Origin of the sequence: Salipiger sp. PrR007 (assembly GCF_010499845.1) — a bacterium.
GTDB lineage: Bacteria > Pseudomonadota > Alphaproteobacteria > Rhodobacterales > Rhodobacteraceae > Salipiger > Salipiger pacificus_A.
The window spans coordinates 1-53,798 of record NZ_JAAGOZ010000013.1; the positions used below are offsets into that span (position 1 = coordinate 1).

Annotated in this window: 60 protein-coding genes and 1 pseudogene (1 of these 61 running past the window's edge); 27 read left to right on the forward strand and 34 right to left on the reverse strand. The window is 66.2% G+C overall.

What is annotated here, in order from left to right:
* Together G0Q01_RS04560 and G0Q01_RS04565 are read right to left on the reverse strand one after the other, a co-directional pair.
* Positions 1-371, reverse strand: a 371-nt coding sequence (locus G0Q01_RS04560; protein WP_203594903.1) for a phage terminase large subunit family protein, incomplete at its 3' end; no start/stop codon positions are given.
* Positions 371-988 (reverse strand): helix-turn-helix domain-containing protein, encoded by a 618-nt coding sequence (locus G0Q01_RS04565; RefSeq protein WP_164213028.1) that lies wholly within the window; start codon positions 986-988, stop codon positions 371-373. The genes G0Q01_RS04560 and G0Q01_RS04565, both read right to left, overlap by 1 nt.
* A 488-nt stretch (positions 989-1,476) precedes the next feature.
* On the opposite strand from G0Q01_RS04565, the gene G0Q01_RS04570 reads away from it, so the two are divergent.
* Positions 1,477-2,412 (forward strand): hypothetical protein, encoded by a 936-nt coding sequence (locus G0Q01_RS04570; protein WP_164213029.1) that lies wholly within the window; start codon positions 1,477-1,479, stop codon positions 2,410-2,412.
* Here the strand turns inward: G0Q01_RS04570 and G0Q01_RS04575 are convergent.
* The 7 genes from G0Q01_RS04575 to G0Q01_RS04605 all read right to left on the reverse strand — a co-directional run bounded on the left by G0Q01_RS04575 (position 2,406) and on the right by G0Q01_RS04605 (position 5,845).
* Complete coding sequence (locus G0Q01_RS04575; protein WP_164213030.1) at positions 2,406-3,071, reverse strand: hypothetical protein; 666 nt, start codon at positions 3,069-3,071, stop codon at positions 2,406-2,408. The genes G0Q01_RS04570 and G0Q01_RS04575 overlap by 7 nt on opposite strands.
* Positions 3,068-3,649 carry a hypothetical protein gene (locus G0Q01_RS04580; RefSeq protein ID WP_164213031.1) on the reverse strand — a complete coding sequence of 194 codons (582 nt, stop codon included), beginning with the start codon at positions 3,647-3,649 and terminating at the stop codon, positions 3,068-3,070. The genes G0Q01_RS04575 and G0Q01_RS04580 overlap by 4 nt, the downstream gene beginning before the upstream one ends.
* Before the next feature lie 262 nt (positions 3,650-3,911).
* Entirely contained in the window at positions 3,912-4,529 is a 618-nt protein-coding gene (locus G0Q01_RS04585) for a hypothetical protein (RefSeq protein WP_235939635.1), read from the reverse strand.
* Positions 4,530-4,531: 2 nt separating this feature from the next.
* Positions 4,532-4,825, reverse strand: coding sequence for a hypothetical protein (locus G0Q01_RS04590; RefSeq protein WP_164213032.1), 294 nt, complete (start codon positions 4,823-4,825; stop codon positions 4,532-4,534).
* Positions 4,822-5,148 (reverse strand): helix-turn-helix domain-containing protein, encoded by a 327-nt coding sequence (locus G0Q01_RS27275; protein ID WP_164213033.1) that lies wholly within the window; start codon positions 5,146-5,148, stop codon positions 4,822-4,824. The genes G0Q01_RS04590 and G0Q01_RS27275 overlap by 4 nt, the downstream gene beginning before the upstream one ends.
* A 5-nt stretch (positions 5,149-5,153) precedes the next feature.
* Complete coding sequence (locus tag G0Q01_RS04600) at positions 5,154-5,354, reverse strand: hypothetical protein (protein ID WP_164213034.1); 201 nt, start codon at positions 5,352-5,354, stop codon at positions 5,154-5,156.
* Positions 5,355-5,524: 170 nt separating this feature from the next.
* Positions 5,525-5,845 (reverse strand): hypothetical protein, encoded by a 321-nt coding sequence (locus tag G0Q01_RS04605; protein WP_164213035.1) that lies wholly within the window; start codon positions 5,843-5,845, stop codon positions 5,525-5,527.
* Positions 5,846-6,079: 234 nt separating this feature from the next.
* On the opposite strand from G0Q01_RS04605, the gene G0Q01_RS04610 reads away from it, so the two are divergent.
* From G0Q01_RS04610 to G0Q01_RS04660, 13 genes are all read left to right on the forward strand, one after another.
* Entirely contained in the window at positions 6,080-6,478 is a 399-nt protein-coding gene (locus tag G0Q01_RS04610; RefSeq protein WP_164196280.1) for a helix-turn-helix domain-containing protein, read from the forward strand.
* A 236-nt stretch (positions 6,479-6,714) separates the two neighbouring features.
* Positions 6,715-7,062 (forward strand): hypothetical protein, encoded by a 348-nt coding sequence (locus G0Q01_RS04615; protein WP_164213036.1) that lies wholly within the window; start codon positions 6,715-6,717, stop codon positions 7,060-7,062.
* A 102-nt stretch (positions 7,063-7,164) separates the two neighbouring features.
* Positions 7,165-7,362, forward strand: coding sequence for a hypothetical protein (locus G0Q01_RS04620; protein WP_164213037.1), 198 nt, complete (start codon positions 7,165-7,167; stop codon positions 7,360-7,362).
* The gene (locus G0Q01_RS27045) at positions 7,359-7,490 is read left to right on the forward strand and encodes a hypothetical protein (protein ID WP_255455540.1); all 132 of its coding nucleotides are present in this window, start codon (positions 7,359-7,361) and stop codon (positions 7,488-7,490) included. Before G0Q01_RS04620 ends, G0Q01_RS27045 begins: the two co-directional genes overlap by 4 nt.
* Entirely contained in the window at positions 7,490-7,894 is a 405-nt protein-coding gene (locus G0Q01_RS04625; RefSeq protein ID WP_164213038.1) for a hypothetical protein, read from the forward strand. The genes G0Q01_RS27045 and G0Q01_RS04625 overlap by 1 nt, the downstream gene beginning before the upstream one ends.
* A 106-nt stretch (positions 7,895-8,000) precedes the next feature.
* Positions 8,001-8,420 carry a hypothetical protein gene (locus G0Q01_RS04630; RefSeq protein ID WP_164213039.1) on the forward strand — a complete coding sequence of 140 codons (420 nt, stop codon included), beginning with the start codon at positions 8,001-8,003 and terminating at the stop codon, positions 8,418-8,420.
* A gap of 27 nt (positions 8,421-8,447) precedes the next feature.
* A complete protein-coding gene (locus G0Q01_RS04635) occupies positions 8,448-9,437 on the forward strand; it encodes a DUF2303 family protein (protein ID WP_164213040.1) in 990 nt (329 codons plus the stop codon).
* A gap of 63 nt (positions 9,438-9,500) precedes the next feature.
* On the forward strand, positions 9,501-9,782 hold the full coding sequence (locus tag G0Q01_RS04640) for a hypothetical protein (protein ID WP_164213041.1): 282 nt from the start codon (positions 9,501-9,503) through the stop codon (positions 9,780-9,782).
* Complete coding sequence (locus G0Q01_RS04645) at positions 9,782-11,989, forward strand: DNA cytosine methyltransferase (protein WP_164213042.1); 2,208 nt, start codon at positions 9,782-9,784, stop codon at positions 11,987-11,989. Before G0Q01_RS04640 ends, G0Q01_RS04645 begins: the two co-directional genes overlap by 1 nt.
* 286 nt (positions 11,990-12,275) lie before the next feature.
* A complete protein-coding gene (locus tag G0Q01_RS04650) occupies positions 12,276-12,548 on the forward strand; it encodes a DUF4031 domain-containing protein (protein WP_164213043.1) in 273 nt (90 codons plus the stop codon).
* Positions 12,545-12,670: a hypothetical protein gene (locus tag G0Q01_RS27050; protein ID WP_255455542.1), complete on the forward strand. Its 126-nt coding sequence runs from the start codon at positions 12,545-12,547 to the stop codon at positions 12,668-12,670. Before G0Q01_RS04650 ends, G0Q01_RS27050 begins: the two co-directional genes overlap by 4 nt.
* 18 nt (positions 12,671-12,688) lie before the next feature.
* A complete protein-coding gene (locus G0Q01_RS04655; protein ID WP_164196752.1) occupies positions 12,689-12,853 on the forward strand; it encodes a hypothetical protein in 165 nt (54 codons plus the stop codon).
* Positions 12,850-13,902, forward strand: coding sequence for a tyrosine-type recombinase/integrase (locus G0Q01_RS04660; RefSeq protein WP_164213044.1), 1,053 nt, complete (start codon positions 12,850-12,852; stop codon positions 13,900-13,902). The genes G0Q01_RS04655 and G0Q01_RS04660 overlap by 4 nt, the downstream gene beginning before the upstream one ends.
* Positions 13,903-14,154: 252 nt before the next feature.
* On the opposite strand, the gene G0Q01_RS04665 is transcribed toward G0Q01_RS04660, so the two are convergent.
* Genes G0Q01_RS04665 through G0Q01_RS04675 form a run of 3 tightly spaced genes read right to left on the reverse strand, consistent with a single transcriptional unit; the run spans position 14,155 to position 17,475 of the window.
* Positions 14,155-15,039, reverse strand: a complete 885-nt coding sequence (locus G0Q01_RS04665) for a sulfotransferase (RefSeq protein ID WP_164196754.1) — start codon at positions 15,037-15,039, stop codon at positions 14,155-14,157.
* Position 15,040: 1 nt separating this feature from the next.
* Positions 15,041-16,285 (reverse strand): glycosyltransferase family 4 protein, encoded by a 1,245-nt coding sequence (locus G0Q01_RS04670; RefSeq protein WP_164196755.1) that lies wholly within the window; start codon positions 16,283-16,285, stop codon positions 15,041-15,043.
* Positions 16,282-17,475 carry a glycosyltransferase gene (locus G0Q01_RS04675; protein ID WP_164196756.1) on the reverse strand — a complete coding sequence of 398 codons (1,194 nt, stop codon included), beginning with the start codon at positions 17,473-17,475 and terminating at the stop codon, positions 16,282-16,284. The genes G0Q01_RS04670 and G0Q01_RS04675 overlap by 4 nt, the downstream gene beginning before the upstream one ends.
* Positions 17,476-18,347: 872 nt before the next feature.
* On the opposite strand from G0Q01_RS04675, the pseudogene G0Q01_RS27280 reads away from it, so the two are divergent.
* Positions 18,348-18,779: pseudogene (locus tag G0Q01_RS27280) on the forward strand (right-handed parallel beta-helix repeat-containing protein); the annotation flags it as partial.
* 2,035 nt (positions 18,780-20,814) lie between these two features.
* On the opposite strand, the gene G0Q01_RS04685 reads toward G0Q01_RS27280, so the two are convergent.
* The 4 genes from G0Q01_RS04685 to G0Q01_RS04700 all read right to left on the reverse strand — a co-directional run bounded on the left by G0Q01_RS04685 (position 20,815) and on the right by G0Q01_RS04700 (position 24,766).
* Positions 20,815-22,137: a UDP-glucose/GDP-mannose dehydrogenase family protein gene (locus tag G0Q01_RS04685; protein WP_164213045.1), complete on the reverse strand. Its 1,323-nt coding sequence runs from the start codon at positions 22,135-22,137 to the stop codon at positions 20,815-20,817.
* A 154-nt stretch (positions 22,138-22,291) separates the two neighbouring features.
* Complete coding sequence (locus G0Q01_RS04690) at positions 22,292-23,263, reverse strand: nucleotidyltransferase family protein (RefSeq protein ID WP_164193643.1); 972 nt, start codon at positions 23,261-23,263, stop codon at positions 22,292-22,294.
* A 143-nt stretch (positions 23,264-23,406) separates the two neighbouring features.
* Complete coding sequence (locus tag G0Q01_RS04695; protein ID WP_164213046.1) at positions 23,407-24,327, reverse strand: hypothetical protein; 921 nt, start codon at positions 24,325-24,327, stop codon at positions 23,407-23,409.
* A gap of 220 nt (positions 24,328-24,547) precedes the next feature.
* Complete coding sequence (locus G0Q01_RS04700) at positions 24,548-24,766, reverse strand: hypothetical protein (protein WP_203594904.1); 219 nt, start codon at positions 24,764-24,766, stop codon at positions 24,548-24,550.
* A gap of 578 nt (positions 24,767-25,344) precedes the next feature.
* Here G0Q01_RS04700 and G0Q01_RS04705 point away from each other — a divergent pair.
* A complete protein-coding gene (locus tag G0Q01_RS04705; protein ID WP_164193668.1) occupies positions 25,345-26,406 on the forward strand; it encodes an SDR family NAD(P)-dependent oxidoreductase in 1,062 nt (353 codons plus the stop codon).
* Between the two features lie 66 nt (positions 26,407-26,472).
* Here the strand turns inward: G0Q01_RS04705 and G0Q01_RS04710 are convergent, their stop codons facing one another.
* Entirely contained in the window at positions 26,473-26,880 is a 408-nt protein-coding gene (locus G0Q01_RS04710) for a universal stress protein (RefSeq protein ID WP_164213047.1), read from the reverse strand.
* 284 nt (positions 26,881-27,164) lie between these two features.
* Here G0Q01_RS04710 and G0Q01_RS04715 point away from each other — a divergent pair, with 284 nt between their 5' ends.
* Positions 27,165-27,860: a winged helix family transcriptional regulator gene (locus G0Q01_RS04715; protein WP_164193674.1), complete on the forward strand. Its 696-nt coding sequence runs from the start codon at positions 27,165-27,167 to the stop codon at positions 27,858-27,860.
* Positions 27,861-27,885: 25 nt separating this feature from the next.
* Here the strand turns inward: G0Q01_RS04715 and G0Q01_RS04720 are convergent, their stop codons facing one another.
* On the reverse strand, positions 27,886-28,203 hold the full coding sequence (locus G0Q01_RS04720) for an antibiotic biosynthesis monooxygenase (RefSeq protein WP_095883755.1): 318 nt from the start codon (positions 28,201-28,203) through the stop codon (positions 27,886-27,888).
* Between the two features lie 202 nt (positions 28,204-28,405).
* Here G0Q01_RS04720 and G0Q01_RS04725 point away from each other — a divergent pair, with 202 nt between their 5' ends.
* The 4 genes from G0Q01_RS04725 (at position 28,406) to G0Q01_RS04740 (ending at position 31,902) form a co-directional block, all read left to right on the forward strand.
* On the forward strand, positions 28,406-29,110 hold the full coding sequence (locus tag G0Q01_RS04725; protein ID WP_095883756.1) for a DUF484 family protein: 705 nt from the start codon (positions 28,406-28,408) through the stop codon (positions 29,108-29,110).
* Positions 29,107-30,033: a tyrosine recombinase XerC gene (locus G0Q01_RS04730; protein WP_164193677.1), complete on the forward strand. Its 927-nt coding sequence runs from the start codon at positions 29,107-29,109 to the stop codon at positions 30,031-30,033. Before G0Q01_RS04725 ends, G0Q01_RS04730 begins: the two co-directional genes overlap by 4 nt.
* Positions 30,034-30,070: 37 nt before the next feature.
* Entirely contained in the window at positions 30,071-30,700 is a 630-nt protein-coding gene (locus tag G0Q01_RS04735; protein ID WP_164193681.1) for a ribonuclease HII, read from the forward strand.
* A gap of 89 nt (positions 30,701-30,789) precedes the next feature.
* Positions 30,790-31,902 (forward strand): site-specific DNA-methyltransferase, encoded by a 1,113-nt coding sequence (locus tag G0Q01_RS04740; RefSeq protein ID WP_164193684.1) that lies wholly within the window; start codon positions 30,790-30,792, stop codon positions 31,900-31,902.
* A 135-nt stretch (positions 31,903-32,037) separates the two neighbouring features.
* Here G0Q01_RS04740 and G0Q01_RS04745 read toward each other — a convergent pair whose 3' ends face one another.
* The 4 genes from G0Q01_RS04745 to G0Q01_RS04760 are packed head-to-tail and all read right to left on the reverse strand — an operon-like array spanning position 32,038 to position 35,506.
* Entirely contained in the window at positions 32,038-32,580 is a 543-nt protein-coding gene (locus tag G0Q01_RS04745) for a cytochrome b (protein ID WP_164193687.1), read from the reverse strand.
* Positions 32,581-32,598: 18 nt separating this feature from the next.
* The gene (locus tag G0Q01_RS04750; protein WP_164193691.1) at positions 32,599-33,384 is read right to left on the reverse strand and encodes an ABC transporter ATP-binding protein; all 786 of its coding nucleotides are present in this window, start codon (positions 33,382-33,384) and stop codon (positions 32,599-32,601) included.
* Positions 33,381-34,424, reverse strand: a complete 1,044-nt coding sequence (locus G0Q01_RS04755; RefSeq protein ID WP_164193694.1) for an iron ABC transporter permease — start codon at positions 34,422-34,424, stop codon at positions 33,381-33,383. Before G0Q01_RS04755 ends, G0Q01_RS04750 begins: the two co-directional genes overlap by 4 nt.
* The gene (locus G0Q01_RS04760) at positions 34,421-35,506 is read right to left on the reverse strand and encodes an ABC transporter substrate-binding protein (RefSeq protein ID WP_164193897.1); all 1,086 of its coding nucleotides are present in this window, start codon (positions 35,504-35,506) and stop codon (positions 34,421-34,423) included. The genes G0Q01_RS04755 and G0Q01_RS04760 overlap by 4 nt, the downstream gene beginning before the upstream one ends.
* 147 nt (positions 35,507-35,653) lie before the next feature.
* Here G0Q01_RS04760 and G0Q01_RS04765 point away from each other — a divergent pair, with 147 nt between their 5' ends.
* A complete protein-coding gene (locus tag G0Q01_RS04765) occupies positions 35,654-36,529 on the forward strand; it encodes an alpha/beta hydrolase (RefSeq protein ID WP_164193698.1) in 876 nt (291 codons plus the stop codon).
* A gap of 21 nt (positions 36,530-36,550) precedes the next feature.
* Here the strand turns inward: G0Q01_RS04765 and G0Q01_RS04770 are convergent, their stop codons facing one another.
* The 5 genes from G0Q01_RS04770 to G0Q01_RS04790 all read right to left on the reverse strand — a co-directional run bounded on the left by G0Q01_RS04770 (position 36,551) and on the right by G0Q01_RS04790 (position 43,334).
* The gene (locus G0Q01_RS04770; RefSeq protein ID WP_164213048.1) at positions 36,551-40,417 is read right to left on the reverse strand and encodes a non-ribosomal peptide synthetase; all 3,867 of its coding nucleotides are present in this window, start codon (positions 40,415-40,417) and stop codon (positions 36,551-36,553) included.
* Between the two features lies 1 nt (position 40,418).
* Complete coding sequence (locus tag G0Q01_RS04775; protein ID WP_203594906.1) at positions 40,419-40,655, reverse strand: phosphopantetheine-binding protein; 237 nt, start codon at positions 40,653-40,655, stop codon at positions 40,419-40,421.
* A complete protein-coding gene (locus tag G0Q01_RS04780; protein WP_164193706.1) occupies positions 40,652-42,280 on the reverse strand; it encodes a (2,3-dihydroxybenzoyl)adenylate synthase in 1,629 nt (542 codons plus the stop codon). The genes G0Q01_RS04775 and G0Q01_RS04780 overlap by 4 nt, the downstream gene beginning before the upstream one ends.
* A gap of 134 nt (positions 42,281-42,414) precedes the next feature.
* Entirely contained in the window at positions 42,415-42,834 is a 420-nt protein-coding gene (locus G0Q01_RS04785; RefSeq protein ID WP_164193710.1) for a DMT family transporter, read from the reverse strand.
* Positions 42,831-43,334: a DMT family transporter gene (locus G0Q01_RS04790; protein ID WP_164193713.1), complete on the reverse strand. Its 504-nt coding sequence runs from the start codon at positions 43,332-43,334 to the stop codon at positions 42,831-42,833. Before G0Q01_RS04790 ends, G0Q01_RS04785 begins: the two co-directional genes overlap by 4 nt.
* Positions 43,335-43,665: 331 nt before the next feature.
* On the opposite strand from G0Q01_RS04790, the gene G0Q01_RS04795 reads away from it, so the two are divergent.
* Genes G0Q01_RS04795 through G0Q01_RS04815 form a run of 5 tightly spaced genes read left to right on the forward strand, consistent with a single transcriptional unit; the run spans position 43,666 to position 46,573 of the window.
* Positions 43,666-44,097 carry a hypothetical protein gene (locus G0Q01_RS04795; protein ID WP_370457228.1) on the forward strand — a complete coding sequence of 144 codons (432 nt, stop codon included), beginning with the start codon at positions 43,666-43,668 and terminating at the stop codon, positions 44,095-44,097.
* Positions 44,094-44,747 (forward strand): MotA/TolQ/ExbB proton channel family protein, encoded by a 654-nt coding sequence (locus G0Q01_RS04800; protein ID WP_164193715.1) that lies wholly within the window; start codon positions 44,094-44,096, stop codon positions 44,745-44,747. The genes G0Q01_RS04795 and G0Q01_RS04800 overlap by 4 nt, the downstream gene beginning before the upstream one ends.
* A complete protein-coding gene (locus tag G0Q01_RS04805; RefSeq protein WP_255455546.1) occupies positions 44,740-45,132 on the forward strand; it encodes a biopolymer transporter ExbD in 393 nt (130 codons plus the stop codon). Before G0Q01_RS04800 ends, G0Q01_RS04805 begins: the two co-directional genes overlap by 8 nt.
* The gene (locus tag G0Q01_RS04810) at positions 45,132-45,518 is read left to right on the forward strand and encodes a biopolymer transporter ExbD (protein WP_108968248.1); all 387 of its coding nucleotides are present in this window, start codon (positions 45,132-45,134) and stop codon (positions 45,516-45,518) included. The genes G0Q01_RS04805 and G0Q01_RS04810 overlap by 1 nt, the downstream gene beginning before the upstream one ends.
* Positions 45,515-46,573: an energy transducer TonB gene (locus G0Q01_RS04815; RefSeq protein WP_164193723.1), complete on the forward strand. Its 1,059-nt coding sequence runs from the start codon at positions 45,515-45,517 to the stop codon at positions 46,571-46,573. The genes G0Q01_RS04810 and G0Q01_RS04815 overlap by 4 nt, the downstream gene beginning before the upstream one ends.
* Before the next feature lie 13 nt (positions 46,574-46,586).
* Here G0Q01_RS04815 and G0Q01_RS04820 read toward each other — a convergent pair whose 3' ends face one another.
* The 7 genes from G0Q01_RS04820 to araD form a co-directional block, all read right to left on the reverse strand.
* Entirely contained in the window at positions 46,587-47,336 is a 750-nt protein-coding gene (locus G0Q01_RS04820) for an autoinducer binding domain-containing protein (RefSeq protein WP_164213049.1), read from the reverse strand.
* An 84-nt stretch (positions 47,337-47,420) separates the two neighbouring features.
* Complete coding sequence (locus G0Q01_RS04825) at positions 47,421-49,208, reverse strand: TRAP transporter fused permease subunit (protein WP_164193730.1); 1,788 nt, start codon at positions 49,206-49,208, stop codon at positions 47,421-47,423.
* Positions 49,209-49,298: 90 nt separating this feature from the next.
* Entirely contained in the window at positions 49,299-50,255 is a 957-nt protein-coding gene (locus G0Q01_RS04830) for a TAXI family TRAP transporter solute-binding subunit (protein ID WP_164193733.1), read from the reverse strand.
* Positions 50,256-50,405: 150 nt separating this feature from the next.
* On the reverse strand, positions 50,406-51,452 hold the full coding sequence (locus tag G0Q01_RS04835) for an aldose epimerase family protein (protein WP_164193736.1): 1,047 nt from the start codon (positions 51,450-51,452) through the stop codon (positions 50,406-50,408).
* Entirely contained in the window at positions 51,439-52,374 is a 936-nt protein-coding gene (locus G0Q01_RS04840; RefSeq protein WP_164193739.1) for a Gfo/Idh/MocA family protein, read from the reverse strand. Before G0Q01_RS04840 ends, G0Q01_RS04835 begins: the two co-directional genes overlap by 14 nt.
* The gene (locus G0Q01_RS04845) at positions 52,374-53,249 is read right to left on the reverse strand and encodes an SMP-30/gluconolactonase/LRE family protein (protein WP_164193743.1); all 876 of its coding nucleotides are present in this window, start codon (positions 53,247-53,249) and stop codon (positions 52,374-52,376) included. Before G0Q01_RS04845 ends, G0Q01_RS04840 begins: the two co-directional genes overlap by 1 nt.
* Positions 53,249-53,798, reverse strand: the end of a protein-coding gene (araD, locus tag G0Q01_RS04850; RefSeq protein ID WP_164193747.1) for an L-arabinonate dehydratase. The gene runs 1,202 nt beyond the window's last position; 550 of the gene's 1,752 nt are visible here — the last part of the coding sequence; its start codon lies off the right edge, out of view; the stop codon is at positions 53,249-53,251. Before araD ends, G0Q01_RS04845 begins: the two co-directional genes overlap by 1 nt.

The following is a 53,798-nucleotide window of genomic DNA, read 5'->3' on the forward strand; positions in this document are numbered from 1 at the left end:
CGGCGCATCGGCATCCATTTGTTGTTGACCCACTCGCTCGCCGCGCTGCCGGTCGGGTGCACGATCAGCGAGTCGAGCGGCGTGTACTCGTGCCAGGCGCCCAGCGTCGGCTGAATGATCGACACCGTCTTTCCCCACTGCGCCGAGCCCCGGATGGTCACTTCTCGGCTCGGATGCTCCGGCGAGAGCACCTGGTGAATCTCGCGCAGGAACTCGAAGCGCGCGATATCGAACGGACCGGAGATCGGCGAGCGCTCGTCAAACTCGATGTTCTCGGTGCACCACCGGGTGATGTCAGGTGGCGGAGGCGGCGCCATTGCCGCGGCCATGGCCGAGCAGACCACATGTCGCGCCGACGCAAGAAATCCCATCAGAAATCGACCTCGTCCTCTTCGGCATCCATCGTGGCAGCTGTGGCCTCTTCAGCCATGGCATCGGCCCGCGCGCCCCGGTGCTCGCGCCAGAGATCGATCACCAGTTTCCGCGCTTCCTTGAAATCGACGCCGAGCTCGTCGGCGATCGCTCGAGCAGCGCGGCGCAGGAAGTCTTCGACCTGTGCCAGCTCGCGCGATAGTGCACGCGTCGCTTCGCGTGCGGCCTTCTCCGCCAGAACCACGCTTCCCTCTTCGAGCATGTTCTGCCGGCGCAGACGCCGCGCCTCTTCCTCGACCTTCTGGATCCGTGCGAGTTCGTAGCGGTCCGGATCATTCTTGGGCAGTTGCCCGTCCGGCCTCGAGGGCGGCGCGCTCGCTTCGGGCGCACCCGGTGCAGCTTCGCCCTCTCGCAGCCGGCGCTTCGTCTCGGCGCCGTTACCGAGCATCTGGCCGGGGTCCAGCCTCTGCTCGAGGACCGCGCGGACCCTGTCGACGTTGAACCGCCGCGCCCGCCCGGCGCCGGTGAAGCACCCGTCGAGCTTGCCCTCGGACACGTACTGGCTGATGCGCCCCTTCGAGAGGCCAAGTTCTTTCGCAAGTTCGGTCGTATTCATCTGCGACCTCCCAAGTCGTTTAGCTTCATCCCCTTGGTTTAGTTAGGAGTTTAGGCTTTTTCAGTTGTTTAGAGAGGCAAAACCCATGCCCTTAGCCGCCCCGTATACGGGCGGTTTCCAGGAGGGACCCATGGATTTGAGCCTTACGGCTTGTATTGGAATTTTAAGGCCAGCCGCCCCGCCGCTGCAGCTGGTCTGTGTGCCTCGCGCCAGTCGGCGGGCGCGTTGAGGTATCCCAAACGGGAAGCGCCCGGCAGCGGGGTCTCCGCTCCGGGCGCACTTCGGTTCGCAGGCAAGATGTCAACAGAGTGACTTTGAAGTCAAGATACTTTCTGCGAGCCACCAGGCTACGTGACAGCGGTTCGAGTTCCTGAAACGCTCCAACCCGTTGGAATCACTATTCACGAGTTGCTCCCGTCAACATGCTTAAGAAGTTGCAACAAGGCCATTTCGCCATAGCGCTACTCGTATTGATCATAGCGCTAGCTATGGCTGTCCTGATCTGGGACCTGTCTTCAAGGCTAACCGAGCAGCGAGTACGCAATGAAGAAGGCGCCAAAGCCTCCCGCGAACAGACCACAGACCGGATAGAACTCCACTGCGGGACCGACCTTTCTCCGACGCTCCTCCGTCGCTGTTTGGAGGATGAAATAGAAGCCGGCGATGACGCAAAGCGCGCCGAGCGCAACCTTCAATCCCAGAAAGAGGTGGCCCTGTTCACACGTATAATGGGATACACCGGGATAGCAGGCATCGTCGTCGGCTTCTTGTCCGTCGTGTTGGTCTACTTCACGCTGCGCGAAACCCGGAGAATGGCGAGCGACACCAGAGAGATCGGCGAGGCGCAGGCGCAGGCCTACGTGACCGCAAGCAAGGCAGAATTTAGGTGGGGCTCCCCTGCGCGAGACGCGCCGCAAGTCCACATTCGATTTCAGAATATCGGTCAAACACCTGTGAAATGGTTCCAATTTCGGACCCACCCGATGTTGTTTTCGCTCGGAGGCGCTGGAGATGCGGGCCTCCCTCAAGAATGGCCATCTAACGATTTGCTCGGAGATTTCAGCAAGAAATGGAGCTATGTAGATGGCTCTACAGCTGGAAGTACCGTCAGTATCAGACTTCTGGCGAAGGGAATCACGGTGCGCCAACTGGAGAGTGCGCGTCCCACCTTGGGAGTTGCTAACAGCCACGGGCTCGCAATATTCGGTGAAGTCAGATATTGCACGTTCTTCAACGATATTTACCTGAGCCAGTTCGTGTTTGGCTTGAACTGGCTTCGGGATTTCAGAGGCGATAGAACGGTCGTCGAACAGGACGGCGCGGACCTCACAATCACGACTGAACGACCGCAGAAGATGAGCGCCTTCCCCTTCGAAATGGAGACATACCAACTCAAGTGCAAGAATAAGCGAGTGGATCATTGACCACCGCTATTCCAGGGGGCCATCGGCGGCATCGAGTCGGTCACTTCGAAGGCTGATAGACCCCTGATCTGGAACGTCGTTCTGAGCTCCAGAAGCGCACTCCACCACTGCAACCATTGCCTCCGCTGCGAAGCGACATCACGAGCTGTGCCAGTGTAGCGCACCAAGCAAACATAGCCATCATTCTTGCCGAGCTGAGATTGCGGCCATCGATGCATGATTCCATCCCCCGACCAAAAGCTGCGCTCGGCGTACACGCCATGCTTGCACCGACGAACCGTCGCTGGCTCGCACTTGGCCTCAGGCTGGCAATCCACCTCAGGCCACCGCCCGGACTGGGCAAGGCTAGCGATCCAGACAGCCATGCGCCGGCCACCCACCGCTTCCGGCAGCGCGGCGAGCGCCGAGGAGATCAGGTCCGCGTCCGGGTGCGGCTCGGACCGCCCGCCGCCATCGACCGAGCAGCCGAGATTGTGCCGCTGCATGAGGATGTATTCCATGCCGACACCGGGCCGCTCGCCGGCCAGCCGGGAGAGTTCGTCAAATTCGATGCTGATCTTCTCTCTCTGGAAGGCCCAGACCAGAAGCTCCCAGATGCTGACCGAGCGTTTCACCGAGCGCCCGGGACGAACCGCGCCGGCCATCAGAGAAGCCATCATCGTACCGCTCCCTCCGGAAGCAGCGCCATCGCGCGCCGCTCCAAACCGTCGTACCAGCGCAGCCACTGAGCATCGCCGTCCCGCGACATGCCGCGCCGACCACGATCCACCATCAGCTCGCGCTGCCGCGACCATTCGTCCGCCCGCTCGCGGATGATCCGCCGGTCGCCATCGTTCAGTGGCGGGCGCTTGCGTTTCTCGAGAAAGGCGAACTCGGCAACGAGCACGCCCTCGGCGAGCGCCTGCGGCCCACGCGCCGAGCCGAACCAGCTTAGTATCGTCGGATGCTCTTCGAGCGGGCGCGGCGCGACTTTCTCGGCAACTGCGGCAATCGTCGCCATCGACGGCCAAGCGTTCCGCGCCTTGCCTTCACCGCGGTACCGCAGCATGTCGCGGAGCGTCGCGAGCTGCTCATCCGACATGTAGGTCAGCGCATCGGCCAGCTTCACCAGGAAAGCGTCGTGCGCATCGAGCTTCACGTTCCCGGGCTTGCGAAAGCCATGCTCGGTCAATGGGTCGATCAACAGGCGCCTTACCCTGCCCCGCTTCGTCTCGCTGGTGGTCTGCTCGGTGGTCATTTCCAGCCCCTTCTCTCAGCAAATCCTGAGTTATCCACAGGTGTCACCGCTGGTTTGTCGCGGTTCCGCTTTCTCTTTTCCTTTTCTTTTCAATCTCTTTTCCTCTCCTTTCAGCGGGTACGGAAACGAGACAAAAAAGGGGGAAACACGGGTCAGATCACGGAGAAACACGGAACATTCCGTGTAATTTCCGTTCCGTTCTGTGATTTTTCCGGAATATTCTGTGACGGTGACAGAATATCACGGAACAGAACCGTTCCGTTCACCCGCTCATCTCCACCTGAAATTCATCCAGAGCCTTGCGAACGAGAGGCTCGCGCCGCTGCGCGTCGGGATAGTTTTCCTCGAGCCATTCATTGAATCGGCCGACGAAGCCAGGCACTTGCAGCAGCTGCGGCGCCTTGATCCTCGTCTCGATCATTTCGGTGAGGTCCTTGAGGCGCTTTGCGAGGCGCCGCTGGTCTGCCTCGACTTGGTTCTTCTTTCGGGACTTGAGCGCCTCGAGGGCGACTTCCTGCACGATCGGATGCGCGTAGCGGACTTCGCCGTTGTCGCATCGGACAAGGTGCCAGTTGTGCAGCGGATTGATCTCCCGCTCACAGAGCTGCCGCCAACGATCAAGCGTGACGCCGACGGTATCCGCGAGGAGGCGCTCATCTGTAGGCAGGGTGCCCACCGGAGTCTCGTCGTGTGCCTCGCAGATCAAAAGAAAGCCGAACCAACCGACCTCGGGCTCGGCCAACCGCTTGAAGTTGCTCTTCCGCCAGCGCTTCAAGTTCCATTGGATAAAGAAGTGGGAGTCGAGGCGGTCTTCTGCCGAGATCGGGTACTCGGGCAAGTCATCTGTTCCGACAGGTCGGAAGGCGCGTTGCGTCGCCATCATTAAGTCCCCTTGGAGTAGGCTCTGGCACGCAGCGCCCACAGGGCCGCCATCTCTACCTCGAGCGCGTATTTCGCCGCGCCGAACGCGGTCTCGTTGCTGTGCAAGCGCGCCGCGATCACCTCGCGGGCACGGGCGTGCGCAAGGGCGACATCATCGCCAGGCGCGACATTCGGAAAGGCGTCGAGCGCATCGCTCAGCGCCATGATGGTGCTGCCGCAAAGCGTCATGCCGCCCTTGTGCAGGGCAAGCGCCGTCGCGGCGATCACGAAGGATGCGCGAGCGGAGCCGGTCATTGTCCCGCCCTCCGCGCTGCGCCGCCGGTCATTCCGGCCCGATGGAGCATGCGCCAGACGGTGGTTCGCCCGACGCCCAAGGCGGTCGCGATGTCATCTAGCTTTGCGCCGGCCTGCCGCATCTTCACCGCGCGGGCATCGCCGCCCTTGCGAAGACGGGGCCGAGCACCGTTGGGAAGAGGATCGCCATCACGCTTGAGCGCACGCGATAGGCGCCCCCGACTGCATCCGACCCGATCCGCGACATGCTCGAGCGACAATCCCGAGCGCCGCAGCTGGCGGGCCTTCCGCATGTCGATCGACGTGGTTTCTACATTGCGCATCCCTCTCACCAATAGGCAGCGGACAGGTCCGCCCCCCCCTCAGCCGCTTCATCCGCCTCTTTGACACGGTTGGTGCGGACCCGAACCTGGTGGCTCGCGAGACCGCTGGACTTCGCGATTTCGCCACTGGACGTGCCGCCGGCCCGGCTTTCAACGAGGGCGAGGAGAGCCTCATCGTCGGATCGTGTCGGGATGCGATAAGCCATGGGCGTTCCTCAGAAGAAGGCCGGGGCCGAAGCCCCGGCAGTTCCAACAGGGAAACGCGGGGCATTCAGCCGCACGCGGCCCCGCTTCGCGCCACACACGGAGAACGGCATCCCCCGAGCGACTGAATTGCTGTGCGGACTCGCGCCCACATTCGCGATGCCGGGCGGCGTCATGCCGCCCTCCGCTCACCCATTTCCGCCTCAAGCGCCGCCGACAGAGCTGCGCCGTGCTCGACCATGGCGATCAGGACCTTGTCAGCAGAGGGGCGATTGGTGGCGTTCCACCAGTTGCAGGCGGTCGAGAACCGCACCTCGAAGTGCGCAGCGACCTCTTCCGGGTTCCGGAATTCGGCGTGCAAGAACCGGCACCAGACCTCGGGCGCAGTCACCCGGACGGCGAACCGGTCCAGAATCTTGGGCCGGGACTGACGCGGGGTCCGCACGGCAGGTTGGGCTGGAGACTCATTCGAAACAACGAGGTGTAATTTCATGCTGCATTCCCTTTCGGCGCATGCGCCAAGGCCAGTTCGTCGGCGGATACCGGTATTCCCCGGGATGCAGCGCCCAAGATTAGCGCATGCCAGTACTTTGAGGGGATGCTCTGCCGCTTCACCCAACGGTGAACCGCAATCAGCGCGAGATCAGAGTCAGCAACGCGTGCATCGTCCAGGACCGCGCGCCGGTCAGGCCATTCTTCCAGAATTTCAGAGACGGTTCGTTGGATCATGACCAAGATGGTTATGACCAATTCGGTCATCTGTCCAGCGCCAATCTTGGTTATTGAGACCGATTTGGTCAGCGAGGATCGTGACCGGATGAAAACTCAGCCCAAAACCCCCCTCCCTCGCGAACTCGCTGAAGCCATGCGACCCGAAAGCATCGGGCACCGCCTCCGCCTACTTCGGGAGTCTCAAGAGCTTTCTCCTGCCGAGATGGCAGACCTGCTGGGAATCGAACGCACTTATTGGTCTCGGTTCGAGAATGGGCGGCGAGCCATAAACGAGACCACGGCTGCCCTTCTAGTCGCGCAGTTCGGCGTCACCTTGGATTTCCTGATACTTGGAAGATGGGACAAGCTCCCACTCGACCTGGCGACGAAGATGCGAGACCTCGGCGAGAAATAACACTCATCCACCGACGCATCAGCCTCGATGGCGGCCAGCGCCGCCCTGAGCAACCTTGGATTGCCATCCCAATACACGAACAAGCTCCCCCGGAACATTACGTGAACAATTAAGCGACTACACAACCTGTGGCGCAAGCGATTCGGATGATAGTGACCGTTGTGGTCATTTTTTAGATTGACAGTGACCATATTGGTCATGTTATCTGATCTCCATCAACCCATGGAGACGCTATTATGTCGGACCAACCTCACCAACAGTTCAGCGCCATCGCCGCTGGCCTTACGAACCCAGAACTCCCCCAGACCCTGCCTTCCGCCGCGCACCAGCTCTGGCTGACCGCCAAGGAACTCCGCGGCGCGCCGATTGGCGGCGAGCGCCTGCAGCGCCTGGAAGCGATGCCCTCGCACTACCCGACGGCTCTCACTGGCGAGGCCACGCTCGGCGAGGTCGCAGCCGGCCTCGAGCGGGCGCGCCCTGCGATCAGCAAGGCAGTCGAGGAAGCCCGCCCCAAGCACGATGCGCGGCGCGCAGGCTTCCTGACCCGTTTTCTCCCCCACCATCCGGGCGGCGACGCGGCGTGAGCCGCGTCCATCGCACGACACCACCCCCGCGACCCCATGGCAGGCGGCATCCCGATGCAGGCACGTTCATCCTCCCTCCCATCGCCTGAGCGCGGAGAGGCAGTGAGAGCAGAAGCCACCACTCACGGACACCACGCCCTCTGTCTCTCACAGGCCCGCGCTGTCGTCGCGGATGTCGCCTGCCATGGGATCGCCGAGATCACCCGCGCCTGCGCGGTGATCGTGGATCGCACAGACGATCCCAAAGAAGCGCATTCGGCCCGCGCGCTGCGCGGCATTCTGGAAGGAGAGCAGACGTGATCAGCAACGCCATCCGCCACCGCGAGCGGTACCTCGACGATTTTTGCAGAGGCTTGTGCTGGGGCCTCGGCTTAGCGCTCGGCGCGGCCTGCGTCGGCATTCTCGCGGTCGTGGTTCCCATTCTCTGATGGGGGATCATCCGAACCCCGATGATGTCTTCCGCGCCAACTCGAAGATCGCGCGGGACGCTTTGGACAAGCTCGCCAGAGAACTGCGTACGGAAGACCAGCACGACCGCGCGGCGATATGCGAGAGCGCCAGCCGCGTGATCGACACCACCAGCCGGGGCTACATGCTCGCGGCGGAAGAGATCAGGCGCCTCAGCCCGATCGAGGACCCGTTCTGGATGGTCTGCCGCAAGCCTCGACACCCCGAAGCGAAGACTGAGCCGAAGCGCCGGTTTCCCCGCATCGAGGCTGCACGTGACGAAGCGCGCCGACTGGCATGCGCCCTTGGCGTTTCCTTCGTCATCCTGGTCGCGATCGAGGAGATCGCGCCGCAGGACACCAAACCGGGGCGCCTGCCCCACTGAATGCAGGGCATGAGGCCCGCATCCCCCGCCGCGCCTTTCCGAAGACCTCTTGCTCCCCCCACAAGAACGCGGCGGGGGCACCAATTTCGCTAGGAGAACCGCCGTGATGACGAACAAGAAGCCGCCCGCCCAGATCAATCCGACCGAGCCGCACGATCCGTTCAAGATGCGGACGCTTGAGCAAATCCTGATGCTCTTTGATGGCGGCGAATTCTTGGGCGAGGTCATGACCGGCCACCAGAAGCTGATGCAGGACCTGCTCGAGCACAACGCGCAGCACGGCTCCAAAGGCTGCAATGGCACCATGACTATCCAGCTGAACTACGCCGTGGGCAACGCGGGCGATGTCGGCATGGGCGCCACCGTGACCTTCAAGGACCCCAAGAAGCCGCCGAGCAGCGCCGCCGCGTACATCAACGATGCGGGCGAGCTGACGCTCTACAGCCCGATGATGGCGCGCATGAACCAGCCGGTTCGCGAGGCCACCAACTACGACCCCGAGACAGGCGAAGTCCGGGACATCTGACCACCACTGCCCACGAAGGACACGACCATGACAGAACTTGTCACCCAGACCATGCAGAACCCCGCCGAGACCATGCGGGACATTATGCAGGAGATCGGACACCACGACCCGATCGAGACGCCGGCAGAGCTCGACCTCGGCAAGGCGCAGTTGATCACGCTGCCCGACGGGCGGAAGGTAAGCGACCTCACGGACAAGCTACGGGAGGCCGCTGGCTACCTCAAGCCACTGCGCCGCGCAGGAACTGCCCGCCTCGACGATCTCGACAGCCTGGTTGCTTGGGCGAAGCGGTTCCAGGGCGAGAACTCGGTGCTCTTCGCGAAGCCAGACATGCAGAAGCCGACCCTCACCTGCATCGCAGACTATCACCTCGCAGGCCCAGCCCAGCCCGTCGCACCTGCTGGCGACCCCACCGCACGGCACTGCCACCACCGGGCGATCTACAGCTTCCCCCTTTCGGAGGAATGGAAGGACTGGATGCGCATCTCTGGCCAACCGCTCGACAAGGACGAGATGGGCGAGTTCATCGAAGCCCACGCCAAGGACATCATGGACCCGACGCCGGCCGTCCTCGGTGGCACTATCTCGGATAAGAACGAGCCCTGGGAAAACCGACTGATCCAGACCGCGCAGAAGATCGAAGGACGCTTCGGCCAGCTCTCGCTGCTGCTCGCCATGTCCCGCCGCTTCCAGGTGCACGAGACCAGCGACCTGACAGTGAAGACAAACCGCGATACCGGCGAATCCGAGATCCAGTTCCTCAACGAGCACAAGGGCGCGGACGGCAAGCCGCTCAACGTTCCGAACCTGATCACCATCGCGATCCCGGTGTTCCTAAACGGCGCACCTTACCGCCTTCCGGTTCGCTTCCGCTATCGCAAGGCCGGCGCCTCGGTGAAGTTCATCCTCACCATCTACAACCCAGAGAAGGCTTTTGAAGCAGCCTTCGACGAGGCCGTCGCCACCGCGCGCGATGCGACCGGCCTGCCGATGTTCCAAGGCACCCCTGAAATCTGATCCAGCCGCCTTTGCCAGCGCCCCCAAGCGGGGCGCTGAGATGGACGCCTGAGGAGACAGAACATGACAAACTCCCTGACCAACCATTGCGCGCCAACTCAGATTGCACTTCCCAGCAAGCTGAGCGAGCGAGAACACCGCAAGTCTGCGAGCCTGCCGCCGATTAAGCCGGACAGCGAAAAAGACCAGCGGACACCCGAAGCGCCGTTGCCGTCGGGCTGGTGGGCAGCGATCCTGATCTTCGGCATCATCGTGACCGGCGGCATGTGGGTGATCTGCGCCGCGGTCGAGCAGCTCGGCGTGATGATCCGCGTTATGGCGGCATTCCTCGAGGCGTTCTTCTGATGCGCGACACCTTCGACTTCCCCGAGCTGCCCGACCGCGCCTACACCGGCCTGCCGCTGATCGTCGACAGCTTCGCCGGCGGCGGCGGGGCCAGCACCGGCATCGAGATGGCGCTTGGCCGCGGGCCCGACATCGCGATCAACCACAATCCGGCGGCGCTGGCGCTGCACGCGGCAAACCATCCGGACACGCTGCACCTGTCCGAGAACGTCTATCGCGTCGATCCGCTCGACCATCTCGCAGGCAAGCACATCGGCCTGATGTGGTTCAGCCCAGACTGCAAGCATTTCAGCAAGGCCAAGGGCGGCAAGCCCGTGGCGCGCAACATCCGCGACCTCGCGTGGATCATCCCCGGCTGGATTGAGCGCATCCAGAAGAGCGGCGGGCGCGTCGACGTGGTGCTCATGGAGAACGTCGAGGAGTTCGCAGGCTGGGGCCCGCTGATCGAGACCGAGCGCGGCCTGATGCCCTGCCCGGCCCGCAAGGGCGAGACCTTCGCCGCATGGTGCAAGGCGATCCGCAAGCTCGGCGGGAAGATCGAGCGCCGCGAGCTGCGCGCTTGCGACTACGGCGCCCCGACGATCCGCAAGCGGCTCTTCGTCTGCATCCGGTTCGATGGTCAGCGCATCGTCTGGCCCGCGCCGACGCATGGCGCGCCGGACTCGGACGAGGTGAAGGCGGGCAAGCTGCAGCCGTGGCGCACCGCGGCGGAATGCATCGACTGGTCGCTGCCCTGCCCAAGCATCTTCGACAGCAAGGCCGAGATCATGGAGAAGCACGGGCTGCGCGCCGTACGCCCGCTGGCGAACAACACCCTCGCCCGCGTGGCCAAGGGGCTGCGCCGCTACGTGCTCGACGCCGAGCGGCCCTTCCTGGTCAATCTGACCCACGGGGCGCGGACCGAGGATCTCGACGATCCGATGCGCACCGTTACCGGCGCGAACCGCGGCGAGAAGGCGCTGGTCACCCCGTCGCTGGTGAGCATCGCCCACGGCGACAGCGGCGGGCGCCGGGAATACCCGCTGACCGAGCCGCATGGCGTCGTGACCGCAGGCGGCATCTCGCACGCCTTGGTCGCGCCGGTCATGGCAACCATGCGCAACAGCCAGAAGCCGTGGCAAGGCGTGACCGAGCCCGCCCATACCGTGACGGCCGGCGGCGCGGGGCTGACCCTCATTGCCCCATCCATCGCCAAGTTCATGACCGGAGCGACTGGCCGCGAGATCGACAGCCCGCTCCCGACGGTGACCGCCAACAGCTACCTCAAGCGCCCGGGCGGCGCTGCCCCGCTCGGCATCCTTGCGCCGCTTCTGGCCAGCCTGAAGGGCACCACGCGCCGCATGGGCCCCGTGGCACAGCCTCACCCCACCGTCTGCGCGGAAGGCAACCACAGCGCCGTCGTGGCACCGGTGCTGACCTACGCGCAGCAGGGCGGGCGCTGCCGGTCGATCGAGGATCCGCACCACACCATCTGCGCCAGCAAGAAAGATCAGAACAGCATGATCGCCGCGACCATGGTCCATGTCGGAAACGGCGAGCGGGAAGGCCAGGCACCCCGCGCGCTCGACATCACCGCGCCGCTGAACACCGTCGTGGCGGGAGGCGTGAAGCAGTACCCGGTCGCGGCCTTCTTCGCCCAGCAGAACAACGACGGGCGAGGAGTCCACCCGGGCCGTCCGGCCGGTGAGCCGATCTCGACCGTCACCAGCTCGGGCAGCCACCAGACACCGGTCGCCGCATGGCTGGCGAAATACTACGGCACCGGCGACGGCGCGCCCGCCACCGAGCCCATGCACACGATCACCACCAAGGACCGGATCGTGCCCATGCAGGCGGAACTCGCCGCGCCGCCCTTCGACGAGGCGCACGCGCCCCGCGCCCGTCAGGTGGCCGAGCTGATGCGCCAGCACGGTCTCTGGGATGACCGCGAGTTCGTCACCGTCGAGATCGGCGGCACGCCGTTCGTCATCGTCGACGTGGGCATGCGGATGCTCACCCCGCGCGAGCTCTTCAACGCGCAGGGCTTCCCAGCCGACTACGTGATCGAGGGCGTTTGGCACCAGCGGGACGGCGAGTGGGAGTTCGAGGCTTTCCCGAAAGACGTGCAGGTTTCGTGTGTCGGGAACAGTGTCTGCCCGCCGCTGGCCGAAGCGCTGGTGCGGTCGAACTGCGCGCACCTGGTCGAAGCTCGGGAGGTTGCCGCATGAGTGGCGTCGCCCACCAAATGCCCCGGATTGGGGGGACATTTTCCAAACCGGGGCAACTGGTAATACAAAAGTTCTGTCTTCAAAAGTTTGCCCTCCCTCTCAGAACCGGGGAAATTCCGGCTATCTGCACCAAGAGGTCTTCGGGCGTATCAGTCCACTCACGGACTTCGTTCACGCTGCGTCACTTTCTTGCCTCAGTCGAGAGGGCTCAGCCTCCGATTGTCGAGATTCCTGTGGATAACAACCCCCGGAAAATCCGCTCTCTAGATGTGGTGGGAGTGGCCGCATGACCGTCTACGTCGACGACATGTACCGCACCGAGATGGGCCGCTTCCGGCACATGAAGATGAGCCACATGATCGCGGACAGCACCGACGAGCTGCTCGCCATGGCGGACCAGATCGGCCTGAAGCGTAAGTGGCTGCAGAACGCAGGCACCGCAGACGAGCATTTCGACATCGGCATGGGATTGCGCGCCAAGGCGGTCGCAGCCGGTGCGGTCGAAGTCAGCATGCGCGAGCTCGCGATGAAGTGCCAGGCGCGGAGGTCACCACCATGACCGACCTCTACACCGCCTTCGTCATCATCTGCGCCGCGATCCGCCCGGTCCACATGCTGATGAGGCTCCCCGCCGCCAGAGCGCGCCGCCGGCGCATCCAGCAGTTCTATAAGTCCAGCTAACCACCGGAGACCTGAGACATGGGACACCGTTTCAGCCTGACACAGAAGCAAGTGCAGGACCTCATTGCCATGACGCCGCCCGGATACGTGCCCAGCGTCACCGTGACCTTTGCGAGATCGAAAGATCAGCATCAAGATGCCGCCACGAAAGACGCCAACCCAGCGGACCTCATCGAACCATGACCAAGGGAAAAGAGCTGCCGAGCTACATCCATCGCCGCAAGCGCGACGGCGTCCTCCTCTTCCGCAAACGATATGCCGGGAAGATCGTGGAAATTCGACTTGAGACGCAGTTTTCAGAAGATGAGCCGGTCCCATTTGCGCTTCACCAGGAGCGCGAGCGCCTACTCAATGCGCCATCTCCGGTGCCCAGCGGCAAGGATGTTGCGGCGGTCATCCGCGCGTATCGCGCCGCTCCCAAATACCGCGACCTGAAACGCCGGACGCGTGATGACTATGAGAAGCACCTGCCCTACTTCGAGGACAAGCTTGGCCACCTCGCGCCGCGGCAAATCGAGCGCCACCATGCCATCGCCTGGCGCGATGCTTGGGCCAAGAAGAAGAGCGCCCATTTTGCAAACTACAGGCTGCGCGTGCTGTCGATCGTCATGGAGCACGCTAAGGACATGGGCCTGCTGACCAAGGCCGAGGAAAACCCGGCGAAGGGCATAAAGGCGCTGAAGTACGAAAAGCAGGACCGAGAGCCATGGCCTGACACCAAGGTTGCCGAGTTCCGTAAGGCATATTCTTACGGGACCCGCGAGCGCACGCTCTTCGAACTCTGTCTCGGCACCGGGCAGCGGATCGGCGACGTGCTGCGTATGCAGTGGGGGCACATCAGGGGCGACACCATCTTGGTCAGCCAGAGCAAGACCGGCGCGAGGCTCGAAATTCCTATCACGCCGCACCTCGCGGCAGCACTCGACGCCATCGAGCGAAAAAGCCTCTTCATCCTGACCAAGGATATGTCGAAGACTAAGCGCCCGGGGCAATGGGAGTATCGCGGAGCATCAGACGCCATGCGCGCCGCTCGGAAGGCGGTGGGTGCAGAAGCCTACGACCTGCACGGGCTGCGCTATACTGCGGCTGTCGAGCTGCTCCTCGCAGGCTGCAGCGATGACCTGATCGCGGCCGTCACAGGCCAGAGCGCGGCCATGGTCAGGCACTACACCCGACACGTTCGCCAGCGCGTCAGAGCACGCGAAGCGCAGCAGAGAAGAGACCGGATTTGACGATATCTAAGTGCCACACATTCCCGGTTTGTTTCGGGTTTGTCCTAGGCAGCCGCCGCACACAAAATCTATTATTTTCTGGGGCTTGATGCGGGATTTGCAATCCGCTGCGTCACCACTCCGCCAACTCGCCGGGGGTGTGGCACTCCTTAAGTTCCCGGCGGAGTGGCGTCAAGCAGATATCGGAGCTGCGCGACCAGGGCGACGCCAAGGCGCCGATGAGGCGGGGACCGATGCCCGTCTCCCTGCCCTTCAGCCCATAACCGTCGGGGCAAGGTAGCCGAAACGCTCGATGATCGCGGCGCAATTTTGCTGGATCATCCCCGCCACCTCCGGCGCGAGGCGGGCCGATGCAGCCTTGCCGGCATCCTCCCGCACGAGAGCCGAGATTCCTCCCCGGACCAGGCCCTCCTCCGCGGGGCGCCGCCCTGTCTCGCGTCGTCGTCGCCCGTTCGGCAACAGGCCCCGTGTCGCAGGGGTTTCGAAACCGCAATGATCAAAGACCTCGTCCACGGTCCGGGCGAGGTCGCTGACGATATCCTCGTGCCGCACCAGCTTCAGCGGCAGGCCGCGCTGCTCGAGGCGCAGCAGGGTCTCGCCGAAATACCGGTAGAGGGCCATGATCTCGGCCGGATCGCCGCCACGGGCCATCATGGTCTCGCAGGTGTCGTAGGGATCGCGCACCAGACCGACGAAGCGGGCCCCGGGGTAGAGCCGGTCAAGCTCCGTTGCGAGGCCGATGTTGTAATTCAGCACCTCGACCAGCATCCGCCCCCGCCCCGAGGGCAGGCCCGGCCCCAGCCCTCGCGCAGCGAGCGCGCGCTTGTAGCGGCGCACCTCGGGCAGGTTGCGGTCGGTCGCACGGGCCAGCTCGCGGGCGATCCAGGCGCGGTCGCGCGGGCGCAGCGGGCCGGGGGCGCACCGCGGATTGAGGATGTCACCGCTGCGCAACAGCGTGGGAAAGTAGCTCGCAAGAGCCTTCAGGGCCTCGGCGCGCGGCACCGGTGCCGGGCGGAGCACCTCGTGAATGGCGCCCTCGGGCCAGACGGTGTCGCGATGGGCGCGCAGCGCGTCGTGCAGTTGATCGCTGCCGCCGCGCTGCAGGCCGAGCAGGAAGATCGGGGCCGTGTCGCTCATCTCAGCGCCTCCCCGCCGTGGCGGCGCGGGTGCCGGCGCCCAACTCGACATATTGTGCCAGCAGCGAGGTCGCGGTCTGGCGGATGTCGTAGCTCTCGGCCACTGTGCGCAGCGCGGCCTCGCCAAGCCGGGCGCGGCGCTCGGCATCGGTCGCCAGCTGCGCCAGCGCGGTGGCCAGCGCCTGACGGTCGTCGACCTCGAACAGCAGTCCGTTCTCACCATCGCGCATGAAGTCCATGGCGCCCCCGGTGCGCGCGGTGATGCAGGCCAGACCCGAAGCACAGGCTTCGAGCAGGGCGTTGGACAGACCCTCGCGCGCCGAGGGCAGCACGAAGACATCCACCGCCCGCAGCAGGTTGGGCATGTCAGCCACATGGCCAAGCATACGCACCCCGGGCTGCTCGAGCAGCGCGGCAGGGATCTCATCGCCCTCGCCGAAAGTTGCATGGTAGCCCGAGCCCGAGGCGCGGTTCGCCCCGGCGATGGCGAGCGTCGCCTGCGGGATGCTTTCGCGGACGTCCGACCAGGCCTCGAGCAGCAGCGGCAGGCGCTTCTGCGCCGCAAGCCGCCCGGCAAAGAGAAAGAGCGGCCCTGCGGGCAGGCCGAGGCTCAGGCGCAGCTTGTCCTTCTCGACCGGGGTACGGGCGGGGCAGAAGCGCGCGCCGTCCACGCCGTTGGGGATGTACCGCAACTTCGCCGCTGGCACCCCGAGTTCGGTCAGCTCGGTCTCGATCTCGCGGCTCACCATCGGGAACCGGTCGACGGCCCGCGCCATATAGGCCAGCCGCTGTCGGCCGAGCGGCTTGCTGGCGATGGACGTCGCCTCGCCGCCGCACATGGGCTTGGCAAGCAATGGCGCATTGGTCCAGCGCTTGCCAAGCGCCCCGGCCAGCGCCGGGGAGAAGAGCGAGTGGCAATGGATGACGTCGGGGTTCAGATCGCGCACCATGCGCGCGGCACCGAGGATGAAGCCGACGCCCTTGACCGGCTTGCGCATGGCGATGCGCCGGACCTTGACGCCGTCGATGGTCTCGGCGGCAGCAAGCCCGGGATAGCGGCGCGTGAGGATGTAGACCTCGTGCCCCTGCCCGGTCATCAGTCCGGCGAGTTGCGCCACCTGCTTTTCCGCCCCTCCGACGATCGGGTGGTAGGAGGAGATGATCATGCAGATACGCAGCGGCTGGCTGGGCGCCGGCGCGGCTGTGCCGGTCGCCCGGGTCAGGGTGGATGTGATGCCGGAGTTCATTTCGCCCCCTCCGATGCCGCTTCCGCCGTGCTTCCAAGCGGCACGGGCGCCCGCCCGGTGGTCAGCGTCGAGAGCAGCTCGACCCATTTGGCGACCATGGTTTCCTTGTCGAAAAGTGTCACCACGCGGAGCCGTCCAGCCGCGGCGTAGCGCGCGCGCAGGTCGGGATCGCCCAGCACGCTGTCCAGTGCATCGGCCAGCGCCCGCGTGTCGCCGGCCCCGACGAGGCGTCCGCTGACACCGTCCTCGAGTGCATCAGAGCATCCGTCCACGTCGGTGGAGATGCAGCAGCAGCCGCAGGCCATGGCCTCGAGCAGGGTGATCGGCAGCCCCTCCCAATGCGAGCTGAGCACATAGATGTCGAAGGCCTGCAGCGCCGCGACCGGGTCGGACTGCCAACCCAGCATCCTCACCCGGTCCGAAAGCCCCGCCGCGGCCAGCGCCAGATCAACCTCGCGCTGCAGCCGGCCTTCGCCGGCCATGACGAATTGCGCCTGCGGGTAGCGCCCGACCAGAGCGCGCAGGGACTCTATGTAGTCGAGCGGCGCCTTCTGCGGCTCGATGCGGCCCATCCAGCCTACCACGGGCCGGTCCGGGTCGAGCCCGAGCGCGCGGCGCGCCTCGGCCCGGTCCGCGGGCGGGCGAAACCGCTCCACGTCCACGCCGGTGCGGATCACGCTGACCCGCTCGGGCGGCATCAACCGTGCCTTGAGCGTTTCCCGCCGCGCCTGATCGGTCAGGGTCACGACGTGGCCGCCGAAGCCGCGGGCGACGAAATCCAGCGCCCAGTAGAGCGGCGCCTTGGCCCCCTGCACCCGACGCTGGAAGGGCATCGACGCCTGACGGTAGACAACGGGGATGCCGGTGATCCGCCCAGCGGCACGGCCAAGGAACCCCGACTTGCTGCCGTGGCAGACAATTACATCCGCCGCCTGCGCGCGGGCCGCCGCGATGACCCGGCGCAGCACCCGGGCGTCGCCGCCGAAGTCGATGCTGTAGCGCGCCATGTCCAGGGGCTCGGCGCTGAGGCCGCGCCGGGCAAGATCGGCGGCATAGGCCTCGTTGTTCTCGGAAAGGCAAAGCGTGTGGGTCCGTACTCCGATCCGCCTCAGTTCAGTCAGGAGCAGCTTGTTGTAGAGGGCGATGCCCCCGGTCGACTTGGTTACGGCTAGCAGACTGATCTGTCGCATGGGTAATCCACATAATTAGAAACAATTGGTCGATAATGTTCAAAAATCAGGTTCGCGGGACGCCACGACACGACAACGATTCGGCCCAAAATGACCCTTGCCGCGAGGGCAGCATACGCCGCTCGCCCGGATTATGCCGCAGCCGGCTTGCACCGAACAGCGCAAACTCAAGATCCGCCCATTTTTTGGGCAAAAGCTCCTCGGCAAAAACCTGCCTTTCCGGAGGCGAGACAAATCCTGTCCATTGTAGATCTATGACTTAACTTTAACGTACAAATTGCGTTGAAACTTAACTAACTACGGCGTTTCGCGATCCGGCTCACCCTCTTCGTGTGCCCCATTATCGCCTTAATTCCAATTTCGCTGCCCCCTTTGAACCGACAGAGCGCGCGGCCCGGCGATCTTTCACCGACGCCGAGTCGGCGGATTCTCACCCAATACCCCAAGGTAAAGTTGCAGACAGAATGCGTCCCGAGCGCTCCGCGAGTATCCGATAGCCACCGCAAAGGAACTACTCGCACACTACATAAAGCAACTAATCGGGACTAAGTCACATAATGGTGGACAAGAATTCAGAGCTTCTCGCGTTTGAGGGAGCGCAGGGGTTTGGTGCAAGCGCAACTGGTGGCCGTGGTGGTGAAATTGTTAAAGTTACAAATCTGAACGACTCCGGGGAAGGTTCGCTTCGCTGGGCTCTGGAAGATCTCGACGGGCCGCGCATTGTGGTTTTCGAAGTTGGCGGACAAATCGATCTGACCAGCCACATCGAAATTAACGGCGACGTCACGTTGGCCGGGCAGACTGCGCCCGGGGGGATCACCGTGACCGGCGCCCGTCTTCGGGTTGTTGAAAGCAACGTGATCATCCGTGGCATGACCGTGCGTCCGGGGGACGATCCCGACGGGCAGAACCCAGATGACCGCGACGGCATTTCGATCGGCAAGGCCGGCAACACGGTCGAGCACGTCATTCTGGACAGCAACTCGATCAGCTGGTCGATCGACGAGAACGTCGCGACCTGGGGCTCGCCGAGCAACATCACGATCTCGAACAACATCGTGGCTGAGGCGCTGAAAGAGTCTCTGCACCCGAAGGGTCAGCACAGCATGGGCATGCTGATCGGCGACCACAGCTCGAACGTCAGCGTCATCGGCAACCTGCTTGTCAGCAACAAGTTCCGCAACGCGCTGATCAAGGATGACGCGAAGAACATCGAGTTCATCAACAACGTCATCTACAACTACGGCAACGAAGGCCTCGTCGCGGCGGGCGCCTCGACGGTGCACGTGATCGGCAACACCTTCATCAAGGGCGAGGACTCCAGCGGTCGCGAAGCCATCCGCTTCATCGGCAGCACCGGCGAGGCCGCGTACTACGTGTCCGACAACGTCGGCGAGATCGGCGGCGAGAACACCTCGCAGATCGAAAAGAACTTCGTCTTCGACCCGGCCACGACCGAGGTGATGTCGGCGGCCGAAGCCCTCGACTGGATCCTCGCGAACGCCGGCGCGCGCGTCAACGGCGAGCTGAGCGACATCGACCAGCGCATTATCGACAGCGTGATCAATGAATCCAGCAAGCTGATCGACTCGCCGGATGATGTTGGCGGTTACGGCAAGCACACGCCCGTCGACGCGCTGAAGGACAGCGACGGCGACGGCATTCCCGACCATTACGAGAAGATCATCGGCTCCAACTCCAGCGTCGCGGACGCCAACAAGGATGCGGACGGCGACGGTTTCTCGAACATCGAGGACTACATCAACGGCCTGCTCGATGGCTTCTCCGATACGGTCACCGATGGCGACGATATCGGCGGCGACATCTCCGACGTCACCGACGGCTCGGATGAGACCACCATCGTGGGCGGCGGCGATTCCACCGGCTCTTCCGTCGGCACCGTGATCACCGTCGAGGCGGAAGATCTCGTGCTCACCGAAGGCTGGGCGACCAAGTCGCTGTCCGGCTCCTCGGGCGGCAAAGTGATCCAGAACGAGAGCGGCGAGCTGCAGAGCGCCTCGCTGGCCTTCGACGGCGACGCCGGGGTCTACAGCCTCACCGTCAACTACTACGACGAGAACGACGGCGTGAGCACGCTGGCGGTCCTCGTCAACGGCGAGCAGGTCGCGACTTGGGACTGGAACCAGGAGCTGGGCAGCGCGCTGGCCAACAAGACCACCCTCACCTCGAAGGTGATCGAGGGTCTCGAGCTCAAGGAAGGTGACGTCGTCACCCTGCAGGGCCAGCACGATCGCAGCGAGCCGCTGCGCATCGACACCGTCAGCCTCGAGATGACTGCCGAGATCGAGGACTCGCTCGTCGACACCGGAACTGGAACCGGCCCTGAAGTCGGCACCGGCAACATCGACGCGATCGGCACAGTGATCTCTGTCGAGGCCGAAGACCTCGAGCTCACCGACGGATGGGTCGTCAAGTCGCTGTCCGGCTCCTCGGGAGGCAAGGTCATCCAGAACGAGAGCGGCGCGCTGCAGGATGCCTCGCTGGCCTTCGACGGCGACGCCGGGGTCTACAGCCTCACCGTCAACTACTACGATGAGAACGACGGCGTGAGCTCGCTGGCGGTCCTCGTCAACGGTGAAAAGGTCACGAGCTGGGATTGGGATGAGGATCTGGGCAGCGCCCTGGCCAACAAGACCACCCTCACCTCCAAGGTCGTCGAGAACCTCGAGCTGAAAGAGGGGGACGTCGTCACGCTCCAAGGCCAGCACGATGGCCGCGAGCCGCTGCGCATCGACACGGTCAGCCTCGAGATGACCGGCCTCAGCGACGGGTCCAGCGACGGTTCCAGCGAACAGGCCGCCAGCAGCTCCGGCGAATGGCTGTGGATGGAAGCAGAGACCTTCCAGTTCGACTCGAGCGTCAAGAAGGGCTTCGGCGTCTCCGACATCGCGGCCGCCTCCGGTGGCCACGTGCTGAGCGCGCTTGGCAATGCCGAGGCAACGGCGACCTTCGACGGGGAAACCGGCACCTATGACATCGGCGTCGACTATTTCGACGAAACCGATGGCGTGTCCTACCTCGAGGTCAGCGTCAACGGCGAGGTCGTCGACTCCTGGCACTGGGATGCCGACCTCGGCGATCGCCTGGCGAACAAGAACACGCTCACCCGCCATGTCATCTCGGATGTCGAGATCGAAGCAGGCGACGAGATCGTGCTCGCGGGCCATGGCGACAGCGGCAACGAACCGCTGCGCATCGACGCGCTCGAGTTCATGCCGAGCGACAGCATTCTAGGCTGAGCCTCAGCGCTCTGACCGGAAAACCCTTGATCGGGCGGCGCAGGACATGCGCCGCCCGATCTGCGTTTCCGGCCTGACTTCAGGCCGTCGCGGGATCGCCGCGGCCAACGCTCTCGTAATCGCTGAAGCCAGCGGCCAGAGCATCCTCGTAGGTGTAGATATTGCGCAGATCGGCCATGCGGGGCGTTGCCATGCCCTTGGCCAGCGCCTGCAGATCAAGCGCGCGGAACTCGTTCCACTCGGTGAGGATGACCAGCAGGTCGGCGTCCTTGGCCGCGGCATAGGGATCGTCCTCCCAGGCCACGCCCGGCAGCAGCGCTTCGCCCTCACGCTTGCCCTGCGGGTCGACCACCGAGACCGAAGCCCCACCGCCCACCAGCGCCGGCACGATGGTCAGCGAGGGCGCGTCGCGCATGTCGTCGGTGTTGGGCTTGAAGGTGACGCCCAGCACGGCGACCTTCTTGCCGTTGAACGAGCCGCCGCAGAGGTCGAGCAGCTTGTCGGTCATCCGCCGCTTGGTGTCTTCATTGACCTTGATCACCGTCTCGACGATGGAGATCGGCGCGGCGTGTTCCTGGCCGATGCGGGCCAGCGCCTTGGTATCTTTCGGGAAACACGAGCCGCCGTAGCCCGGCCCGGCGTGCAGGAACTTGTTGCCGATGCGCCCGTCGAGCCCCATGCCCTTGGACACGCTCTTCACGTCCGCGCCGACCTTCTCGCAGAGCGCCGCGATCTCGTTGATGAAGGTGATCTTCGTCGCGAGGAAGGCGTTGGCGGCGTATTTGATCATCTCGGCGGACTCGAGGTCGGTGGTGACGATCGGGAAATCCCGCAGGTAGAGCGGGCGGTAGATGTCTTCCATCACCTTGGCGGCACGGTCATTCTCGACGCCCACCACGACCCGGTCGGGCTTCATGAAATCGTCGATCGCCGCGCCTTCGCGCAGGAACTCGGGGTTCGAGGCGACGTCGAACTCCAGCTCCGGATTGGCAGCGGCGACCACCTCCTGCACCTTGCGGTTGGTGCCGACGGGGACGGTCGATTTGGTCACCACGACAATGTAGTGATCGGCGGCCTTGGCGATTTCCTCGGCGGCGGCCATCACGTAGGTCAGATCCGCATGGCCATCGCCGCGGCGGGTCGGCGTGCCAACGGCAATGAACACCGCCTCGGCACCGTCGATGGCCGCGTGCAGGTCGAGGGTGAAGGACAGCCGTCCCGCCTCGACGTTCTTGGCCATGAGCGTGTCCAGCCCCGGCTCGTAGATCGGCACCTCGCCGCGCTCGAGCATCTCGATCTTGCGCGGATCCTTGTCGACGCACACCACCTCGTGGCCGAAGTCGGAGAAACACACGCCCGAGACAAGGCCCACGTAACCGGTGCCGATAATGGCAATCTTCATCGCAACAATCCTCAGAAAAGCAATAACAATGAGCATGATGTACCGCCCTCAAGGCACAACTCAAAGCAGATTCGCTTTGCTGTGCCTGCTGGCGGCCTCATGAGGGGAGGAAGTGGTGCCAGACGGGCAGGCACCAGCCGTATGGCTGTATTGGTCAATGCCTTTTCAGCCGGGAGTAGATCGGTTTCACCACGGCCCATTCCAGATCGGCCAGGCGGGGATGGCGTGCCTTGATCAGGCGGCGCCGGTGAAGAGCCCGTGTTGCAAGATCCGGCTGTACTCCCTGCGGAAGTGGCAGGCCGAAGAGTTCCTGCAGCATGAGCATCTGCAAATCGAAGGCGAGGCGGAAGCCGCGGTCTCGGCGCAGCCAGAGCAGCCAGGGCCAGTCGAGCGCGCCGCCCTCGTTGCGGAGCAGTGCGCGGAGCGGCAGGAGGTAGCGCAAACTGATACCCCCGCGCGCGAGGCCGGTGTGATGCAGCATGTCGTGGCTGATGTTGATCAACAGGCGCATGGACGCATCAGGAACGTAGAACCGCAGCCCGTCGCGGCTGCGCAGCTCGCGCCGGCCCAGCCAATCGCCCTCGGACAGGAAGCGCCCGATGTCGGATTGCAGACCGGCATGCAGATCGAGCGTGCCGACGTACCCCGCCTTCCAGAAGCTGCCGGGGGAATGCGCGTATTCGCTGTCTTCGATCCGCTCGAACCCCGCCTGTGTCAGCAGCTGCTGCGCGCGGGCGATCTCGCTGGGCTCGACCAGCAGATCGACGTCGATCATCAGCCTGTAGAATTGCGCCGGATCGTCCTGGAGCGCCATCTCGCTGGCGCCCTTGATCAGGGTCGGCACGATGCCCTCGGCGTTGAGCAGGCCCGTGCATTCCGTCACCATGGCCCAGAGATTTCCATTCCGCCGACAATTGAGGGAATCGAGTTCTCCGAGATAGGCCATCGCCTCGGGTTCGGCGGCCGGGACGTCGTCCTGGCGCAGCCTTTGAAACAGGGCCGGGGTGACAAACTCGTCGTTCGCCGTTCCGATCAGCCCCGGCCAATCCGGCACATGCCCGAGATCGCCGCAGAGCGCACGACCGAGATGTTCCAGCGGGGAGGACGCTGCGACGCCTGCTTTCATGTGCCTGTCCCATTGCCGTTATAAATTGGCGCAACGCGATTGAAAAAAACCGCAGTAAATTGAAATCGAATTCTTAAAAATCACTTATCAACAATCATTTTCAACAGAAATTCCAAGTAGTTCATACCCCCTTCGCGGTCCGGTCATCCCTCTTCGCAGAAGCGGGACACCTCGGTGAGGGCCCGCTGCAAATCCGAATAGGTCAGCCGCCCGTAGCGCGCGCCATTCAGGCAACCCGCCATGGCCTCGAAGACCTCGGGCGACATCGCCTCCTCGCCGGACCAGGCGGCCCCGAGCAGCACCGAGAAGGTCTCGGCAAGCGACAGCTCCGAGACCGAGGCCGGGCCGTCTTGCTGCCGGTCAAGTTTCAGCACCCAGCTCACGTCCTTCCAGCCAGCCTCACCCGACAGGCCGAGGTAACGCACGCTCAGCGCATCCGGGCGCAAGTGCTGCCCGGCGTCCTGAATCTCGGCCCGGCGGTGGTCGAGCAAGGACCACGATCCTTCCTTGAGCGTCACCGGGAACGGCAGGGCCGAGGCCTCGCCGCTTTGCGAAAGCAGCACGATGTCATCGCTCAGCAGGGCAAATCCGGCGCCTTCTAGCGCGGTCGCAAGCGTGCTCTTGCCCGCTCCCGCGTCGCCCAGCAGCAGCAGACACCGCCCATCCCTGCCAAGCTGCGCGGCGTGCAGCATGATGTATTGCGTATGATCAAAGAGGGTCTCGGTCATCTTGATCTTGAGCAGGGGCACCGCCTCGTGCGGCGCCACCCACTCCATGTCCCCATCGCGGCGCGCGATCCCGATGCGGTCTCCGTCGCGCTGCACCACCAGATGCGCATCGCCCCGTCGGGGCGCCACGGCCAAATGGGCGAAACAGGGCATGAGCTCCGTGCGCAGGGCGTCATCCTCGAAGGCCACCACGACATGAACGCCGGCCAAATCGAGCGTTTCGGAACAGCCGACCCGTGCCGGGCCGCTGGTGGTCGCAAGCGGCTCGAGCGCGCCGATCTGCATCAGGTCAAGAAGAATGCCGCCACCTGTTTCGGCAGCGGCATCCAATGTCACGGACGCAACGCCAAGTTCAAACCCTGCCCAAGCCTCGGCCACCGGGGGAGTGGCCGAAAACAGAAGTTCCTTCTCTGGGACCAAGAGAAGATGCTGACGGTTCACTTGCGCCAGCGTGACCCCTGCAGCGGGGAGGACAAAAAGGGGTTCACTCAACAAATTACGTCTTCTCGAAAATGAAGAAAATCAGGAAGCCGGGTAAAACAAACGCCCGGCCGGCTTAATGCGAGCCGTATCTCTTCTTCATCTTGTACTTGCGACCGGGTTTGCAGTTCACGCCGCCCGAACGGAAGATGCCGCCGGCATTTGCCTGCATCGAGGTCGACAGCAGCGCGGTCACAGCCAGCGGCGTCACCGCTGCATATTTCCCGGCCTTGCCAAGCAATTCACGACGGCCAGGAGACTCGAGAGAATCCCCCATGGGGGTTTTGTCAGTCATTTTAAAACTCCTTTTTCCAATGATTCGAACTATAGCGCAGCCCGCTGGTTGTGCCAATTATCTTTAAGGCTGCGTTAACCGAGGCTGCACACACACTTCACCGCGCGCCGACGCGAGCGCTGCGGGATTATCTTCAGCCGGCGCGGCAAAGCCGTTTCGTTGCAAGAGAATAGACTGCTGTAACAGTCCTATGAGACAGATCGGATCGTACGCGCTGCAGAGGTGGTGATGCCCAAAAAATAGGCAAATCTCTGTTCTCCACTCTGGCAACATTTCGCGAACGCCCGGCCGGGCCGCCGCGCCGTCACGCTGCACGGCCCTTTAACCGGTTGTCCGCGCGCCAAGCCGCTCGCTCGAATCACCCGTTTCGTGCACTCTTCGCACTCCGCGAGGGGCCATTAGCGTCTCGCAAATCGATCGAGCGCGCGTAAGGCAAGTCGCCGCTTGAATAGGCCGGGACCGGCGGTGCACCGAGCAAAGCCGGCCTCAAAACAGAAAGCTCTTGCGTTGTGCGCAAGCTGCCCACAAGACAATAGATATTGATTTCTTAAAATATTTTTTTTGGTAGGAGTTCATTGATGCGCACGGCCTTGGTCACTGGCTCGTCAGGCTTTATAGGGTACCATCTGTGTCAACGACTGCTGCACGATGGGTTTCGCGTCGTAGGGGTCGACAATCTTTCCAACTATTATGACGTGGAGCTGAAACGGCGCAGACAGGCCCTACTACAGAAGCACGCTGATTTCTCAGTTCTCAACAGCGCCATCGAGACCAAAGGCTTGCTTGACGAGATTTTCGCGCGCGAGAGGCCCGACGTCGTTGTGCATCTGGCGGCGCAGGCGGGGGTGCGCCACTCGCTCGAGGATCCGCGCAGCTATCTCGAAAGCAACATGATGGGCACCTTCGAACTGCTCGAGGCGGCGCGTGCCTATCAGCCGGGCCACATGCTGCTGGCCTCGACCTCTTCTGTCTATGGCGCCAACAAGGAAATGCCCTACACCGAATCCGAGCGCACCGATCACCAGATGTCCTTCTACGCGGCAACCAAGAAGGCGACCGAGTGCATGGCGCACAGCTATGCGCATCTTTACGATCTGCCGACCACCATGTTCCGCTTTTTCACAGTCTACGGCCCCTGGGGCCGCCCGGACATGGCGCTTTTCAAGTTCACCAAGGCGATCCTCAGCGGCGCGCCGATCGACGTCTACAACCATGGGCGGATGATGCGCGACTTCACCTATGTCACCGACCTGGTGCAGGGGATCCGGATGCTGATCGACGTGGTGCCCAAGCGGCCAGAGGGCGGCATCGTACCCGAGGGAGACTCGCTTTCCCCGGTCGCGCCGTGGCGGGTGATCAATATCGGCAATTCGCAGGCCGTGCCGCTCGGCGAGTTCATCGCCGCCATCGAGCGGGCCACCGGCCTCGAAGCTCGGCGCAACCCCATGTGCATGCAGCCCGGCGACGTGCCGGCGACCTGGGCCGATGCCTCGCTGCTGCACAGGCTGACCGGCTACCGCCCCGACACCGATCTCGCCAAGGGGGTGCAGGCCTTCGTCGACTGGTACCGCGATTACTACGGCACCAACGACTGGTCGCAGTCCTCGCTCGCCTCGGGCGATCTGCGGCGCATTTCCTAGCCGCGGTCCATACCCCCGCGCGGGCCGCCCCGTGGCGCCCGCGCAGCCTGTTTCCCTGCCCCTGCCTCAGCGCAGCACATGCACCGCGCAATGGGCGTGGCGCACGACCACCGCCGCGGTCGAGCCGAGCAGGTAATCGCTCATCGCCGGCTGGTGCGAGGCAATGACGATCAGGTCGCAAGCGTTCTCTTCGCCATATTCCAGAATAGACCGCCCAGAGTGCCCATCGATCACGATGCCCTTGGCCCCCGGCACCTTCGCCGCCATGTCGCCGAGCTCCTTCTCCAGCGCGGCCCGGGACTGCGGGAGATAGTCCGGCGGCAGGTAGGTGACGGCATAGCCCGGGATGTGCTCCAGCACATGCAGCAAGGTGATCGTCGCGCCGGGCTCGGCAAGCGCTTTGGCGACCTCGAGGGATTTTTGCGCCTTCGAGTCACTGTCGAATGCGATCGGCACCAGAATGTTCTTGTACATGAAAGTTCTCCTTTCCTGACCTGACGGCATCTTGGGCTCTTCGAAGGTATAGCGCCTTGATACAAATCATCCTCCCCGCCCCAAGCTGGCAACACATTTCGGGCACAATTGCGCGCTACTCCTTGGAACGGGCCGCAGAACGCGCCGCCCTCCCCCGACGGATCCGCCCAGATCCATGGGAGGCCCGGGTTTCCCGGCAGACCTGCAAGAATGGTCACCCTCGCCCCCAAGAGAACGGATTTTCCGCCGGGCCAGCGCCCGCGGTGCATAAGAGGAGCCCGCCCATGCGTTATCTGATTGCTGAAACCACCTGGAAGATGATGAGCCTCGGTCACGCCTTGGCGCAGACCGGCACGCTGCTGACCCGCTGCGAGGCCGCCGAGGACATCGAAGAGTTCCACCGCATCGGCGCGCACGACCTCCTGGTGATCGAGGCCAGCGTGCTGCGAAACCAGACCACGCTGACCCGTCTGCGCGAGCGGAATCCCGAGGTGCCGATCGCGGTCATCTCGCGAGAGGCGGACGGCGCTCAGATCGCCGCCTGGCTGATGGCTGGCGCCGACACCGTGTTGCCCTCCGAAGCCTCCTCCGAAGAAATCCTTGCCCGCCTCGGCGCAGTGGCGCGGCGCGCGCATGGCGTGTCGCTGCCGGTCAGCGATTGCGGCCCGCTGCGCTTCGACCTCGAGAAACGCCGGGTGCATTTCGGCGCCACGACGCTCTCGCTTTCGCCCAAGCTCTACGAGATCCTCGAGTTCCTCGCCCTGCGCCCCGGCCGCCTCGCCACGCGCGAGACGCTGATGAACCACGTCTACGGCTTCGAGAACGAGCCGGCGCCGCGGGTCTTTGACGTTTACATGTGCAACCTGCGCGCCCATCTCGCCCCGGTCGAGGCAGCGCTCGCCATCGAGACGGTGCGCGGCGAGGGCTACCGGCTGCGTGTCTCCGAGCGCCGCGGCACTGCGCGAACGATGGCTGCCTGAGCCCCCCTGCGGCGGGGTGGCAAGGTCAGTAGACCGCCGCCACCTCGTAGAGCACCGGCTCGAAGCTGCGGCACAGATCGTTGAACCGGCGGTTCCAGGCGCGCATCTCGGAGCTGCGCAGCATGGCGAGGAAATCCTCGCGCCGCTCCCATTGCGAGTAATTGGCGATACGGGTCTGCGCGTCGTTCACGTGCAAGCCCGCCCCCACGAACCCCGGCTGCTTCGAGATAAAGGCGTCATAGGCCTCTTCCAGCGCCTCGAGCAGGTCCTGGCAGGTGCCCGGGCTGGTCTCGAATGTGGTGACGACCGTCTGGGCGGAGCTGGGGTGGGTGATGGTGGGCATGAGATCCTCCTCCTGTGCCCCGTGCAGTCTGCCAGAAATCCCCGCGCCGCCAAAGCCTTCCCTTCGCCGCGCGGCGCGGTCATCACACCTCGCGGAAACACGCCGGTCGTCCAAGAAAGGGGGCGCAATCACGCGTTGGACCTGATAGGGTCTGCACAAAACACGGATCACCCGGAACAGGCACGGACAGACCGGAACAGGCATGAGCAGTCCCCGTATCGACGAGACGCTGCGCGAGCAGCTGCTCTCTCGCCCCGACATGATTCTCGATGATCGCGACCTGATGCAGGCGCTCATCGCGTCGAACGAACGCGCCATGGGCTCCAATATCGTGGACCTGCGCGGCATCGCCATGGAGCGGCTGGAGTCCCGCCTCGACCGGCTCGAGGACACCCACCGCAGCGTCATCGCGGCCGCCTACGAGAACCTCGCCGGCACCAACCAGATCCATCGCGCCATCCTGCGAATGCTCGATCCGGTGGCTTTCGAGCCCTTCCTGCGCGATCTCAACGGCGAGGTTGCCGCGATCCTGCGAGTTGACGTCATGCGGCTGGTGCTGGAAACCGGCCACCCCGACGACACCCGCGCCGTCAGCAAGCTCGGCGACGTGTTGTCCCTGGCCGAGCCCGGCTTCGTCTCGAGCTACCTTACCGAGCGCACCGACGCGCCGCTGCGGCAGGTTACCCTGCGCCAGCTCGGCGCCGGCGACACCCGCATCTTCGGACCGCGCGCTGACTTGATCCGCTCCGAGGCCTGCCTCAAGCTCGACTTCGGCCCGCGCCGCCTGCCCGGCCTGCTGGTCATGGGCTCCGAGGATCCGCAGATGTTCACGCCGCAGCAGGGCACCGATCTGCTCGCCTTCTTCGGCGGGGTCTTCGAGCGCACCATGCGGCGCTGGCTGTCGTGAGCCTCGCGCTCACACCCGCCGCGCGCGACGCGCTGCAGACCTGGCTCGAGCACGCCCGCGCGCTGAAGAACGCCTCGGAGAACACCATCACCGCCTATCGTGGCGACGTGGCCGAGTTCATCGCCTTCCAGACGATGCACCACGCCGAGCCGCAGGGGCTGAAGCCCCTGGCGCGGGTGACCACGCCGGACATGCGCGCCTTCCTCGCCCACCTGCATGGCAATGGCTGCGCCGCCCGCTCCATGGCACGCAAGCTCTCGGCGGTGAAAAGCTTCTACCGCTGGCTCGCCGAGCGCGAGGGCTTCGAGCCCACCGCGGTGCTTTCGGCGCGCGCGCCCAAGTTCCAAAAAAAGCTGCCCCGTCCGCTCACCGAGGACGCCGCCCGCGCGATGATCGACACCGTCGAGATGCAGTCGCGCGAGGGCTGGGTCGGGGCGCGCGACGCGGCCGTGGTCACCCTGCTCTACGGCTGTGGCCTGCGGATCTCCGAAGCGCTGGGGCTGACTGGCGCCGACTGGCCGTTCGACGAGTCGCTGCGCATTCTCGGCAAGGGCGGCAAGGAGCGCATCGTGCCCGTGCTCCCCGTGGCACGCCGCGCGGTCGAGATCTACCTGCGGCTCTGCCCCTTCGAGATCACCCCCGACAGCCCGCTTTTCCGGGGCGCCCGCGGCGGCAAGCTCAATGCCCGGCTGATCCAGTCGGTGACCGAAAAGGCACGCATGCAGCTTGGCCTGCCCGCCAGTGCCACGCCCCATGCCATGCGCCACAGCTTCGCCACGCACCTGCTGTCGGCCGGGGGCGACCTGCGCGCCATCCAGGAGCTGCTGGGCCACGCCTCGCTCTCGACCACCCAGGCCTATACCTCGGTCGACAGCGTGCACCTGATGAAGGTCTACGAGGCCACCCATCCCAAGGCGGGCTGAGCTTGCCCTGCTGCGCCCAAGGGCGCAGAACACCGGCATGACAGCACCTGATACATCTTTCGAGTCGCCCTTCTGGGCCGAAGGCGCGCTGGTCGCCGGGGTGGATGAAGTCGGCCGCGGGCCGCTCGCCGGGCCGGTGGTCGCCGCCGCGGTGATCCTCGATCCGGCGCTGATCCCCCTCGGGCTCAACGACTCCAAGAAACTCACCCTCAAGCGCCGCGAGGCGCTCGAGCCGATCATCCGCGCACAGGCGCAGGTCGGCCTGGGCGTGGCTTCGGTCGAGGAGATCGACGAGATCAACATCCTGCAGGCCACCTACCTCGCCATGCGCCGTGCCGTTGCGGCACTGCCCACCGCCCCCGCGCATCTGCTGATCGACGGCAACCGCCTGCCGTCCGATCTGCCCTGCCCCGCGACGGCTGTGGTTAAGGGGGATGGTAAGTCTGTGAGTATCTCGGCTGCTTCGATCGTCGCGAAGATCTGGCGCGACGATCTGATGCGGGACTTGGCGCAACAGTATCCCCATTACGGCTGGGAAACGAACGCAGGCTACGGCTCCAAAAGACACATGGATGGCCTTCGAGATTTCGGTGTGACCCCACACCATAGAAGATCCTTCGCACCCATACACAATATCTTGTATCAAGACGCAAACGTAAGGTCCTGATTTAAAAAAACAAATTGACCCCGATTCGCTGTTCCCTCATTTTATCCCCAATCCAAGAGCGCAAAAATGCGCCGGGGCAGAGGCAGAGAATGACAGCAATGACGAAAACCAAGGGCGCAACTGCGCTCCCGCTCAACACGATTCTTTCCGGCGATTGCATCGAGCAGATGAATGCGCTGCCGGAGGCGTCGGTTGACCTGATCTTCGCGGATCCCCCCTACAACCTTCAGCTGAAGGGCGATCTGCACCGCCCCGACAACTCCCGCGTCGATGCCGTCGACGACCATTGGGACCAATTCGACAGCTTCGCTGTCTACGACCGCTTCACCCGCGACTGGCTCAAGGCCGCCAAGCGCCTGCTGAAGCCGAACGGTGCGCTCTGGGTCATCGGCTCCTATCACAACATCTTCCGCGTCGGCGCGGCGCTGCAGGATGCGGGCTACTGGATCCTCAACGACGTCGTTTGGCGCAAGTCGAACCCGATGCCGAACTTCCGCGGCAAGCGCTTCACCAACGCCCATGAGACGATGATCTGGGCCTCGAAGAGCGAGGGCGCCAAGTACACCTTCAACTACGAGGCGCTGAAGGCGCTGAACGAAGGCGTGCAGATGCGCTCCGACTGGGTGCTGCCGATCTGCAATGGCGGCGAGCGGCTGAAGGACGCCAACGGCGACAAGGCGCACCCGACGCAGAAACCCGCCTCGCTGCTGCATCGCGTTCTTGTCGGCTCGACCAACCCCGGCGATGTAGTGCTCGACCCGTTCTTCGGCACCGGCACCACCGGCGCCGTCGCCAAGATGCTGGGCCGCGACTTCATCGGCATCGAGCGCGAGGCGGACTACCGCGAGGTCGCCGAGAAGCGCATCGCCTCGATCCGCCCCTTCGACCGCTCGTCGCTGGAAGTGACCCGCGCCAAGCGCGCTGAGCCCCGCGTGCCCTTCGGCCAGGTGGTCGAGCGCGGCATGCTGAGCCCCGGCGAGATGCTGGTGTCCTCCTCGGGCAAGAGCGCCAAGGTGCGCGCCGATGGCACGCTGATCGGCGACGAAGTTAAAGGCTCGATCCACCAGGTCGGCGCCCAGCTCGAGGGCGCACCCTCGTGCAACGGCTGGACCTACTGGCACTTCAAGCGCGAGGGCAAGCTTGTGCCAATCGACGTGCTGCGCCAGCAGATCCGCGACGAGATGGCCGACCGTCCGAACTGAGTTTCAGGAACAAGACAAAGGTTTCACGACCGCCGGTGCCTGCTTCGGCAGGCACGAACTTGCCCCGCCAGCGCACCCGCGCGGCGGGGCTTTTTCTATCCCTGTATCAGTGATTTAGCTTCGTGCCGGAGCGGCTCAGCGCCGCCCCGCCATCTTCCGCAGCGTGCCGTCGCGCCAAAACCTCTCGTGCACGGCGACCATGGCGATATGTCCGACGATCAAGACTGCCAGCACCCAGCCCAGTTCGCCGTGCAGCAGTCCGGCCAGGCTCGTGGCCCATGCGATCTCAACCTCGCGCGGGGCAAAGACCTCGAACCCGAACGGCGCAAACCCCCGTGTTCCGCCCCAGGCGCGCAGCAGGGCCAGGGTGGGGATGGCAATCATCAACGCGTAGAGAAGCCCGTGGCCCGCGGCCGCGGCCTTGGCGAGCATCCCCGTGCCATGATCCGGGCGGCGCTTGCGGCTCGCCAGCGCCCACAGCGCGCGGAACATCACCAGCCAGAAGATGACAAAGCCCACCGTCTGGTGCGTGCCGACGAAGAAGCCGACGAAATCATTGCGTCCGAAGATCAGCTTCAGCCCCATGCCGAGGAACTGCCAGAGGATCAGCACCGCCACCGCCCAGTGCAGCCCCCGCGAGACCGCGCCGTAGCGGTCAGAGCTGTCGAAAATCTGCATCGTAATCTCTCCTGAAAGTCAGGGCTGCGAGAGCCCGTCGACCATGACCATCACCCGCCCTTCCGAGCAGCGTTCGACCCGAGCATCGATGCCATAGACCTGCGACAGGCTCCGCGGTGTCAGCACGTCCGAGGGCGCGCCCGAACCGCGCAGGGCGCCGCCTTCCAGCAGCACCACCCGGTCGGCCCACTGCGCCGCCAGCGCCAGATCGTGCAGCACGGCGATCACGATGCGCCCCTCGCGGGCCAGCTTTCGCGCCTCCGACAGCAGTTGGAACTGCCGTGCCAGATCAAGCGCCGAAGTCGGCTCGTCGAGCAGCAGGAGCTTCGGATCGCGGATCATCGCCTGCGCCAGCCCCACCGCCTGCCGCTGCCCGCCAGAAAGCGCCGCCATGGGGCGCAGCGCCAGCTCGGCCAGACCGAAGCGCGCCAGGACCTCCAGCGCATGCCGCCCCGCCGCAGGGCCGCGCAGCGCGCGCCCCGCGAGACCGCCGCCCGCGTTCATCGCCACCATCAGGCTGTCAAGCACTGTCAGCGCCGAACGGCTCTCGAGGCTCTGCGGCATGAAGCCCACGAGCCGGGCCTGCTCGGCGCGCGGCAGGGCGTGCAGCGCCCGACCTTCCAGCGTGATCTCTCCAGTCGAGGGCAGCAGCCCGGCAATCGCCCGCAGCAGGGTCGATTTGCCAGCCGCATTCGGCCCGGCGATCACCGCGAATTCCCCCATGGCGAAGGGCGGCAAACTCAGACCGTCGATCACCCGGCGCGGACCACGCGCGACGGTCAGATCGCGAATATCAAGGCTCATCGCGCCTCCCTCCGCAGCACGAGAGCAAAGAACACCGGCAGGCCGACCAGCGAGGTCACGATCCCCACCGGCAGCAGGATCCCGGGCACCAGCAGCTTCGAGGCAACCGAGGCGAGCGACATCAGCAGTGCCCCGGTGAAGAGGCTTGCCGGCAGCAGAAAACGGTGATCCTCGCCCACTGCCATCCGCGCAATATGCGGCCCGGCGAGGCCGACGAAGCCGATCACGCCGACCATGGAGACCGACGCCGCCGCCAGCAGGCTCACCCGCACCAGCGTCCAGCGCCGCAGGTGCGCCACGTCGAGCCCGAAGCCCTGCGCCTGATCGGCCCCGAGCCGCAGCGCCGTCAGCCGCCACGACGCGGCGAGCGAGAAAGGCAGGCAGGCCGCCAGCACCAGCGCCAGCATTGCGATGCCCTCCCAGCGCGCGTTGACGAGGCTGCCCATGGTCCAGAACACCAGCTGCTGCAGCGCATCCGGCGAGGCGACAAATTGCACCAGCGCCAGCAGCGCCGCGGCGGTGAAGTTGACCGCAATGCCGAGCAGGATGACCACCTCGGAGCCGCCGCCCCGCAAGGCGGATGCCAGCTGCAGCAGCCCCAGCGCCAGAAGCGCGAAGACAAAGGCGTTGCCCGACACCGACCAGAGCGCCGGGATGCCCGGCAAGGACAGCCCCAGCACGATCGCCACCCCCGCGCCAAGCGCCGCCGAGGCCGAGATGCCGAGCGTGAAGGGTTCGGCCAGCGGGTTGTCGAGCACGGTCTGCATCTCGGCCCCAGAGAGTGACAGCGCCGCGCCCACGAGCAGCGCCATGATCGCGACCGGCAGGCGGACCTGCCAGACGATCACCTCTGCGGCCTTCGGCACCTCGCCTGCCCCGGTCAAAGCGCCAAGCACCTGCCCGAGCGGCAAGCCCGACGGCCCCGAGACCAGATCGAGAAGCACCGAGAACCCCGCGCCCAGTCCCAGCAGGGCGACGAGCAGAACCCGGCGCTGGCTGCGCCGCGACTGCTCGGCAAGGATCGCCTGGACCGCGCTCATTCGGCAGGGGTCCAGTAGCTTCCGGTCATCTCGACCGGCGAGAAGCGATCCTCGAACTCGGCCATGGTGGCCATCGGGTCAAGATCCGGGAAGAGGTCCGGGTGGAAGCGCTTGGCCAGCGCCTCGATCAGCGCGATATGCGCCGGGAAATCGTTGAACAGGTGCCAGATGCCGATGGCCCGCCCCTCTCGCACCGCCCGGAGGTCGGCGAAGCCGGGGGTGGCGAGCAGCGCGGCGAAGCTCTGCGCCGCCGTCTCTGCGCCGATCCCCGCGCCCAGCACCAACCCGCCGCGGGCCTTCATATGCGCGCCGCCGGTGGCGAGGTAGACATCCGGGTCCGAGGCCAGCAGGTTCTCCAGCCCGACGTTGCCCATCACCCCGGGCACGCTGTCACGGCCGATGTTGTAGCCTCCCGCGGCCTCGACGAACTCGTCAAAGACCCCCGGCCCCACGGTGGCGCAGCAGTTGGTCGGCGCGGCATGCACGTGGATGAAGACCCGCGGCGGCGCAGGCTGAGCGGCCTTCAGCGTGGCCCGGACCTTGTCGAGGTGGCTCTGGTAGAAACCGGCAAACGCCTCTGCCCTCTCTTCGGCCCCGGTCAGCGCACCGATCAGCCGCAGGCTCGGCAGGGTGTTCTCGAGCGGCGCGGTGAAGAAGTCGACAAAGGCCACCGGAATGCCCGCCGCGTCCAGCTGGCGCAGCGGCATCTCCATCTGCGGGTCCGTCGCGTCCATCAGGCTCAGCAACACGAGGTCGGGCATCAGCGCGATCGTGCTCTCGACCGAGAGCAGACGGTTGCCTGCCCCCACCGGCGCCACGTCAGCCAGCGCCGGGAACTTCGCGAGATAGGCCTCATAGGTCGCCGGATCGAGTCCCTTGTCCTGCCGCCAGCCCGCCAGCAGCGCCACCGGGTCCGCGTGCAGCATGCCCAGCACCGCAAGATGCCGCCCCTCGCCCAGCACGATCCGCCGCGCCGGTTCTTCCAGCACCACCTCGCGCCCGGCCAGGTCGGTCACCCGAATCTCGGCGCGCGCCGAGCCCGCCCCGAGCAGCAGCGACGCCAGAACCACGGAAAGACCCATCAAAAGCCAGCTCGAGGTAAGAATGCACGGATGCCTGAGACGCGGCGTCATGAGAGTCCTTTCTTCGGCATGATCGGCCATTGCAGCCGGGGCCAAGGGAAATTACTTGAGTGGTATTGTCAACTAATAAGCCCGAGAGCGGATCCCATGTGCGAAACTGCCCCGCAGACCCCGTTGCCGCCGCATCGCGGACGGGACGCAACGCTGGAAATCCTCGCGACGCCAGTCTCTTCGCACGTCCTCACCAGTCGCGTTCTGCCGCGCGAAACCTGCGGCCCGGACGCTCCCGACGTGCCCGCAACGCGGCTCTTCCTTGCGGTTCCCAAGGCACCCGCGCCGAAGAGAGGTTGGCCGATCCTCTACCTGCTCGACGGGAATGCGGCCTTCGACTTCCTGACGGCCGCGCTGCTCGAAGGAGCACCTGGGCTGATCGTCGCCGGGATCGGTTACGACACCGACAAGCAGTTTGCCCGCAGCCATCGCATCTTCGACTATTCTCCGCCCGTGGCGCCCGGCGCCGCGCCGCGGCCCGACCCGCACCACCCCGAGCGGCGCGCCGGCGGCGCCGAGGCCTATCTCGCCCGGCTGACCGGTGGCATTCGCGCCGAGGTCGAGCATGGCCTGCCGGTCGACGCCGCAAGGCGAACGCTCTGGGGGCACAGCTTCGGCGGGCTCTTCACGCTCTATACCGCGCTGACAAGGCCAGACAGCTTTGCCCGCTTCGCCGCAATCAGCCCGTCGGTCTGGTGGGACGAGACGCTGGTCGCCCGGCTTGTCTCGCAGCGCGGCATCGCCGCAGGCCCGCCCCGGGCACTGCACTTCGGCATGGGCGACAAGGAGAAGCGCACAGGCAGCGCCGGGCCGCAGCCCGAGGGACCGCCCCCGCCCACCCAGCGGATCATCGAGCAGCTTCGCGGTGCGCCCGCCGGGCTAGAGATCTCGGCCCAGGTCTACCCCGGCGCGGTGCATATCGCCTCGCTCCCGGCCTCGCTGCCCGGGACGCTGGCGTTGGCGGCCCGGTAGAAAGCGAAACCGGGCCCTGGCTCAAGCCCTCTCCCGCAGCAGCGCCTCGGCCTGCGCCATGCGCACCGAGAATTCCGGCCCCAGTGCCTCGGCCGCAACCTGCGAGACCATCTCGGGATGCAGCAGCGGCAGATCGAGCGGCTCGACCCGCGCTGCGTGGGCGTCCCAAAGCCCGGCATGCAGGTCGCGCCCGGCGTGGTCACGCGCCGCACGCACATGGGTGAGCGTGCCCGAGTAGCGCCGGTGTTCATGGCCCCGGATCAACCGGTTGGTGCCGGTAACGAGCAATACCACCGCGTCGAGCACCGCCTCCGGCAGGCTGCCGAGCGGCGTGCCGCCCTGCTTGAGAAAGCCCACCACCGCCGCGCGGCTGTCGAGTTCGGGATGGCTGTCCGGGTCGTGACCGGCAATGGCCAAGAGGGCGCGCAGCGCCTCGGCGTCCGAAAGCTCGGGTTCGGCCCGCCAGCACTCGGCGGGGTAGCTGTCGAGCAGGGCGACAAGCCCCGGCGCGCGGCCGCGCGTCGCCAGCTCCACCGCGATCTCCTGCGCCAGGATACCGCCCACCGACCACCCGGCGAGATGGATCACGCCTCGCGGCGCCTGCGCCTCGATCCGGTCGGCGTAATCTACGGCGAGCCTGCGCAGGGTGCCAGGCAGCGGCGCGCCGGTCAGCAGCGGCGACTGCACGGCGAAGACCGGGCGCGGCGTCGTCAACGTCCGCGCCAGTCGCCGGTAGCCCCAGCCGAGCCCGCCCGCCGGATGCAGGATGAAGAGCGGCGCGCCCTCCCCCTCGGCCAGCGGCAGCAGCGGCGCGAGCCCCGCCTGCGCCGTCTCCGCCATCTCGAGCGCCCGGGCGAGCTGGGCAAGCCCCGGGGTTTCGAAGATCTGCCCCAGCCCCGAATCCTGCCCGAAGGTGGCCTCGATGCGGAAACTGAGGGTCAGCGCGGTCAGGCTGTCGCCGCCAAGGTCGAAAAAATCCGCCTCGCGGCTCGGTGTCTGGGGCAGGTGCAGCACGTCGCGGTAGAGGGCGGCGAGACGCTCCTCGACCGGGCCGACCGGAGGTGTGCCGACGGGCATCTCGAGCACCGGCGCGGGCAGCGCCTTGCGGTCGAGCTTGCCCGAACTGGTCATCGGCCAGCTCTGGAGCGCCACCACCGCAGAGGGCACCATATGCGCGGGCAGCGCGGTCGCCAGTTCCGCCATGAGCGGCGCGCTGTCGAAGCGCGCCCCCGTCAGCACATAGGCCACGAGACGCGGGTCCGCGCCGCCGTCGGCGCGGGCGATCACCACCGCATCGCGCACCAGCCCCGTCGCCTTGATCGCGCCCTCGATCTCGCCCGGCTCGATGCGCATGCCGCGGATCTTCACCTGATGATCGGCCCGGCCCGCGTAGACCACCGCGCCGTCGGGCCGCAGATAGGCCAAGTCGCCCGTCGCATAGAGCCGCTCGCCGGGGCGGAAGGGATCGGGGATGAAACGCTGCTCGGTCAGGTCGGGGCGGCCGAGGTACCCCCGCGCCAGCTGCACCCCGCCGAGGTAGAGCTGTCCGTGCACCCCGGGCGGCACCGGGCGCAGGCGCGCGTCGAGCACCTGGACGCGGGTGTTCCACACCGGGAAACCGATGGGCAGCGGCAGGCTGTCGTCCTGGGGGGCGGCCTCCCAATAGGTCACGTCCACCGCCGCTTCGGTCGGGCCGTAGAGATTGTGGAGCTGGGCCGTTACCCGCGCGTGGAACCGCGTGCGGTGTTCGGCGGTCAGCGCCTCGCCCGAGCAGAAGACGCGGGTCAGCGACAGCCCCTCGGAGGCCGGGGCCTCGAGGAAGGCCGAGAGCATCGAGGGCACGAAATGCATCGTGGTGATGCCCTGCGTGCGCACCAGCCCGGCGATGGCCGAGGGATCGCGATGCGCACCCGGCTCGGCAAAGACCAGCGTGCCGCCGCAGAGATAGGGCAGGAACAGCTCCCAGACCGAGACGTCGAAGGTGGTCGGCGTCTTCTGCAGGATGCGATCCGTGGTATCGATACCGTAATGGTCGCGCATCCACAGAAGCCGGTTCACGATCGCGCGGTGCTCGATCATCACGCCTTTGGGCTCGCCGGTGGAGCCGGAGGTAAAGAGGATATAGGCCAGATCGTCCGGCGTGGTGCCGGGCTCCGGCGCCGCGCCGGTCGCGGGCCATGACCCGGGCGCAAAGGCGGCCATGCCCCCGGCGTCAAGATCACCCTCCGCCAGCAGCGCGACCGCGCCGGTGCGCTCGAGCAGCGCGGCAAGCCGCGCGGGCGGATTCTCGGGGTCGAGCGGCACATAGGCGGCGCCGGCGCGCAGGATGGCCACCAGCGCGACGGCCAGATGTTCGCAGCGCGGCAGCGCCGTGGCCACCACCTTGCCCGGCCCGGCGCCCTGCGCGCGCAGCGCGGCGGCAAGCGCGGCGGAGCGGCGGTCCAGTTCGGCGTAGCTGAGCGTCTTCTTGCCATAGACAACCGCCGGCGCCTCGGGCGCGGCGCGCATCTGCGCGAGGATCAGCTCGGTGAGCGTGGTGTCGGGAATCTCATGATCGGTGGCGTTGACCTCCTCGACCGCCCAACGTTCTTCGTCCGCCGTCAGTGTCGGCACCTCGGAGAGCCGCTCAGCCTTCAGCGCCGCCGTCAGGAACGCTGCCAGCCGGTCGAGATGCCGCTGCGCCGCGTCAGCCGAATAGAGTTCCGGGTTGCTGTCGATCTCCAAAGACAGCGAGGCGGTCGCGTCGCCCCGGAAGGTGGCGGTTATATCGTCCACCGCCCCGGCCCCGAGGATATGCAGATGCGCCTCGAGCCCGGCGAAGCGCGGCGGCATGTCGAAGGGCTGGACGTTGATCATCGGGCCGTAGAGCCGCGCGTCGATGGCGGTGCGCCGCAGGTCCCGGCGCAGCTGTTCCGACCGATAGCGGCCATGCTTGCGTAGCGCGCCGAGCCGCTTCGCCTCGGCTTTCAGAAGCTCAAGGAGCGGCCTGTCCTCGTCGGGGTCGCAGCGATAGGGCAGGACGTTCATCCACATGCAGGGCACGCGGGCCGCTCTGGTGCCCATGCGGGCCATGAAGGGCAGGCCGTAAACCCGCTCGCCCGCACCCGAGACGCGCGAGAAATAGGCCGCGCTGAGCACCGTGAGCACATCCGGCCAGCCGACGCCCGCCGCCTTGGAAACGGAGTTCAACGCCTCGCAAAACTCGGGCGGCAGGTCCAATCGCGCGCGGTCGAAGCGCGCCGAGGTGACCGCGCGCCCCTCGGCAGGTCCGGCGACCGTCTCGAGGCCCCGCATCTCGGCCAGCCAGAAGGCGGCATCGGCGGCCCGGCGGTCGGACTGACGATAGGCCGCGTCGTCCTCCAGAACCGGGTCCAGCGCCGGGAAGGCAGCGGGGGTCTTGCCGGTCGCCTCTGCGGAATAGATCTCGCCCACGCGGTTGGTCAGCAGCACGATGCCGAAGCCATCGGTGGCAAGGTGGTGGATGCGCTCGTACCAAAAGGCCCGGGCCCCGCCGAGGAGGTAGAGCACGAAGCGCCCGGCTTGTTCGTCGGCAAGATCCACAGCGCGGCCACTGTCAGCCATCATCCGGGCCCGGGCCTCTCCCTCGGGATCGTCCAGCCCCGAAAGGTCCACCACTTCGAGCCGCGGTCCCACCTCTGCGAGCCATTGCCGCGGCGCGCCGCCCTGCATGCCGAAGCGCAGACGCAGCGCCGGGCTCTGAGCCGCCGCCGTCTCGAAGGCGCGGGCGAAGCGGTCCACGTCGAGCGGGCCGAGCAGCTCGATGTACTGGCCGCAGTTGAAGATCGGGTTCGCGCGGTCGAGCGCCTGTGCATACCACAGGCCCTCCTGCGCCTCGGTCAGCGGGAAAGCCGCGCGCCCCGTCGCCATGTCAGGCCCCGGCGTGCTGGGCCGCGACCACGCCCCACCAGGCGGCGAAGGTCTGGTGCTCCCAGATCTCTGAGAGATCCGCCTCCTCGGCCGCCTCCTGCCAGGTCATGACCAGCGACATGAGCCGCATGGAGTCGAGCCCGAGATCGAAGAGGTTGGCCTCGGCGGTGATCTCCTCGGGAGTGATCTCCAGCGCCTCGGCGATATCGGCGCGCATCTTGTCCTGCGTAAGGCTCACGCGGTCTCTCCTTTTTCCAGGTATTTATCTTTCAGCGCGGCGCGCAGGGCCTTGCGGCTGACCTTGCCCACTGCGGTGGTCTCGAAAGCGGGCACGAAGACGATCTGGTCGGGCACCTTGAACTCGGCGATGCCGCGGCTGCGGACAAAGGCCTTGAGGTCCTTTGACTGCACCTCGACCGCATCGCTGCGCACCACGAAAGCGCAGGTCTTCTCGCCGAGGAAGCGGTCGGGCACCGAGACCACCGCTGCGTCGAAGACGCCTTCGTGGGCGATCAGATGATCCTCGACCTCCTCGGCAGAGATCTTCTCGCCGGCGCGGTTGATGTGATCGCCTGCCCGGCCGCGCACCTCGAGATAGCCGCCGGGCAGGCGGCGCACCACGTCGCCGGTGCGGTAGAATCCATCGGCAGTGAAACTGCGGGCGTTGGCCGAAGGCTCCTCGTAGTAGCCGCGAATGGTGTAGGGCCCTCGGGTGTAAAGGTTGCCGGGTTCGCCTTCGGGGACCGGATTGCCTGCATCGTCAAGCACCAGCACCTCGTCGTCGGCGCTGATCGGCCGGCCCTGAGTATTGATGATGATCTCTTCGGGGTCGTCGAGCCGGGTGTAGTTCACCAGCCCCTCGGCCATGCCGAAGACCTGCTGCAGGGTGCAGCCAAGCAAGGGTCGCACCCTCGCCGCCGCCTCGGGGATGAATTTCGCGCCGCCGACGCCCAGCACCTCAAGGCTCGAAAGGTCGTGCTTGCTGCGCGGCGCGGCCTGCATCCACAGGAGCGCGAGGGGCGGCACGAGGCCGGTGATCGTGACACCATGCTCGGCGATCAACCTGAAGGCGACCTCGGGCTGCGGGTTGGGGCTCATCACCACCGTGCCGCCCGCATGCAGGGTGCCGAGATAGCCGGGAGAGCTCATCGGAAAGTTGTGCGCAGCGGGCAGCGCGCACAGGTAGACGCTGTCGGCGCTCAGCCCGCAGATCTCGGCCGAGGCGCGGACGCTGTAGAGATAGTCGTCGTGCGTGCGGGGGATCAGCTTCGGCAGACCGGTGGAACCGCCGGAGATCTGCAGGAAGGCGACCGCGCGCGGGTCGCGCGCGACCGGGGCGGCGAGCCCCTGGTCGCCGAGACTGTCGAGGGCGGTGAACTCTGCGGCCTCACCCGCCACGATCACATGCGCGACGCTGTCGATCTCGGCCAGTACCTTGCGCGCCATCGGCAAGTAGTCGAAACCGTCGTGCCGGTCGGCAACCACATAAGCGCGGGCGCCGGACTTGGCGGCAAGGTGCAGAACCTCGGTCTCGCGGTGCGCGGGGAGCGCGTAGACCGGCACCAGCCCGGCGTAGAAAAGGCCGAAGACCGCGACGAGGAATTCGGCGCGGTTCGGCAGCTGCACAAGCACGCGCTCGCCCGGCACCAGCCCCAGACCTGCGAAGCCCTCGGCAGCGATGCGGGCGCGGCGGGCCAGCTCGGCGTAGCTCCAGCGGGCCTCACCGGCGACCAGCGCAAGGCGCGCGCCGTGAGTCGCCTCCAGCCGGTCCAGCATCTGACCGAAGGTCTCCCCCTGCCAATAGCCCTTGTCCACATAGCGTTTCGCGAAGTCTTCGGGCCAAATCTGCTGGGGGATGCTCATGGTCTTGTCGCCTCTGACTGTTCCTGCACCGCGCGTCGGATCGCGCCTTTGCGCTACCAATCACTACAAAAACAGTCAACTTACAAGCCCGTGTATTTGAGTCGGGAATTCAGCGCCGTTCCCTGACGCGTGCTTCAGCCCCTCCGGCTCAGGTAGACCCCCAGCAGGATCAGGGCGACCCCGGCGAGCTGCATCCAGAGCACGGCCTCGACCCCGCGCAGCAAATCCAGAGCGACGCTCGAGAGCATCTGCCCGGCGACCAACAGACCGCCGGTCAGCGCCGCACCGAGCCGCGGGATGAGCCAGCTGCCGCTGGCCACGAAGACCACACCGATTGCCCCGCCCACCCAGGCGAACCAATGGGCGGAGGCCGCCTCGGCGGGCCAGAAGCTGCCCGCGATCAGCGCGCAGGGCACAAGCACCGCGAAGCCGACAAGGTGGTTCCAGAACGACGACTGCATGGCCGAGGTCGAGAGCGCGAGCCGCCCGTTGAGCTGGCGCGACAGCGCCACCAGCATGCCCGAGCAGAGGCCGAGAAGGATCATCCAGATCATGCCGCGCCCGCCCGTGCGAAGATGATCAGCAGCGTGCCCCCGACGATTGCCGCCAGCGCCAGCAAGTCGTTGCGCCGCGGCAGCCGCCGCTCGAGCCCCAGTGCGCCGGTGGCGTCGAAGAGCAGCGCCAGCAGCACCTGACCGGCGAGCCCCAGCGCCATCGTACCGGTCAGCGCCAAGGACGAGTTCACCACCACCGTCGAGACGACCACCGTCAGCGCGCCTGAGATGCCGCCGAGATACGCCCAGAGCGGCGCCCGACCCACAGACGCACGGGCCTGCACCGGCTTGCGGAGCCGGAACAGCAGGAGCAGCACCACAGCCACCACCGTGCCGACGCCATGGGCGGTCAGCGAGGCGAAGATCGGCGTCGTATGCGCGGCCATCATGCCGTTGCTGAGCAGCATGAGCGTCAGCAAGCTTCCGGCGCAGAGGGCGGCAAGGATCTCGAAAGGGTGCGGCCGGCGCGGCTCTGCGGCGGGGGGAATACGGGCAGCCATGGTCTGTCCTGCTGTCTGGAGGGCACTTGCAACCTCCTTACGCTGCGGAAGTGGCGGAGGTAAGCCCCCGGTTGCGCGAGATATTGCACCGCGCGGCACGAGCGCCTCCGGCCGCCGCAAGTACGCCCTGCTGGCGCGGCGGCTTCGCCGGGAATGGGCGTGTTCAGCCCAGCCCCTAGGGAAGCTTTATTCTGGATTGATTTAGTCAGGTATTGAGCATCGCTTGCGTTCGTGCCAGACAGAGCGAGAATGGAGTCCTATCTCCCCGTGCATGCCAGCCTCCGGACCCCCGCGGGCGAGCCCTTCTAGCCAAAGTCAGGAGACCCAAGTTTTGCGTATTCTCCGCATGACCCTGCCGCTTCTCATGCTGCTGCCGGTGCCGCTCGCCGCCCAGCAGGCCGGGACCGGCACCGCCGGAACGCTCTCGCTCGAGCTCAACACCACCAAGAGCGTCGAGAGCGGCTGCCAGCTCAGCTTCCTCATAGAAAACGGCCATGACACCGACATCGACGCGGCGGTTTACGAGACCGTGCTGCTGAACACCGAAGGGCAAGTCGACCGGCTGACCCTCTTCGATTTCGGCGCCCTGCCCGCCGGCCGTCCGCGCGTGCGCCAGTTCGTGGTGCCCGGCACTGGTTGCGAGGGCCTCGGACAAATTCTCATCAATGGTGCCAACCGGTGCGAGGCGGGCGGCACCGAGTCGAACCTCTGCACCAAGGGGCTCGAGCTTAGGTCGCGCAGCGACGTGGAGGTGATCGGATGATCGATACGATCCTGGACGGCCTGCGCCGCATCGCCGACCTCGGCGGACCGGTGGTTCTGCTGCTGGTCGCCATCTCGCTGCTGACGCTGGCGGTGGTGCTCTACAAACTCTGGCAGTTCGCTGCCTCGGGCGTCGGCCGCCACGCAGCGCTGCGCGAGGCGGTCAACGCCTGGGACCGCGGCGACCGCGCCGGCGCGCGCGAGGCGCTGAACCGCTCGCGCTCCTACCTGCGCCCGGTGATCGATATGGCCATGTCCGGCCAGACCGATCCGGCACGGCTCGAAGCCGAGGCCGAGACCCGTTTCGCCCGGCTCGAAAAAGGGTTCCGACTGCTCGACTCCGTGTCGCAGTTGGCGCCGCTGCTGGGTCTCTTCGGAACCGTGCTCGGGATGATCTCGGCCTTCCAGTCGCTGCAGGACGCGGGCAGCCAGGTCGACCCGTCGATCCTTGCGGGCGGCATCTGGGTGGCGCTGCTGACCACGGCGGTCGGCCTCGTTGTCGCCATGCCCACCGCCGTGATCCTGAGCTGGTTCGAGGCGCGCATGGAATCCGAGCGCGTGCTGGCCGAGCGCGCGGTGCACACCATCCTGTCGCCCACCGGCAGCACCGCCGAGGCGCGGCTGGCCGAGGGTGCCGCACGCCATGCGTAAGATCCGCCGGCGGCGGAGGCTGTCGATGACCTCGCTCATCGACGTGATCTTCCTGCTGCTGCTCTTCTTCATGCTGACCTCGACCTTTACGCGCTTCGCCGAGGTGGAACTCGCCGCCGCCGGATCCGGGGCCACTGCCGCGGACACCCGCCCGCTGTTCCTGCAGCTCGGGCCCGAGACGGTCCGGCTCAACGGCGCCGAGATGACCCTCGAGGAGCTTCCGGCCAAGCTGGGCGAGACGCGGGGCGAAGTCGCCGAGAACACACCCCCGCAGCCGCTCATCGTGGCGCTGCGCGGCGAGGTCTCATCGCAACGGCTGACGGATCTGCTGGTGGCCCTGCGCGGCGTCAGCGGCTTCCGCGCCACGGTTCTGGGAGCGTCGTGATGCGCCGCAGGAAACAGAAATCCGAGCGCGAACCAACGATCGCGCTGATCAACATCGTCTTCCTGATGCTGGTCTTCTTCCTCGTCGCGGGCACCGTCGCGCGGCCGCTCGATCCGGCGCTGAACCTCGTGCACACCGCCGATCTCGAAGGTGCCGCGCCCGCCGACGCGCTGGTGATCAACGCCGATGGCAGCATGTCCGTCCGCGGCGAAGCGATCGAGGCGCCCGAGGCCTTCCTCGAAGCGCTCGGCGACGAGGCGATGACGCTCGCGCGTCTTGTGCCCGACCGCGACCTGCCCGCCGCAAGGCTGGTGGAGATCGGCCGTGCCCTGCGTGCCGCCGGGGCCGAGAAGGTGATGATCGTCACCGAAAGGGGGCTTGAATGATCGCATCCTCGCGCAAGGTGAAGCTGGCCGCCGCAGTGCTGGCGCTTTCTGCTCATGGCGGCGCATTGCTGGCGGTGATGCCGCCGAAGATGCAGGCCGAGATGGAGGGCATGGCCGGTGGCAGCGACCTCGCCCTCGGCACGGATTTCGCCGACATGGCCGTGGGTACGATCAGCGCCGATCCGGTCGAGGAGACCGCCGAGACGGTCGAGCCCGACCAGCCGGAGCCGATCCAGCCGCAGCAGATCCAAAAGGCGCAGCCCGTTGCCCCTGTGCCCGCACCCGAGCCCCCTCGCGAGGCCGAGCTGACCGCCGCCCTGCCCGTGGTTCCCCCGCTCGAGGCAGAGCCGGTGCTGCCAGTCGCGCCGGTGGCGCCTGTCGAGCCCGAGGACCAGCCCGAGCCTGAGCTTCTGGAGGCGCAGCCGCCGCAGACAGTAGATACGCCCGAACCGGAGATCGCCGGTCCCGCGAAGCCCGAGCCGGAAACGCTCACCGCCGAGGCCCCGGAACCCGAGACGCTCGCCGCCGAAGAGCCCGAGCCCGAAGACGTCACCGAGACCGCGCCGGAGCAGTCCGCGCGTCCGAAACTGCGCACACCCGATGTCGCGCAACGCGCGCGGGAGCCCGAACCGCAGCCCCAACGCAAGCCCGAGCCAGCCCCCGAGCCGCGCCGTCAGGCCGCGCGTCCGCAGGGCAATGCCGAGCAGAACGCCACCGCCGGGGCGGCGACCGGTCGCGCCGGAGGCAGCTCGGCCACCGCGGGCAACGGCGGCAAGGCGCAGGAGGCCGGCAATGCCGCCGTCAGCAATTACCCCGGGCTGGTGATGCGCAAGCTCTCGCGGGTGCCGCGGCCCCGGGTGAACGCGCGCGGCGCGGCCGTCATCGCCTTCAAGGTCTCCGGCAACGGCGGTCTTGCGGGAGCCTCGGTGGCGCGCAGCTCCGGCTCGGCGACGCTGGACCAGGCAGCTTTGCGTGTTGTGCGCAGCGCCTCGCCCTTCCCCGCGCCACCGGCGGGGGCGCAGACGAGCTTCACGATCCAGATCAAGGGACGGTGATCGGGCGCCGCCCTCAGAGCGAGAGCAAGCCCCGCGCCATGGCCATCGACAGCGCCTGCTCGGGCGCGGCGACGCCCAGCGTCCTGCAGGCGCTGAGCAGGTGGCGGGCGGCCTCTTGCTCGGTGATCGTGAAGCGCTCGGCCACCTCATGCAGCCGCAGCCCGTGCGCGAGATAGCCAAGCACGTCGCGCTCCCGCGCACTCAGCTGCGCCCAGGGCGACTCGCAGATCCATTCCTGCGCGGTCTCCTCGCCTGGCGGCAGGATCGCGTCGTTGAGCATCGCCGAGATCGCGCGGAACGCGCGCGCCGTTCCCGGACCGTACAAATCCTTCGGGTCGCTGGCGCAACCAAGCACGATGGTGCGCTCGCTGGCACCGACGATCCAGGTCTGAGTGAGCAGATAACGGTACTCGAAGTCCATCAGGCAGCCATACAGGTCGCGCTGACGCGTGCCGCCCGACCGGCGGTACCTCTCCGAGACATCGACGAATTGCCTCTTGACGCCCGCCTTGCAGGCGGCCAGGACGGGATCGACTTCGTAGAAACGGGCCTGATGGTAGTGCCGCAACCAGCGCATATCCATCGAACTACGCAGCCACGCCACCTCGCGCGAGTCGCGCATGATCGCGCCGCAATTGAGGTCCGTGGCCCCGATCCTGCGCCCGATCCGCACCGCCGCATCCCAGGAGTCCTGCGCGCTTTGCGCCCCTGCAAGGGTGTCAGCCGTGTCGATCAACAGCTTCGCGTAACGAGTCGAAACCATGTCACTCACGTCTTCGTTTGCGTATCCCACCTCAATGTGAACACGGGATTGCATGAAAGGCCAGAGAGAAAGTTTCCGTAGCGTCTATAGCATAGGTTGAAGCAGGATTCCGCCGAAGACGACGGCCAGCCCCGAGACGATGCAGAGCGCCCTGACAAATGCCGGGCGCCGGCCGATCAGCCCATGGGAGATAAGTGCCAGGCCAAGGCCGATCCGGACGAAGGCAAAGAGCGCCAGCGACGGGGCCGTGGTCAGCTCGAGGATGCCCGGGTTGGCGATCATGCCGAGCGGGATGATGTAGAGCCCGATCCCCAGCGCCATGGCGGTGCCCGCCACCTTCACCCAGTTCTCGCCGATCATCCCCGCCGCGATGAACACCGCGCCGCAGACCGGCGGCGTGATCGTCGACAGCAGCGCAAACCAGAAGACGAAGAGATGCGCCTGCAGCGGCGCGAGGCCGAGCTGGGTCAGCGCCGGTCCCGCGATCGAGACGCAGATCACATAGGCCGCGGTGGTCGGCACCTCCATGCCCAGCACAAGGCAGGCCAGCGCGGTGAGGATCAGCGATGGCCAGAGCAGGCCGCCCGAGCCCGACAGGATCAGCGAGGTGATCTTGACCCCGAGGCCCGTCACCCCGAGCACCCCGATCACGATCGAAGCACAGAGGATGATCGCGGCGATCATCGCAACCTGCTTGGCCGAGTTGAGCAGCGCCTCGGTGACGCGCTCCGCGGTCTGGCGCGGATCGAAGGTCAGCCGGCCATTGGTCAGAAGCAGCAGCGCGCCCGCGAGGATCGCGAGGCAGGCGGCGTATTGCGGCGTGTAGCCAACTCCGAACATGCCGATCATCAGCACGGTGAAGGGCACGAGGAAGAACAGCGCGGTGATCACCACGTCGCGCTTCGCCGGGCGGTCCTCGTCACGGATGCCCTTGAGCTCGAAGCGCGTGGCATAGGCGTTGATGCCGACCCAGACCGCCCAGAAATAGAGGATCGCCGGCAGGATCGCCGCGCCCATGATCTGCGTGTAGGGGGTGCCGGTCAGCTCGACCATGACGAAAGCCCCTGCCCCCATCAGCGGCGGCATGATCTGCCCGCCCGAGGAGGCCACTGCCTCGACCCCGGCGGCCAGCCGCTTGGGGTAGCCGAGCCGGGTCATTGCCGGCAGGGTGATCGCGCCGGTGGAGGCGACATTGGCGCTGGCCGAGCCCGAGATCGAACCGAAGAGGGCCGAGCTGAGCACGGAAACCTTGGCCGCGCCGCCGGTCAGCCGCCCCGCGGCGGCGGCGGCAACGTTCATGAAGCCCTGCCCCGCCTCTCCGGCGTTGAGGACAGCGCCGAAGATCACGAAGATTGACACCACGCCGACGGAGACCGCGGTGAGCGAGCCCCAGATCCCGCCCTCGGCGATGGTCATCGTGCCGAGGAAGCTCTGGATCGGCGTGCCGGCGTGGCCGAATTCGCCCGGGATGTACTGCCCGAGAAGCGCATAGGCGAGCGCGATCACCGCGACCAGCGGCAGCGGCCAGCCGATGGCCCGCCGCGCTGCCTCGATCACGCAGAGCAGCAGCACCGCCGCGACGCCGATCTGGAAATTGCTCTCGAGAAACCCGTACTGGTCGCCCAGCATCTCGTGGTTGAGCGCGATCCAGCCCGCGGCACCGACGCCCAGAACGGTCAGCACCGCGCCCGAGATCACCTGCCAACGTCCGGTTGCGCCGAAGAGGAAGACCCAGGGCAGGATCACCGCCATGTGCAGCGGCCGGCTGACGAGATTGGGCACGAGCCCCGAGAACACCAGCCCGAGGTGATAGACCACGACCAGCGCCGCCAGCCCGATCCACACCGCCCGCTGCCATGCCGCTTGTGGCATTTGCGTCTCAAGCCCCATCACCTGCCCTCGTCTCAATGAGCGCGGGCCGGGCAGAACTGCCCGGCCCGCCTGCCTTGTCTTTCCGCCGGGTTACTTCTGCGCGTCGCTCAGCGCAATGCCCGCTTCCTCGTAATAGCGCACCGCGCCGGGGTGCAGCTTGCCGGTCACGTTCTCGAGCAGCGCCGCATCGACGCCGGTCCACCAGGGCGATTCCTCGCCCATGCGCGCCTTTTCCTCCCAGAAGGTCTTGGTGAGCTGGTAGGCGGTCTCGTCATCCATCTTGGTGGTGGTGTAGGTCACCACCGGCAGCGAAGTGGTGACGATGTCCGCGTCCTGACCGGCATAGGTGCCCGCCGGGATCACCAGCTTGGCGCGGCCGGTTTGCGCGACCTGCTCATCGGTCAGCGACAGCACGGTCACATCGGTCGAGGCGGCGGCCTCGACGACGTTCGGCGCCGGAAAGCTGCCCGCGGTGACGAACCCGTCGATCTGGCCGTTCTTCAGCGCCGGCACGGCGTTCGACAGCTCGACATCGGCGATCTTAACCTTGCCGTCGAGGCCGAAGAGACCGAGGTATTTCTCGCCCTCTGTTGCGCCGAAGCTGCCCTTGCCGAGCAGGATGTTCTTGCCGTCCATGCCGGCGAAATCGGTGACGCCGCTGGCCTTGGACATGACGAAATGCATGGTAAGCGAGGGCAGCGGGAAGAGCGCGCGGATCTCGCCGAAGGCGGGGGTCTCCTTGCCCTCGAAGGCGCCCTTGCCATCACGGGCCGCCGCGACCAGCGCGGGCGGCGAGGTGAAGACGTAGTCGCCGCCGCGGGCGCGCACTTCCATCACGTTCTGCTGGCTGCCCTGGCTTTCCTCGACGGTGACGATCACGCCGCCATCGGTGCCCGCCTTCATCGCCTCGGCGATCTGCACGCTCATCTGGTAATAGGAGGAGCCCGACTTCGCCGCCTTCAGCGTGACCCGGGTTTCCGCCTGCGCCGGCACAGCTGCCAGCAATGCAAGCCCTGCCGCCAGTGCGGCCTTGCCAAGAAAGTTCATTTGTCCAGCTCCTCCAAAAGCTTCGCGTGACATAGACACCGCGTGTCCCGTCGGGTCAAGCAGATGCCTTGCGCGGGCTGCGCCCCCGTCCGGGCGCCCCCCAGCGCGAGGATGGCACAGCTCACGGGGCTCTTGCGAGGGGCTCCCGCCTCAGCGGATGCCGAAGGTAAAGCTCATCTCGGCACGGCGGGTCTCGCCCGGGCGCAGCACGGGACTCTGCGCGCCCCAGCTCTCGGGCATGTTGATCGCGTCGGGCCAGATCTGCGGCTCGAGGCAGATGGCGTCATGCTTGCGCGCGGCGTAGCCACCCTTGCCCGGCACCGAGCCGTCGAGGAAGTTGCTGGTATAGACCTGCAGCCCCGGCAGGTTGGTGGTCATCCGCATCAGCCGTCCGCTGGCGGCATCGTGCAGCTCGATCTCTCCGGGATCGAGGCAAAGGCAATGGTCATAGCCATCCAGGGCCCCCGAGCGCACCGCGGTCAGCGGCTGCCGCCCCTCGCGGAAGTCGAAGGGGCTGGCACCGACCGGTGCGACGCCGGAGGGGATGAGCGCCTCATCCACTGTCAGGTAGCGCGAGGCGGGCACCTTCAGCCGGTACTCGAGCGCCGAGCGCGGGCGGTCCGGCAGCGCCGAGAGCCCGGCCAGAGCGAAGAAGCTGTGGTTGGTCATCGAAACAATGGTCGGCGCCTCGGTCTCCGCCTCGTAGGTGATGCCGAGGCAGGGGCCGGCAGGCGTCTCGCGCAGCGTGTAGGTCGCGCGGGCTGTCAGCGTGCCGGGAAACCCCTGGTCCCCCGCCTGGCTCACCATCTCGAGCGTCACCGAACCGTCGCCCATCTCGGCCACTGCCCAGTTGCGCCGATCGAACCCGTCGGGCCCGCCGTGCAGCGTGGTCTCTCCCTCGTTCTGCGCCAGCTGGTAGCTGTGCCCGTCAAGTTCGAACCGGCCACCGGCGATGCGGTTCGCCACCCGTCCCACCGAGGCGCCGAAGAACATGCGGTTGTCGAGATAGCCCTGCAGGTCGTCGAACCCGAGGACGATGTCGTCCAGCCGGCCCTCGCGGTCGGGCACATGCAGCGATTTCAGCGTCGCGCCGTAGGTCAGCACCTCGGCACGCGCCGCGCCCGCGCGCAGCACAATGCGCTCGACCGGGGTACTCGAGCGGACGTGGCCGAAGGAATGGCGCTCAGGGATCGTCATGGAAGGCCTCGACACGGGTCTGGGCGCCCAGCAGGAAGGCATCGGCCACCAGCTGCAGCGGCGCGAGGTCGACATCGGACTGCCCCGCCGCGATCAACTCGGCGAACCGGGCGTAGAGACGTCGGTACTCGCGGTCCTCGGCCGAGATCCGCGCCTCGCCGCCGACGAAGAGCTTCGCCCCGCCCTCGCGCAGCAGCACGTCGGGGCCGTCGGTTTCCACGAGGATGTCCCAGGTCTGCGGGCCCGTCTGACGCCAGTCGAACTCGGCCGCGATTGGCGCGCCGGAGGCGGTTTCCATCTCGAGCTTCGCGGCGATGGGGGCCTGCTTGTTCTCGGGAACGTCGAGCTGCGCGGAAACGGGGTGCACCGGCTCGGGCAGAATGCGCGTGAGGATCGACAGCGCGTTGATGCCCGGATCGAACACGCCAAGCCCGCCCGGCTGCCAGATCCATTCCTGCCCCGGGTGCCAGTGGCGCACGTCTTCCTTCCAGGTGATCGTCGCCCGCTTGACCGTGGCCCCGGCCAGCAGATCCCGCGCGTCTTCGACCGCCGCCGCCTCGCGCGAGTGCCAGGTGGCAAAGAGCGTCACGCCCTTGTCGCGCGCGAGCCGGGCCAGCCCCTCGACCTCCGAGACGCTCGCGCCCGGCGGTTTTTCCAGCATCACGTGCTTGCCCGCATGGATCGCCGCCGCGGCCTGGGCGAAACGGCCCTGCGGCGGGGTACAGAGCGACACGGCCTGCAGTCCCGGCGCCTTGGCGATCATCTCTTCGATGTCGTGAAAAGAGGGCAGCGTGTCATGCCCGGCATGGCGACTGGCGATGGCGGCCAGCTTCAGCGTCGGCACATCCTCGAGCGAGGGCAGGTGCTGGTTGCGCGCAATGGTGCCGAGGCCGACAAGGCCAAGCTGGATCGGATCGCTCATCAGGCGTCTCCCGTGTCGAGGATGAAGGCGGGTTCCGCCCTGCCCTGCCCTGCGCCGAGCTCGGCAAAGACCGCGCCGGAGTGCGGCGCCTCTGCCAGCGCCTCGCGGCCGAGGCCCTGCGTCGCGCTGGTGCAGTAGAGCGTGGCGAAATCGGGCCCGCCGAAGGCCGGACAGGTGCTGTGCGGCGCGGCGAGCTCGTGGCGCGCGCCGAGCTTGCCATCCGGCGATATCTCGATCACCGCGCCCTCCCCCCAGAGCGCCAGCCAAAGATTACCGGCCGCATCGGTCACCGCGCCATCGGGCCTGAGCCCGGTATGGCTGAAGTCGACGAAGACCTCGGGCGCTTCGCTGGGCCAGCCCGCCTCGTCCAGCGCCACGCGGAAGAGCAGCTGCGCATGGGTGTCGGCGAAGTAGCCGCAGCCGCGCGCCGCATCGAAGCAGAGGGCGTTAGGGATCGAGATGCCGTCGGCAATCTTGCGCAGGGCTCCGCCATAGTGGCGGTAGATCGTCCCGGCGTGGGGTTCGGCCTGCTTGCCCATGGTGCCGATCCAAAAGCCGCCCCAGGGATCCGCCCGCCCGTCGTTCGAGCGGGTCACCTGGTTGTCCTTCTCGAGATCCGCGAGATGCCCGAAGACCCCGGTGGTCAGGTCATACGTCCAGAGCCCGGTCTCGGAGGCGATCAGAAGCCGGTCGCGGTCGATCCAGGCCGCCGCCGAGCACATCTCGGTAAGCGGCACGGCGCGGGTGTGCCCCGAGGCCGGGTGGTGCGACAGCAGGCGCCTGCCGATGATGTCGAACCAGAAAAGTTCCTCGCGCAGGGGATGCCAGAGCACCCCCTCGCCAAGCGCGCAAATCCGGGCGTCGAAGACCTCCATCAGTGGCTGTCCTTGCCCACGTCGTTGCCGCGGCAGCCCTTGAGGAAGTCGAGATCGGCACCGGTGTCGGCGCCCTCGACGTGGCTCTGGTGCAGCCAGGCGTAGCCGCTGCCCGGCAGGTCATGCGTCGGCTGCCATGCGGCAAGCCGCGCCTCCAGCTCCGCCTCCGGGATATCGAGGTGCAGCAGGCGGCTTTCGACGTCGAGCTCGATCATGTCGCCGTTCTTAACCACCGCCAGCGGCCCGCCCGCGGCCGCCTCGGGCGAGGTGTGCAGGATCACCGTGCCATAGGCGGTGCCCGACATGCGCGCATCCGAGATGCGGATCATGTCGGTGATGCCCTTCTTCAGAACCTTCGGCGGCAAGCCCATGTTGCCGACCTCGGCCATGCCCGGGTAGCCCTTTGGCCCGCAGTTCTTCAGCACCATGATGCAGGTCTCGTCGATGTCGAGCGCGTCATCATTGATCTTAGCCTTGTAGTCGTCGATGTCCTCGAAGACCACGGCGCGACCCTTGTGCTTGAGCAGATGCTCCGAGGCCGCCGAGGGC

Excerpts from the sequence above, each read along its gene's own strand:
- G0Q01_RS04605 (WP_164213035.1), bottom strand. The coding sequence starts at position 5,845 with ATGAAATTACACCTCGTTGTTTCGAATGAGTCTCCAGCCCAACCTGCC.
- G0Q01_RS04660 (WP_164213044.1), top strand. The coding sequence starts at position 12,850 with ATGACCAAGGGAAAAGAGCTGCCGAGCTACATCCATCGCCGCAAGCGC.
- G0Q01_RS04630 (WP_164213039.1), top strand. The coding sequence starts at position 8,001 with ATGACGAACAAGAAGCCGCCCGCCCAGATCAATCCGACCGAGCCGCAC.
- G0Q01_RS04650 (WP_164213043.1), top strand. The coding sequence starts at position 12,276 with ATGACCGTCTACGTCGACGACATGTACCGCACCGAGATGGGCCGCTTC.
- G0Q01_RS04705 (WP_164193668.1), top strand. The coding sequence starts at position 25,345 with ATGCGCACGGCCTTGGTCACTGGCTCGTCAGGCTTTATAGGGTACCAT.
- G0Q01_RS04670 (WP_164196755.1), bottom strand. The coding sequence starts at position 16,285 with ATGAACTCCGGCATCACATCCACCCTGACCCGGGCGACCGGCACAGCC.
- G0Q01_RS04635 (WP_164213040.1), top strand. The coding sequence starts at position 8,448 with ATGACAGAACTTGTCACCCAGACCATGCAGAACCCCGCCGAGACCATG.
- G0Q01_RS04655 (WP_164196752.1), top strand. The coding sequence starts at position 12,689 with ATGGGACACCGTTTCAGCCTGACACAGAAGCAAGTGCAGGACCTCATT.
- G0Q01_RS04835 (WP_164193736.1), bottom strand. The coding sequence starts at position 51,452 with ATGACGATCCCTGAGCGCCATTCCTTCGGCCACGTCCGCTCGAGTACC.
- G0Q01_RS04825 (WP_164193730.1), bottom strand. The coding sequence starts at position 49,208 with ATGCCACAAGCGGCATGGCAGCGGGCGGTGTGGATCGGGCTGGCGGCG.
- G0Q01_RS04720 (WP_095883755.1), bottom strand. The coding sequence starts at position 28,203 with ATGCCCACCATCACCCACCCCAGCTCCGCCCAGACGGTCGTCACCACA.
- G0Q01_RS04710 (WP_164213047.1), bottom strand. The coding sequence starts at position 26,880 with ATGTACAAGAACATTCTGGTGCCGATCGCATTCGACAGTGACTCGAAG.
- G0Q01_RS04780 (WP_164193706.1), bottom strand. The coding sequence starts at position 42,280 with ATGAGCATCCCCCAGCAGATTTGGCCCGAAGACTTCGCGAAACGCTAT.
- G0Q01_RS04715 (WP_164193674.1), top strand. The coding sequence starts at position 27,165 with ATGCGTTATCTGATTGCTGAAACCACCTGGAAGATGATGAGCCTCGGT.
- G0Q01_RS04760 (WP_164193897.1), bottom strand. The coding sequence starts at position 35,506 with ATGGGTCTTTCCGTGGTTCTGGCGTCGCTGCTGCTCGGGGCGGGCTCG.
- G0Q01_RS04600 (WP_164213034.1), bottom strand. The coding sequence starts at position 5,354 with ATGGCTTATCGCATCCCGACACGATCCGACGATGAGGCTCTCCTCGCC.
- G0Q01_RS27050 (WP_255455542.1), top strand. The coding sequence starts at position 12,545 with ATGACCGACCTCTACACCGCCTTCGTCATCATCTGCGCCGCGATCCGC.
- G0Q01_RS04740 (WP_164193684.1), top strand. The coding sequence starts at position 30,790 with ATGACAGCAATGACGAAAACCAAGGGCGCAACTGCGCTCCCGCTCAAC.
- G0Q01_RS04790 (WP_164193713.1), bottom strand. The coding sequence starts at position 43,334 with ATGGCTGCCCGTATTCCCCCCGCCGCAGAGCCGCGCCGGCCGCACCCT.
- G0Q01_RS04700 (WP_203594904.1), bottom strand. The coding sequence starts at position 24,766 with ATGACTGACAAAACCCCCATGGGGGATTCTCTCGAGTCTCCTGGCCGT.
- G0Q01_RS04830 (WP_164193733.1), bottom strand. The coding sequence starts at position 50,255 with ATGAACTTTCTTGGCAAGGCCGCACTGGCGGCAGGGCTTGCATTGCTG.
- G0Q01_RS04565 (WP_164213028.1), bottom strand. The coding sequence starts at position 988 with ATGAATACGACCGAACTTGCGAAAGAACTTGGCCTCTCGAAGGGGCGC.
- G0Q01_RS04785 (WP_164193710.1), bottom strand. The coding sequence starts at position 42,834 with ATGATCTGGATGATCCTTCTCGGCCTCTGCTCGGGCATGCTGGTGGCG.
- G0Q01_RS27275 (WP_164213033.1), bottom strand. The coding sequence starts at position 5,148 with ATGCGCAATGTAGAAACCACGTCGATCGACATGCGGAAGGCCCGCCAG.
- G0Q01_RS04675 (WP_164196756.1), bottom strand. The coding sequence starts at position 17,475 with ATGCGACAGATCAGTCTGCTAGCCGTAACCAAGTCGACCGGGGGCATC.
- G0Q01_RS04770 (WP_164213048.1), bottom strand. The coding sequence starts at position 40,417 with ATGGCGACGGGGCGCGCGGCTTTCCCGCTGACCGAGGCGCAGGAGGGC.
- G0Q01_RS04610 (WP_164196280.1), top strand. The coding sequence starts at position 6,080 with ATGACCAAGATGGTTATGACCAATTCGGTCATCTGTCCAGCGCCAATC.
- G0Q01_RS04575 (WP_164213030.1), bottom strand. The coding sequence starts at position 3,071 with ATGATGGCTTCTCTGATGGCCGGCGCGGTTCGTCCCGGGCGCTCGGTG.
- G0Q01_RS04725 (WP_095883756.1), top strand. The coding sequence starts at position 28,406 with ATGAGCAGTCCCCGTATCGACGAGACGCTGCGCGAGCAGCTGCTCTCT.
- G0Q01_RS04820 (WP_164213049.1), bottom strand. The coding sequence starts at position 47,336 with ATGGTTTCGACTCGTTACGCGAAGCTGTTGATCGACACGGCTGACACC.
- G0Q01_RS04735 (WP_164193681.1), top strand. The coding sequence starts at position 30,071 with ATGACAGCACCTGATACATCTTTCGAGTCGCCCTTCTGGGCCGAAGGC.
- G0Q01_RS04755 (WP_164193694.1), bottom strand. The coding sequence starts at position 34,424 with ATGAGCGCGGTCCAGGCGATCCTTGCCGAGCAGTCGCGGCGCAGCCAG.
- G0Q01_RS04580 (WP_164213031.1), bottom strand. The coding sequence starts at position 3,649 with ATGACCACCGAGCAGACCACCAGCGAGACGAAGCGGGGCAGGGTAAGG.
- G0Q01_RS04640 (WP_164213041.1), top strand. The coding sequence starts at position 9,501 with ATGACAAACTCCCTGACCAACCATTGCGCGCCAACTCAGATTGCACTT.
- G0Q01_RS04765 (WP_164193698.1), top strand. The coding sequence starts at position 35,654 with ATGTGCGAAACTGCCCCGCAGACCCCGTTGCCGCCGCATCGCGGACGG.
- G0Q01_RS04590 (WP_164213032.1), bottom strand. The coding sequence starts at position 4,825 with ATGACCGGCTCCGCTCGCGCATCCTTCGTGATCGCCGCGACGGCGCTT.
- G0Q01_RS04810 (WP_108968248.1), top strand. The coding sequence starts at position 45,132 with ATGCGCCGCAGGAAACAGAAATCCGAGCGCGAACCAACGATCGCGCTG.
- G0Q01_RS04685 (WP_164213045.1), bottom strand. The coding sequence starts at position 22,137 with ATGAAGATTGCCATTATCGGCACCGGTTACGTGGGCCTTGTCTCGGGC.
- G0Q01_RS04750 (WP_164193691.1), bottom strand. The coding sequence starts at position 33,384 with ATGAGCCTTGATATTCGCGATCTGACCGTCGCGCGTGGTCCGCGCCGG.
- G0Q01_RS04745 (WP_164193687.1), bottom strand. The coding sequence starts at position 32,580 with ATGCAGATTTTCGACAGCTCTGACCGCTACGGCGCGGTCTCGCGGGGG.
- G0Q01_RS04800 (WP_164193715.1), top strand. The coding sequence starts at position 44,094 with ATGATCGATACGATCCTGGACGGCCTGCGCCGCATCGCCGACCTCGGC.
- G0Q01_RS04815 (WP_164193723.1), top strand. The coding sequence starts at position 45,515 with ATGATCGCATCCTCGCGCAAGGTGAAGCTGGCCGCCGCAGTGCTGGCG.
- G0Q01_RS04690 (WP_164193643.1), bottom strand. The coding sequence starts at position 23,263 with ATGAAAGCAGGCGTCGCAGCGTCCTCCCCGCTGGAACATCTCGGTCGT.
- G0Q01_RS04615 (WP_164213036.1), top strand. The coding sequence starts at position 6,715 with ATGTCGGACCAACCTCACCAACAGTTCAGCGCCATCGCCGCTGGCCTT.
- G0Q01_RS04840 (WP_164193739.1), bottom strand. The coding sequence starts at position 52,374 with ATGAGCGATCCGATCCAGCTTGGCCTTGTCGGCCTCGGCACCATTGCG.
- G0Q01_RS04805 (WP_255455546.1), top strand. The coding sequence starts at position 44,740 with ATGCGTAAGATCCGCCGGCGGCGGAGGCTGTCGATGACCTCGCTCATC.
- G0Q01_RS04625 (WP_164213038.1), top strand. The coding sequence starts at position 7,490 with ATGGGGGATCATCCGAACCCCGATGATGTCTTCCGCGCCAACTCGAAG.
- G0Q01_RS04845 (WP_164193743.1), bottom strand. The coding sequence starts at position 53,249 with ATGGAGGTCTTCGACGCCCGGATTTGCGCGCTTGGCGAGGGGGTGCTC.
- G0Q01_RS04585 (WP_235939635.1), bottom strand. The coding sequence starts at position 4,529 with ATGGCGACGCAACGCGCCTTCCGACCTGTCGGAACAGATGACTTGCCC.
- G0Q01_RS04665 (WP_164196754.1), bottom strand. The coding sequence starts at position 15,039 with ATGAGCGACACGGCCCCGATCTTCCTGCTCGGCCTGCAGCGCGGCGGC.
- G0Q01_RS04570 (WP_164213029.1), top strand. The coding sequence starts at position 1,477 with ATGGCTGTCCTGATCTGGGACCTGTCTTCAAGGCTAACCGAGCAGCGA.
- G0Q01_RS04645 (WP_164213042.1), top strand. The coding sequence starts at position 9,782 with ATGCGCGACACCTTCGACTTCCCCGAGCTGCCCGACCGCGCCTACACC.